Here is a 57,671-nt window from a genome sequence, read left to right on the forward strand (position 1 = left end):
CTCGTCTCTCCTTCACTCCGTCACTTCATCACATCGTCACTTTAACAATAGTTTAGTCGGGATTTTAATTTTTCTAAACATAAGATTTTGTTACTTTAAGAAAACCCATGCCATGAAAACTTTTGTAACAATCTGTCTGCTTTTTATTACCGGTTTCGCCTTTTCCCAAAGAGTACTCATAAACGGGGAGATCAAGGTGCCGGTAGGGGAGGATCCGCAAGGGGTATTGGTGACCAATACTACCGCTATGCGGGCTACAATATCAAACGCATCAGGTCTTTTCCAAATGCGGGTAGCCGAAGGGGATACGCTGAATTTTTCTTCCCTGCAGTTCAGTGATTTCTCGGTGCTGATAGATTCAGGGGTTATAGAGACGCGGCAGTTAACGGTCTTTATTTCTGAATCTGTGACCGAGCTGCCCGAAGTAGTGGTTACCCCTTATGACCTTACGGGGAATGTGCGGGTAGATGTTAAGCTTATTCCTACTGTAGACCTGGATCTGCCCACCATGACCGCCGCAGATATCGATCCTTATGAATGGGAATTCCCGCCAGATTCCCTGGTATCGCCTCCTAACGCAGCGATGCGTACCGGCATGATAGAAAATGGGCTCAACTTCGCCAATATCTTCAGGGATATTTTCAGGACCCGCAGGAATGCTGAGATCATTGATGACAAGATCCTCTTATTATATGATGATGCCTTTTTTCAGCAACACCTGAATATTGAGAAAACAAATATTAGGGAGTTCATTGCCTATGCGGAAGATAACGGGCTCACCACGGCCATGCTAGACCCAAAAAATGAACTGGACTTAATAGATTTCCTTATCGCACAAAGTGAAAGCTATAAAGAGCGGAAGGGGAGTAAATAGAAGAGAATCACTTAAATTTCTAACCTTGATTTCTTCAGAATTATAATTTTTTGAAAGAATTTTCGTTCTTTTATGACCAATGAAGAACCTGCTCCTGCTTTTTCTTATTTTTTTCTGCGGAAATCTGACTGCCCAAACTTTCGGGAGAGCCGAGATAAAAGGGAATATTAAAGTTTCAGCGGAGTCAGATCCCGAGGGAATTACCATCTTCAATAAAAATTCAGGTCGCGGTACCATTTCTTCTGAAAAGGGGATTTTCAGTATCTATGCCCAGGCGGGAGATTCCCTGTACTTTTCGGCACTTCAATTCAAAGCATTACTGGTCATAGTTGATCCTTCTGTTATTGACTCAGGTTATCTGAACGTTGAAATTCTCGACGGTATCAATGAACTGCCTGAAGTAGTGGTGAGAGAACATGATCTCACCGGGAGGCTGGAGACAGATGCAAAGATCATACATACCGTTGACGTACCTCTTCCTTCCTGGTCTGCGGCAGATATTAACGACTTTGATTGGGAATTCCCGTCTGATGCGCAGAGCGGGGTTAGCAATCCGGCTATGAATCGCGGCGGCAGCGGAATCCCTGGAATGGGATTTAATCCTATTGCCATTGTAGGCGGACTGGTGGGATTGATCGCGCCACCCAGGTCTCCAAAAAAAGAACCTGAAAGACCTGTGGGGATCATTTTCTTCCAGAGAGAGATCAGGTCCAGGTACAATGATCAATTCTTCAGGGAAGTTTTTCAAATTCCCAAAGAAGAGATCCATCTCTTTCTTGAATTCACTCATGCCGGCAGCTTTTCCCCATCCCTGTTGGAAAAGAACAGAGAACTCGATCTGCTTCAGTTCCTGGTGGATCAAAGTGAGAAGTTCAGGGAAGCTGCTGAAGAAATTTGATCTTTTGTATAGCCCAACTCCATCCAAAAAACTATAGGTCCCAATTTGTCAATTAAACCTTTTCAATTTTAGGGCGTCTAAGTTTGAGGTAGAGCAGAACATGGAACGTTCTTTGATTAGGATTAGGAGGCACGTCAGGTAGTACGCCATCTTACGACTGACAAAGGCCGGAGCCCTTCGCTTTCCAGAAATAACCTTGTATGAAAAAATTTATATTTCTTTTTACCCTGCTGCCGCTACTTTCTTTTACGGCCGCCCACAAATTCTATGTGAGCGCCACCGATATTGAGTACAACCAAAAGAACCGATCCCTTCAGATCATCTCTCATGTTTTTACAGATGATCTTGAAAAACTGCTTCAGGAGAGGTATAATAAAGAACTTTTTCTGTTGAAGGAGGATGAGCATCCCGACGCGGACGCGTTTGTGAAGAAATATTTTTCAGAAAAACTCAAGATCAGCATTGACGGGAAAGAGCAGGTATTGAATTACCTCGGGAAGGAATACGACAATGATCAGTTACTGGTCTATATTGAAGTTGAGGAAGTAGAACCCTTCCGCAGCATTTCCGTAGAAAATAAAGTCCTTACAGACATTTTTCCGGAGCAAAAGAACGTGATCAAGGTAAAGAATAAAGGCAGGATCAAAAGCCTTCTGCTTACCAGGTCACAGGAAAATGGAACATTAAATTTTTAATAATTAATTGGAGACCTTAATATTTCAATTATTTTTAGCACCCTAAACTTAAATACACACATGAAAACGATCAAGACAGCACTTGCTGCTTTTCTATTTCTTTTCTCTGCAGGGCTGGTCGCTCAGGACACTGAGGCGCCACAGCAGGAAGAGGTAAGGGAAGCAGGACACATCAATGAGAACAAATTCAGGCAATTGTACCAGGAGTTTTCAACTCCAAATCAATACCGCACCGGTAGTGGTGCACCGGGACCGGCCTATTACCAGAATGAAGCCGATTATAAAATGGACATCGAATTAGATGACCGTACCCAAAAGCTTACGGGACGCGAAACCATTACTTACCACAATAATTCCCCTGATGATCTGGAGTATCTTTGGGTGCAACTTGACCAGAACATTCGTTCTAAAGATGCTGTTGCAAAACTAAAGGACGGGAACGGGATTCCACCGGTTGCCCGGCCCGGCAATTTTGTATCAGAATATATGGAAGAAGATTTTGACGGCGGGTTTAACATTACCGAGGTCAGTGCCAACGGGAAACCCTTGAAAACGATGATCAATAATACGATGATGAGGGTTGACCTGCCACAGCCGTTGAAAAGCGGTGAAAGTTATTCATTTGATATCGCCTGGTGGTATAATGTTAACAACCACGTGACAAACAGGGCTCGTTCAGGGTTTGAGCATTTCCCTAAGGATGGGAATAACGCTTATGTGATCGCCCAGTTCTTTCCAAGAATGGCCGTTTACAATGATGTAGAAGGCTGGCAGAACTACCAGTTCTGGGGGAACGGGGAGTTTGCCCTTCCTTTTGGGGACTATGAAGTGAACATCACGGTGCCTGCAGATCATATTCTTGACGGTACAGGAGAATTAGTGAACAGGAAAGAAGTTTTCACCAAAGAAATGATGAAACGTTATGAGCAGGCCAAAAAGTCTTATGACAAGCCTGTACTGATCGTCACCCAGGAAGAAGCCGAAGCTGCCGAAAAAGGATTTTCAGATAAGAAAAAGACCTGGAAACTAAAGGCTGAAATGGTTCGTGATTTCGGATTTGCGACTTCCAGAAAATTCATCTGGGATATGATGGCGGTAAAACTGGCTACTAAAGACGTAATGGCTGTTTCTTTGTATCCTAAAGAAGGGAATCCGCTGTGGGAAGATTTTTCCACCAAAGTAGTGGGGCATACCCTGCAGTCCTATTCAGACCATACTTTTGAATACCCATACCACAAGTCAATTTCAGTTCATGCTAAGAACCAGGGGATGGAATATCCAATGATCTCATGGAACTACGGGCGCCCTGATGAAGACGGAAATTACAGTGACCGTGTGAAATACGGTATGATGAGTGTGATCATCCACGAGGTGGGCCACAACTTCTTCCCTATGATCGTGAATTCAGATGAACGCCAGTGGGGATGGATGGATGAAGGTCTTGATACTTTCATGCAGTACATCGCAGAACAGGAATACGGGGAAAGATATCCTGAAGATGTCGCTCCAAATACCAAATATCCTTCCAGAAGGGGAGAGCCGTCAAAGATCGTTAACTATATGAAGGGAGATCAAAAATATATATCCCCTATCATGTCCAATCCCGAAAATGTTTATCAGCTGGGTAACAATGCCTACGGAAAACCTGCAACTGCGTTGAATATTCTTCGCGAGACCGTAATGGGGAAAGAGCTTTTTGATTTTGCTTTTAAAACTTATGCACAACGCTGGATGTTTAAACACCCTACGCCTGAAGATTTCTTTAGAACAATGGAAGACGCTTCGGCTGTAGATCTTGACTGGTTCTGGAGAGGCTGGTTCTATTCTACAGACAATGTGGATATAGGAGTGAAAGAGGTGAAGAAGTACTACGTGACCGATAAGCCTACAAAAGAAGGAACTGAATTACTTAAGCGATACGGAGTGCAGGATCCTTCTGAAATAGAAGCACTTTACGTGGTGGAAGAAGGAAGTGAAGAAATGGAAGAGAGCATGAAAGGAAAATCACCGATTGAAAATGCGCCATCCCTGAATGAATATCTTATGGATAATTTCACTCCAGAGCAGCGTGAGAAAATGAAGATGCCAAAGTATTTCTACCAGGTAACCTTCAACAAACCCGGAGGACTGGTAATGCCTATCATCGTGGAATTCACGTATGCAGACGGTACAACTGAAAAAGTAACCTATCCGGCACAGATCTGGAGAAAGAACGATAATGAAGTGAGCCGTGCCTTGGCTACAGATAAGGAGATCACTAAGATCATGGTAGACCCCGATCTTGAAACTGCCGATGTTGATACTTCCAATAACTCTTGGCCACAAGCAGAAAAAGCAGATAAGTTCCAGGAGTTCAAGCAGGAGAACCAGGGGTAACCACCCCGTCAGGCTTAGGCTCAGGAATAAATTAGTTTAAAGAAGCCCTCCAACTGGAGGGCTTCTTTTTTTTAAAAAAACTGTCTGGTCTCCAGGTTCTTGTAGCCTGCCTGCCGGCAGGCAGGTCTCTCATGAAATCCCTCCTATGAAGAGGTTGAGTAAACCAAAATGATTTAACAAGTACCCTTTTTTAGTGATTCAATTTGTAAGTATATTTGCAGTCTATGCAAACACTTCCTCTTTTTATAAGTGGCGCCGAAATTGCCTTTATCATGTTCATCCTGGTGATGGTCTTTGGTGCCGACAAGATCCCCGAGATCGCCCGCGGATTAGGGAAGGGCATGCGCAGTATTAAAAACGCCACCAATGATATAAAATCTGAAGTGATGCGCAGCGCAGAAAAACACGGCATGGATACTTCCATGGGGGATGATGTTAAAAAGGAGATCGACCAGGTCAAGGAAGAGATCGAGGAGATCACCGGGAGAGTCAAGAGAAGGTTTTAATTTTAGTGCACAGTGGTCAGTGGACAGAGGACAGTGGACAAAATCTAAACACTTTCCAACTTTTTATACCTCTCGTCACGGATTGCAAATCTGCGCCATCGTTTTTTCACGTCTTTGCGAGCGAATAAACGAAGATTGTTTCAGAGTCACATTTATTATTGAGCGCGGCAATCTCCCTCTTTAGAAAGAAGCACCAAATTCCAAACCCCAAATTCCAAACGCCAAATTCCAACTTTTAAGATCCCTCGCCATGGATTACAAATTCGAAGCATCCTCCCAGCCAACAGCTAATAGCCAATAGCTTTTTAAACGAGTCATTACATAAAGCCAGATTCTCCGACACCCTTATTTTATGAACGCGCCATCGCACCACCAGCCAACGGCCAACAGCCGACAGCCAACGGCCAAAAGCAAATAGCCAATAGCTTCAAAAACCGTAACTTCGCACTTCTAACATCTAAACTCTAATTTTCCCATGCATTTTCTTCCTCAGGAGATCGACGATTATGTAGTAACCCATTCCGCGAAAGAACCCGAATTGCTTCAGAAGCTGAACCGGGAGACGAATCAAAAAGTGTTGCAGCCAAGAATGCTCAGCGGGCATTACCAGGGGCGAATTCTCAGCATGCTTTCCAAACTGGTAAATCCCAAAAACATCCTGGAGATCGGGACCTATACGGGGTATTCAGCTTTATGTCTGGCAGAAGGAATGAAGTCAGATGGGATCCTGCACACCATAGACGTGAACGAGGAACTTGTGGATCTTCAGAAAAAGTATTTTGATGCCTCTCCGTATAAAAATATGATCAAACAACACCTGGGAGATGCGACAGAGATCATTCCCGGCCTGAAAGAAAAATTCGACCTGATCTTCATAGATGCCGATAAACCCAATTACCCAAAGTATTTCGAACTCATCATCGACAAGCTAAATCCCGGCGGGATCATCATTTCAGATAATGTCCTCTGGAGCGGAAAAGTGGTGGAACCTTTGGAGGAAGATGATGAATCCACAAAAGCCCTCGTGGAGTATAACCGACTCTTAGCAGTAGATGACCGACTCGAAACGGTGATGTTACCGGTGAGGGATGGGTTGACGATTTCGAGGAGGAAACTGTGACGGAGTAATGCTGTGATGAAGTGACGGAGTGGTAAAGTAAAGCCACAACCTTTTTCCGGTTTGCCCCGGCCCTAAAGCCTGCCTGCCGGTAGGCAGGGGAGCCGAAAAAAGGTTCAGGAATCGAGCTTTTTTGAAATAGTTTGTAAAACGGTTTCTATATCTTGAAGAATCTGCTGATTGGTGAAACGAATAATTTCTAAGTTTTGAAACTGAAGTAGTTCTGTACGTTGTTGATCCTTTACTTTCTGCTCAGGATTTTCATGGTATCCTCCATCCACTTCGATTATCAACTGGAGTTTGTGGGAATAAAAATCGGCAATAAAGTGATGCACGGGATGTTGTCTTCTGAAGTGGTACTTCTTAAATGGTATTGACTGCAGCTTCTCCCAAAGTTTGCTTTCTGCCTCGGTAGGATTATTGCGAAGATTCTCAGCACGTTTAAAAATTTCAGGAGATGCACCTTTCCACATGCTTTCGTTATGATATGGATATTTTTTCTTCATGTTCTAATTTAATGAAAAACCAATTCTCACCCTTTAGGGAGGGGCCAAAGAATTGGTTTTTCTTTTCCGGTTTGCCCCTACTCTAAAGCCTGCCTGCCGGTAGGCAGGGGAGCCGGAAAAAGACATAATTTCACCCTTTAGGGGGGCAAAAGAATTAGTTTTTTCCGTTTGGGTTCTGAAGTTCTTTTAGTCCTATTTCAAAATGAAGCGAGTAAAGTTCGATTTGCTTGAGTACTTTTTCCGTTTTGCCCCAACCCTAAAGCCTGCCTGCCGGTAGGCAGGGGAGCCGGAAAAAGACATAATTTCAGAAAAACTAATTCCACCCTTTAGGGAAGGACAAAGAATTAGTTTTTCCGTAATAACTTCTGAGGTTTCATTCTTTGCAAAAAATGTATTTTTGGAGCAAATCTTCAGAAATGACTTTTAAGAATACTCAGGAGTACGCTCAACAACTCGATCAAACTGATCCTCTCAATAAATACCGAAATGAATTCCTTTTCCCAAAGGTCAATGGCAAAGAAGTGATCTACTTCACAGGGAATTCGCTGGGGCTGCAACCAAAAAAGGCAAAGGAATACGTGGATGAGGTGATGACCGACTGGGCAGAGCTGGCGGTGGAAGGGCATTTTAAGGCAAAGAAGGCCTGGTGGGATTATCATGAGCGGTTCGCAGAGAAACTGGCTCCTGTGGTAGGCGCAAAACCTTCAGAGGTGACAGTAATGAACACCCTCACGGTTAACCTGCATTTGATGATGGTCTCTTTCTATCGTCCTACGGAAAAACGGTATAAGATCATCATGGAAGAAAAAGCCTTTCCCAGTGACCAGTACATGATCGCGAGTCAGGTGAGGTTTCACAGACTGGATCCTAAGGAGACGATCGTGGAGGTAAAGAAAAGGCAGGGGGAAAATCATTTCAGGACAGAAGATATTCTGCAAACCATAAAAGAAGTAGGAGAGGAGTGTGCCCTGGTCTTGATGGGCGGAGTGAATTATTACAACGGACAGGTATTGGAAATGGAAACCATTACCAAAGCCGGAAAGGATGTCGGTGCTTTTGTGGGGTGGGACCTGGCACATGCCGCGGGGAATGTCGAACTGAAGCTGCACGACTGGAATGTGGATTTCGCTGCCTGGTGCAGTTATAAATATATGAATTCGGGACCCGGGAATGCTTCGGGATGTTTTGTGCATGAGCAGTATCAAGGGAAAAAAGATATCCCCCGGTTTGAAGGCTGGTGGGGGCATAACAAGGAAAGAAGGTTCCTCATGGAACCGGAATTTCAACCCGAGCCTAATGCCAATGCGTGGCAGATAAGTAACGCTCCTATCCTGGCACTGGCACCTTACCTGGCGTCGCTGGAATTGTTTGAAAAAGTGGGTATGCCCGCGCTAATTGAGAAACGAGATAAGATCGTGGTTTACCTGGAATTTATTTTACAGGAAGTTGCGCGGAAGGTTGCCGGGGATTTTGAGATCATCACTCCGAAGGAACGAGGGACTCAGTTATCGGTTTTCCTGCATGGGCAGGGAAAGGATCTTTTTAATTACCTCATGGAAAACGGGGTGATCACCGACTGGCGGGAACCGAATGTGATTCGGCTGGCACCGGCGCCTTTTTATTGTTCTTTTGAGGATATGTGGAGGTTTGGGGAGGTGCTGAAGGGATATTTTGTTAAGGAGAACCTGGAGTCTAGAGACTAGAGCCAAGACGAATAAATTTGAAAATATGGAGATTTGAAAGTGAGAGTTGGGTGTAACCTGATGATCATGTGATAAAGTAGAGTTTGGTAGTAGGCAACAATTTCATCACAGCATTACAACATCACTCCGTTCCTCCGTCACTGGATCACAGTATTGCTTACCAGCAGAAATCTTAAATCTTGAATTCTGAACCGGGAATCTTTTCACGCAAAGGCCGCAAAGCTTCCGCGCAAAGTCCGCAGAGATCATTTCACACAAGACTCACGCCCATGACCTAAAGGCTAATGCTTACTCAATACTCACTACTGAATTCTCACTTCTAATTTTTCCCGCAGATCTCGCAGATTTCCGCAGAAAAAGCTAAAGGCTAATGGCCAATAGCTAACAGCTAATAGATTCTCTAGAAGGAGACAATATGCAGGCAGGCTCACATAGACGATTATAAAGCCAACGGCTAACAGCCAACCCTCCTGCGCTAAAAAAAGCTCCGGAGGGCAAGCAGCCAAAAGTCAATGGCTTACTATCTCAATACTCAATACTCAATACTGAATACTGAATACTCAATTCTCGCTACTCACTACTCAATACTATATTTCAAACTGACTCCCGCGCCAAAATTGGAATCCAGGAGATTATGGAAGTCTGCGGCGAAGAGGAAGTCGAGGGTGAGGCGGGGATTATCGTAATCAAATTCCCCATTATAGAGACGGGTGGTGAAGTAGGTGGAGACGATCTTTGGTTCTTTATCCGCCGGAATTAAATCAAAACTGTACGTGCCTTCGTTATGTCTGTAACTTACCAAGAATCTGTAAGGTAGAGGTTGATAAAAATTTCCAAAATCGCCAGCTACACCTAGATGGTGGGCCGTAAATTTGTTATTAATAATTCGACCTAATGCAGTATCAAAAGTGAAAAATGGAACTCCAATTACCTTTTTATGAAAAGTCCATCCTGAATTATAGGTTACAGAATTATTGAAATAATTGTCATATAAATGGGGGCCGGTTTGACTTTGATCTTTCGTATAGAAGAATTCATACATTATGGAATTAATAATTTTGGCATTTTCCTTTGATTTATAATAAAGGCCGTATCTCCCATCTGGGAAATTGGCAAATCTACTTCCGGATCCATCTTCAAATAAGTTATTGAATATAAACCCAGTATTGAAATTTTCATATTCTTTAATTAATTCCAAAATCCAGGATCCCAAATGGTTTCCCAGCACGTTTGCCTGATCACCCTCTAATGCTTTTTTGTCACCGGCTCTTCCTGCGACTATACGTAGATAATCTGTCAATCCTTCTGGTTGTGGTCCTCTATCCGGAGAAACTCCACCCCATTGAGCGAAATGCTGAATCCCCGCTTTTATTTGCCAGGTTTCGGAAGGTTGTAATACAATATTGAACTTTTTGTGGTGCACCCTTGCCCAGGGCACGTGCCGGTCTTCTTCCAGGAGATATTCTCCCCATCTTCCTTCGAACCCTATCCCAGGGAATACAAAGAAAGGTTTCACCGTACCTATTTCCACGCCAGGTAAGGGTCGGGCATTCAGCGACCACAGAATATTCTCATTGGTGGCGCTTAAACCGTTATACAATTCTTTCTTTTGCTTTACTCCTCCGGTGATATAGAAGTGCTGATTTCTGAATTGGATATAAGCTTCATCCAAATCCCATTTTTCATCGAATCCGTCATGGATTACTCCTCCTGCTCCTATTTCTATCACTGCTTCTCCCCGAAGCTGATGTTGCATCTTTACTGCCGCCAGACCCAAAACATTGGTTTCCGGGGATATTCTTCCCCGTTGATTGCTGTACATCCAGAAAGGTAATTCCTCCTGAGTTCCACCCTGGGTAGTTAGTTCTAATTCGGCTGAGTAGGTGGTTTGAGCGGAAGCTGTATGGGTATCAAAAAATATTAGCAGCATGAAACAGCTGCTAATACTCAATTTTTTAATAGTCATAAATTGAGGAGGTTATTTAATCAATTTTTTTTTCCCGTCAGTTCGTTAGCCCCGTCAGTTCGAGCCTGCCCGCCGCGGTGGGTGAATTTGGGACTGCGAAGCAGGAACAAATTTGTATCGAGAACAAGGGTAGACACGCCTATGTTCTCGACTTCTCGATACAATTTTCAAAACCTCCCGGTTTTTAAAACCACTCGAAGTGACGAGAACCTTCAAAAGAGGCTAACTGATGACCGTCTCAACACTCAATACTAACTACTCAATACTTTTTTTACCAGAAAGCGGCTTTGCCTCTTAGTTTTTTCCAGAAGCTCTCATTCTCTTCACCGTAGGCATAGCCGTATTTATTACCATAGCCAAAGTTGGCGGCTTCTACATCATTCAAAACGAAACTTATATTTTCCAGCTTGCCGTCTTTTTTAGCATCGAGGGCAAAGTTGAGAAGTTTCTTTTCGGTGTAGCCGGCGCGGGTGACATAAAGGGTTACATCAGCGTATTTATGGATAAGGAAAGTATCTGTTACCAGCATACAAGGCGCTGTATCTACAATAACATAATCATATTTTCCTTCCAGTTCTTTAAAGAATATTGCCGCTTTTTTGCGTCTCCATAATTCCGAAGGGTTGGGAGGTATGGTCCCCGAGGCTAAAAGGTGCACATCTTCATGGACTTTGGACCTGGTTATCAATTCCTCAAGAATTAAGCTGTCATTGACCAGATAATCACTTACCCCCAGGTATGATCTTGCTTCGGTTTCATAACGCTGTAACTGTGGATTCCTAAGGTCAGCACCCACCAGCAGGACCTTCTTTCCTGAATATGCTAAAGTAAGTGCAGTATTGAAGGCGACAAATGTCTTTCCTTCCCCTTTAACTGTAGACGTAACAAAAATGGTATTTCCTTCCGTTTTTTCTCCTGCATTCACCAGCAGGTATTGCAGGTTGGTGTGGAGGATTCGGAAAGATTCTGCCAGCACAGAACGGTCATTGTTTGCAATAATATCGCTGTCTTTTCTTCCTATTCGGGGCACTTCCCCCACAATAGGGATCTCTTTGGTAACCTCTTCAATATCCTTTCGATCTTTGATCTTGTTATCCAGTAGATTTTTCAGATAAATATAAAGGAAAGGGATCAGGAGACCCATTATGAGTGCCGCCAGAATTATGATCTTCGGTTTTGGGGAAACGGGCTCTTTGGAACTGTAAGCAGCATCTACGATCTTTGCTTTTGGGGCCGTCACGGCCAAAGAGAGGGATGTTTCTTCCCTTTTTTGCAACAGGAACAGGTAAAGTGCTTCCTTAATGCTTTGTTGGCGTTCTATTACCCGAAACTCCTTCTCCTTGGAAGGAACCTTAGCAATTTGGGCTTCGATCTTTGCTTCCTGGGAGTTGAGATCATTTTGCGCGATCTGGAGGGATGTACGCAAATTGTTCAGACTCTGCAGGACGTTTGCCCGTATTTGTTTAATCTGGTTGTTGAGGTTGATCACCACCGGGTTCCTTTCAGTAGATCCCGAAAGGATTCGGTCTCTTTCAAGTACCATTAAGTTATAAGACTGAATAATATTGCCCACTCCCTCTTCTTTGAAACCCAGATTAGAAGGCAAAAGTCCGTCTACGTCAGATTTTAGGTAATTTATCATGGTATTGGTAAGCTCCAGTTGGGTTTCCACCTCGAGTTGACGGTTCCGGAAGTCATTCGCGTTCTCAATGAATACTTTAGATTCTTCCTCGATATTCGTCAGCTGGTTCTCTTTTTTGAACTGCTCTTTTCCGGTTTCTACCGAATCCAGTTCCTGGGTAATGATCTGCAGGCGGTCTTCAATGAAGTTGGCAGTGTTTTGAGAAACCAGGTTCTTGTCCTCAATTGCCTCCTTATTATACTCATAGATAAGTTGGTCGAGGATCTGCCGGGCTTTGCTCTTTACCGGGTCCTGCAGGCTCAATTCGATGAGACTTGAATTCTTATCGGTAAGGTTTACCTGCACGTGTTCACGGTATGCTGCAGCGGCAGATTCTACAGTGCCAAAAATGACCTTTATGGATCCCTTTTCAGTTGCTTCGGAAAGGTTTCCGGTAAAAGCCATATTAGGGGTTACTGAAATTTCAGCATAAGGCAGGGAAAGGGCTTCCCCAAAATTCATTTTCTTGTGAAAACCCGAATCTTCCGCAGAAACAACATAGGTTGAGTCTGAAGTGATCTCAAAAAATAAAGGTTCTGTTTCTTCCGCAGCAGCCATTTTTTCAAATTTTTCAGTCTCAAATACCAGCAGCTGAATATTAAAAGGGCGCTCTGCAAAAAGTTCAACTTCAGGCATGCTCCCGGTATGGTAATAGCGTACATGCAGGTTTAATTCCCTGGCCACATTTGTCATAAGACGTTTAGACCTGAAGATACCCAGTTCATTCTCTATGGAAGCAGTACCCATTCCGCCTAAAAGACCAAGATCGGCAAAGGCAGCAAGCTCAGACGAACCCCCACCTTTTTCCTCATCCTTAATGATCACCGTGGCAACCGTATTGTAAACAGGAGTGGTGAATCGCAGGTACAAAAAGGCAACAAAGATGCAGATGGTTATCCCGGCTACAAACCACGGCCAGCGGCGCAGATAGATCTCAAGCTGCTCCCTTAGATCAATTTCTTCTTCCTGGGGACGGGGAGTATGTATTTGGTGTGACATGCTTTTAACGTATAATTACTATAATTAATGAAATAAGGACCGAGGCGATGGAAATGTATACGGAGGCGTTCCTGTTATAACTGGCACCCTGCATTTGGGCAGAATTTGGCTCCACATACACCACATCATTTTGCTGCAGGTAATAATAAGGAGAGTTGAGGAACTCACTTTTGGTGAGATCAACATACTTATACTCCTTGATTCCCCCGGTTTCTCTAAGGATCATCACATTGTCCCTGCGACCATAGATAGTAAGATCTCCTGCCAGCCCCAGTGCTTTTGAGAGGCTAAGGCGTTCATCAGGAACCGTAAAAGTGCCCGGCCTGTTGACCTCTCCCAGGATGGTTACCTGGAAGTTTACGATCTTTATGTTCACTATGGGGTCCTGTACATAGACCGAGATCTCTTTTTTAAATTTTTCTACCAGCTCCTGGCGGGTGAGACCAGCCACATGCACCGTTCCCAGCAACGGAAATTCAATATTCCCGTCACTGTCCACCAGGTAACTTTGCAATTGCATATTTCCGCTAACGCTACCAGGCTCCCCCACTCTCGGAGCAGAAGTAACAGGTAAATTAAATGGTTGGACCGCCTCCAGGTTGGCTGCGGAAACCGTTATGGTAAGCAGGTCATTATGCCTTATTTTCAGGTTTGTTTTAGCCTCCTCTAACTGGGACTGCAACTGAGGCATATCCTGAAAGTATGCTATTTCTTTCCTTGAAACACAAGAGGTAAAAACCAGGATAAATAGTAATGTGGTTATTATAGAAATTGAGATGCGGAAATTCATTGGGTTCTTTTTAAGGAGGTGTAAAAGTATGTTTTTAAGATTTGTTTAACAATGCGGAAAACCGTAATTGAAGGTATTATTTTGAATGTACTGGTCACTGGCCACTGAATCTGTTCTCGATACATTTTTTTGGCCGTCAGTTCGAGTGATTTTACCACTGCAAACCGCAGTTGTAAAATAGTATCGAGAACCGGCCAAAAAAATACCTACCTACCGCAGGCAGGCTCGAACTGACGGCTTACCTACTTCCCACTACAGATCCCTTGGCCATTCTTGCGCCTACTACCTTTAGCCATCCAAAAAGGGCAAAGCTGGCGGAGTAGAGGCTGACGACGAGGAAGAGGAGCCAGGGCTGACTCAAGCTGTGGGAAAGGGAAAAGTAGATCCCGATGACCACCAGATTGAGCAGGCCGAGACTGAAAGCGGCTTTTTTATGTGAAAGGCCCAGGTCGAGAAGGACGTGATGGCAGTGGTTGCGGTCGGGCGAAAAGGCGCTGAGGCCGTTTAGTTTTCTGATGATGATTACCCGGAGGGTATCAAAAGCGGGTATGAATAACACAGAGGCCAGAAATAATAATCGGTTTCCGGGATGATAGCCCTCAGCTATTAAAGCAACATCAGGCTTCATCACCAGGTGTTTAAGTGTTAAGAAAGCCAATACCAGTCCTACCAGCAAACTGCCGGAATCCCCCATAAAGATCTTCCTTTCCCCGCGGGAGAAATTATAGCGCAGAAAAGCGCTAAGTATCCCTGCAAGGCTGATGCTTACCAAAACGTAATAAGGATGCCCTGTACCATAGAAAACAAAAGCGTACACCAGGGAGATCACGATTCCCACGATAGCCGCCAGTCCGTCGATTCCGTCTATGAGATTAAAGGAGTTCACGATGGCCAGGACTATAAACACTTTCAGAAGGGTGCCAATAATGACAGGGATTTCAAAGATCCCCAGAAACCCGTGGAGGCTTTCCAGCCTGAGTTCAGGAGAAAAGATAAGAAAGAGGGCAGCGGTGATCTGACCTAAAAGTTTTACCCTTGCCGTAGAGATCACCAGGTCATCTTTAAGTCCTACCATGAAGAGTATGGTGATCGCGGCGATAAGATGATTGCCGACATAAGTAAGCCGCATACTTTGCAGAATGGTGAGCACCATGATGATACTTATATAAAAAGCTACCCCTCCAAAGGTGGGTACTGCCAGGGAGTGGGAACTTCTTTCGTTCACCCCTGCCATGAGGTTCTTTTCCTTACTCACCCAGAGTACTTTGGGGATAAGGTAGAAAGTCAAACCAAAGGTGCCCATAAAAACTATAGTCACAAACAGTTCATAGTGAGAACGGAAAAACTCCAGGATGATCTCCTGATCGAGAATGTTCATAATAATAGGTTAGTTTTGGATGATTAGAAAATAGACTCCAATCGGGTAGGGACCAATGGGAAGTTGTTTTGAATTGAAGAATTAGATTTTAATATGTCAATTCAGGATGGAGTTGATGGTCTTTAGGTATTGTTTTATTACTATTTGTTCATCAAATTTTTGCTCTGCCAGTTGTCTTGACTTGGAACCCATTTCCTGTAATTGGGCGTAATCGCAAGAGATCATTTTTCTCATACTTTGTTCTAGGTCATTTACATCTCTAGGCTTAATTAGAAACCCATTTTGCCCTTTAACAATGGTAGTTCTGCAACCGGGCATGTCAGTTGTGATTATTGGTCTACCAATGGCAAGCCCTTCTAAGATGCTTTTTGGAGTGCCTTCCCGATAAAAAGAGGGGAGTATAACGCAATGAGATTGAGTAATATACTGGCGAATATCTTCAGTTTTTCCAAGATACTCAAAGAACGGTTCGTTATTCCATTCTTCAATTTTTGACAAAGGAATTGCATCAGAATTATTTACCCCTACTTGACCAACAACCTGTACCCGAAAGTCATAATTACGTTCATCATAAATTTTCTTCGCGGCATAAAACAGAAGTTCAATTCCTTTAGAGTATAAAATGCGAGAAATAAGCAAAAAAGTGAATTTTTTTTCTCTGGTGATGACTGGGAGAGTGTGGTGGCTGAAATGTTGCAGATCTACCCCGGAACCCGGTAGAATGGTTGTTTTTTCCGGAAATACCATTTTGTGAAAGAGGAATTCTTGAAAATCATCTTCATTCTGAAAAAACACTTTGGACGCTTTTTTCTGTGAATATCGGTATAATATTCTAAGAATTTTTGTGGTCATAGACTCTTCAACAAAACCAGATCCTAAACCGGCAATATTATTCACTGCGGGAATTCCCAGCGTTCTGCCAGCAAGGGTAGCATAAATATTGGGTTTTGCAGTAAAATTTAAAATAACCGCTGGCTTTTTTTTTATGAAAATTCGTAAAAAATTGATAGTAATAGAAATATCGTTAATTGGGTTTTTACTTTTACTATCTATATAAATATGTTCATAAATACAACCAAGAGTTTTAAGTTTTTGAGAGAATTCATCATATGGAGCGACAGCAATGACTTCATAACCGCTATTGACCAATTTCTGAAGGAGATTTTTTCTAAAATTAAATAGATACCATGAGGTATTAGCAATTATTGCAATCTTTTTCTTATTATTATTTTTCATTTTTAGTATTTAGGTGGTACTAAACAAGGTTTTTACGTCTGCGAAAAATAATTCTCTCCTCTTTTCCAAAACTTCTACTGTATATTTTTTTGATTCCTCAAAATTCATGTGAGCCATCTTTGCCAATTTCTTTTTGTCTTTCAAAAATGTAATGATCTGTGTGCTTAAATTTTGATAATCTCCAGGTTTATGAAGACAATTTTTTGATAGTAATTCGGGAATACCTGCAACACTTGATCCTAATGCTGGAGTTGCTCTGCTCATAGCTTCAATCAAAGCTCTGGGGAGACCCTCTGTTAGAGAAGGCTGAATGTAAAGATCGAGGGAATCTAAAAAATTAAAAACTTCATCACCACTACGTAGGGGACCTACAATAATTACGTAATCTTTAACTTGATATTTATTAATCATAGCAGTAACCCATGCTGGATCACCACTTCCAACCAAATATAGTTTTACATTTTGAAAGGTGTCAACAACATTTTTCAATGCCTTTAAAAGAACTTCGAGCCCTTTATATTTCATGGAAATATTTCCTACGAATCCTAGTTTTAGTACTTTTTTTTCTTTGAAGACTTGGGCCAAATGTTGATCAAGTATTATTTTTGGAAAATTTTCTATTTGAACATTGGACGCGTAAGACTGAATCCCATTGCAAGGATATCGTGATTGCAGAAATCGCTGAGTTACATAAATTGCTGCACTACTTGAAGATATTATTTTTTTTGTTTTGACAAATCGTAGTGGTGAAAATAGCTTTGTGATTAGACCTCCGTAATTCCAAGTAATGTCCCATGCGCATCCAACAATTTCTACTACATATCGTTTTTCAAGTTTTTTGCATATGTCTGCAGCAAAATTTCCAAGTGTAGATGGAAGTCGCAAAATGACAACGTCTGAATCCAAAATTAAATTCTTTAACTTATTCTTGATAAAAGATTGTTTTTTAAAATATTCGATTCCTCCACTGACAGAGTAAAGAAGTTCAAATTTTACGTTATTCCGGGAAGATAATACCAAATGATTATCTAGGGATTTATTAACTATTTTGCCTCGACCAATGACAGTTAAAGAATCAAAATGTTTTAAATATCTTTCCCAAACATGATTAGGTAATCCCCCGGGGCTGTAAAAATCCCCTGAGTTTTCTTCTTTAAAAAAAATGTGATCGTGAACGAATAAAGCTTTCATATTGTTTTTAAAATTTTAGCTGGAACTCCTCCGACAACACATTCTCCCGGAAAATTCTTATTCAAAATCGAACCTGCAGCTACTACAGTCCTTTCTTCAATATTAACACCATCGAGTATTCGTACTCCACAGCCAACCCAAACATCATCTTTTATTATTATTCCTTTTTTTATTAAAGGATTATATTTTATAGGTGTTTTAACCAGCTCCCAAGTGTGATTAGCACTAATAAGGGAAGAAGAATGAGCTATAGAAACATTATCCCCTATGGTAACTCCTCCATCGCAATCTATATAACAGAAGTCATGTATACTTACATTAGAACCACAACTAAATTTCTCCCAGTACTTAATTTTAACATTAGCACTTATTGAAACATTATCACCAACTTTTTTTGCTTTTGCTTTTAAAATACAATAACGAAAAGCTTTGAAAACATAACCATCAAATGGTAAAATTAGTGACCACATAAATTTTACAAAAAAATCAGGTAGAGTGCTGATTATTAAATAAATGGGCTTAAAAATAAAATTAAATTTCCCAAAAGAATTTCTTCCTTTCATACTTTGTAAATCTATAATTCCGTAAAAAAATTATTGAACCATTTGTTAGGTTCAAATAAATTGGAAACCTCTGTTTTTAAAATTTGATCTCTTTTTATTCCTTTGGTCCGGATACTTAGAATTTTTTCTTGTGCAGCTATCTCATCAAATGGGTTCAACAATTGTTCATAATAAGAGGTTGGAACTGTTTCTTTTATTGGAGCGATATTGGATGCGACAAAAGGAACTCCAGATACCATTGCTTCGATTAATGCGTTAGGTTGTCCTTCTGTGGTGGAAGGGAAATAAAAACAATCTAGAGTATTCAATACTTCAATTATATTTCTTTGCATTCCTAAGAGCTTTATCCTATGGTTTAAGGAATTTTCGTGGACTAAATCCTTTAGATTGAGATCTACTCCTTTTCCACATAAAATGAAATAAATGTTTTCATGATTTTGGCAGAGGTTTAAAGCCACTTTCATTATTGTTTTATGATTCTTTGATGGATTGAAACGACCAATATGGCCCACTACGTAAGCATCAGTGGGGATATTTAATTTTTCTCGAAGGTCTACATTTGAAGATAAAAATAAGTTAGCATCAATTCCATTATAGATAACTTTAAAATTATCATTGTTTTGAGAGATAACAGGGTGAAAAAAAATTAAGCCATGTTTAGAATTAGCTAAAACTGTAGTGCTTACTTTGCGTACTAGCTTATTAAAGAAGGAATTAACAAAATTTTTAAGAACTGATTTTCTAAATCGATTCTCGGATCCTCTATAAAAAACAATCCTTTTATTAACTTTTAGAGTCTTGGCTATCAGTAATGGGAATGCGGCAATATTCCCTGTAAAATCACAAACAGAATCATAATTGTTTCTTTTAAAATCTTCATAAAGATTATAAAAGTGCAGTAGATTGAAGTAATCGAACGAAAATGCTTTTAACTTAACTCCTATTTTTTGATATTCCTGTTCTAATTCTCCAATATAACCTGCCTTACAATAAACTGTTGCATCTATTTTATCTTTTTGATGAGTTAAGAATCGCAATAAATAATTTTCCAGCCCCCCGGAATCCAGTGCTACCACTAAAAAGGCACATTTTTTTTTCATGACAGAGAAAGGAAATCTAATGGTGAAATTTTTTTAAAAAACACAAATATTAGAGATAGAGAATAATTATTAAAAAGACTTATGTACAAATTATCTCTAAGAATAATTATACTCGAAATGAAGTTGAGTGAAAAAAGGCTTAATGCAATAAAAATATTCTTTGCATTCTTATAATAATGTCTTTCAGATATTAATAGCATACAGAAAAGAAAGGATATTAAAATCAGATATCTAGAATAAACGTCAGGAACGACAAAGAAAATATTAACTACGGTGAAACAGAGATAAATTATATTTCTTAATAATGATTTTCTTTTTATTGAGAAAATCAAATATAAATAGGCAAAGTAACTCCATAATACTGAAAATAGATATACAAGATAATAGTTGGAGGAGCCTTCTTTAATACCACGTTGAATGAGATCTTCCTGTTGAAGATATAAATTCACCTTCTGAGAATATGCACCAGTAAAATTAAATAAATCAAGAAATGAAATAATAAAATCCTTGGGTATAAATAAGAACAAAAAGGATCCAAGAAAAATGTACCTGTAGAGGATATCCTTATTTGGAAATTTTAAGAGTATTAAAAATATTGGAAAATAAATTAGGGAACTAAAATGTATAGTAGTAGCTAAAACTAAAAATATCATCCCATAAATTAATCTATTATCCATTAATCCTTTAAAAAAAGCTAATACCACAAAGGATGAGGCTAAATAAAACCGTAGTCCCGAAAGGAGATCGGGAAGAGAAAGGGATAAAATTATCAACCCAAATCCCACGAAAAAATGAGAATTTTTGCTTTGATTTTGTTCAGAGATTTTAATGAAAATCCGTAAAAATACACCTACAGTAAAACCGGTAATTAGTAAAAATAATAATTGAATAGGAATATTTAATTTAGCGAACACAAAGATGAGATAGTGTAATAGAAAATCTGGACGTCCTTGGGCTAGGAAATAAAGGAAATTCTCAAAATTATAATTGGAAAATAATTCATAGTACTCAAAATATCTAGCTCGGTCATTTGATATACGAGGTACATAAAGGTAGCTTATTAGACCAAATATTCCTGCAAGCAACATCGTACTATATTTGGATTTATTATAAATTCCATAAAGTATAGCAGGTAAGGTTAAAAACGGACTAGCGATAAAAAAAACTGTTTTAGCTAATTTGTCCTCTCTCATTCTATTTGCGTATAAATTTATCTTCTTCTAATGTCGAAAGGAAATCTCTTTTCTCATTATAAGTCATGCCCTTAGATTTTAAATCAAGGTTTTTCATTTTATACTCTAAATCCCTTATATCACCGATGACTTTAGCGGGATTCCCAGCTACGATAGAAAAATCCTTTATACTTTTTGTGACTACAGAGCCAGCTCCGATAACCACATTACTACCAATGATGACTCCTGGTAAAATCATAGCTCCATTACCTATATATACATTATTTTTAATTTGAATTTTTCCAAAAACATCCATTGTAGGGTACTTATCCCGAAAAACCCAACATGCACCGTGGGTAGAAAAAACAACATCGTTTGTTATTTGTACATTATTTCCAATTTTAATTAAATATGGTTCTGAACCAAATTTATTAGTACTTATCGAGCAATTTTCTCCTATGGCTACACCTAAATATCTTCCATATCTTTCCTGCGACCAAAATGTTTTTCTATAAAAGCGTAATAATTTATTAATCATTTTTTATTAATTTCAATAAAGTACCTATATCATTTTCGAGGCGCGAAACCTTAAAAATCCTAATTAAGATCAGAAAACTTAACAGTAAAATAGGTAAAGCGAAAAAAGATTGATAACCCCCTAAATCCATTATTCTATTTACAAAGTTTCCTATTAAAACCGTAAAGATTGAAATCATTCCTACTTTAATGACCAGAATTATTTCGTGCCATGAAAAATTATTTTGCACCTTTCGAGATTCATTATAATTCATGAAAAAACTTAGGATACTCGTAAGGAGAAATCCGTATAAAAGAATTTCAATATTTTTAAAAACCACACCAATAAATATAGAAATGGCTTGAATAGATTTTTTAATAATTTCTAAGTATAAGATCTTTTCCGTTTTATTAAAAACCTTGAAGATTACCCTATTGAACATTTCTTGCATATAAAAGTAAGAAGCCACAATTAAAATTTGCATATAGAACACTGCTCCCAACCATTTTTCCCCATATAAGATTAAAATTATATTATTGGCATAGAAATAAACCACTAAGCAAATAAACCCTACAGCTATAGTAAATAAAGTAATTATACGTTGGTAATAATTTTCAAATTTTTTGGAGTCATCCTGTAAATTCGACAAAGAAGAAAAAACAACTCCCAAGGTTGTTGACGTTATAATTTTTACAGGAACTTCTTGGAGCCTTTTACCTTGGTAAAAGAATCCTGTTTGACTTATTGAAAAATATTTTCCAAGTATTAATTGATAAATATTATCAAAAGCGGTATTAAGAAGCGATGCTAAAGTTGTATTTACTCCAAACTTGTATAATCCTTTAAAGGAACTTTTACTAAAATAAAAATTTGATATCGGCCCTTCGAAAACCCACAATAAGAGAGTTAGGATAATTGCTGTACTTATTTGCATGATGACAATAGCCCAAACCCCAGCACCTTTAAAAGCTAATGCTATTCCAATCAAAGATGCAATAAGAATTGCTATGAACTCATAAGAAGCTTTCTTTTTAAACTTTAATTTTTTTACTAATCTGGCATTTTGGGTAATCTGCAAAGCATTTATCAATAAAACAAAAGAAGTAATAATTAAAATATTCTTTAATTCATCATCATCATAGAAGGCCGCTATTTTTCCAGCAAATAAAATTAAAAGGAACATCAGAGTTAAGGAAACTCCTAAATTAAAAACGAAAACTGTTGAAAAATCTATTTCAGTAGCATCTTTTTTTCTAATTAAAGCTCCCGATAATCCAGATTCAGTTAAAACTCTGGCAATCACTATAAAAAACATTATAATACCGATTTGCCCAAATTCATAAGGAGAAAGTAGTCTCGCGAGAATAATATTGGCAATAAGTCCGACAAACATGTAACCAAACTGTCCAATAAACGACCAAAAAAATCCAGTTACAATATCTCTTTTTAGAGCTTTACTCATTGAAAATTGCTATTGTTTAAAATATTGCGCAATTTTTGCTCCATTTTGGGCTTTAATTCTATAAGGCTCTTTTTTACTTAAAAAGGAAATAATTGGTTTTTCTATATAAAATGTAATAAGACTGGCAATAAGAATTGAAATTAAAAGAGGTATTATTAATAGAACAATAAAATTTTCTATACCTGCATATATTAACTTTAACTGTATAGTATAACCTAGATATTGATGAATTAAATAAAGTGAGTATGAAATTTTCCCAAGAAAAAGTAAAATTGAAATTTTAAGGAACTTCAACTTACCGAATACCATAAGATAAAATATAAAAACAATTAAAGTTGTTACTGCGAAAAATTCCAATTTAGGGTAAAACAAAGTAAGTCCCAAACAGATGAAAATCTGTAAATGATTCTGCCAATCAGAAGTTCCTTTCCATATTTTATAAAAGTTAATACCTATTAAAAATAATGAACCATAGAAGTAATAATAGGTGGGCTTTAAAACAATAAAGGATATAGTTCCCATCAGTATATAGATATAACCAAAAAGTTTATAAGATTCTTTTTTCTTTAAAAGTAGAACAAGAAAAATAACCAAATAAAAAAACATCTCTACTTTCAATGTCCAGTATACCCCATCGACAGAATCAATATTAAAAAAACTGGGGATCATAGTGAAATTGATCAAAAATTCGCTGATATTTACTTTAAGTAATTCTGGTCCAAATAAGGATATACAGATAAAACTAAGAATCATTCCTACCCAAAATGTTGGATAAAGTCTGACAAATCTTTTATATAAAAATTTAAATGGATTATTTATTTTTTCTATAGACATGAAAATAACGAAACCACTTATAGCAAAAAATAACTCGACACCATAATGACCATAAGGCACATTAAAATATTTCGTAATAAATTTAAAATTGAATAACTCTTCAAACCTAAATGTATAATGATATAAGACAACTATGATAGCGGCTATACCACGTAATGAATCAAGTTCATCAATCCTTTTCTTTGGATTTATTGTCATTAAACTAATTCTTATCGTTGCTGATTTTATAATAGTCCTTATACCACCTCACAAATTTTTGGACACCTTTTTCAATTTCAATCTTACTTTTATATCCCAATGATTCTAATTCTTTAGTGTCTGCCCAGGTTTGTGGGACATCACCTGGCTGGATTGGGAAATATTCTTTAATTGCTTTTTTCCCTACACTCTTTTCAATATGACTTATAAAGACCAATAAGGATTGAGGTGCTCCATTTCCAATATTATATTGTTTGTATGCCGGTGTTTCTTTTTCAGCCTTAGGGACATTCTTCAAGACTATATCTATCCCGGAAATTATATCGTCTATATATGTAAAGTCGCGATACATTTTCCCCTCATTAAAAACCTTTATAGGCTTATTATTTATTATAGCATCTGTAAAAAGAAACATCGCCATATCGGGTCTACCCCAGGGACCATAAACTGTAAAAAATCTTAATCCCGTTGTTGCGAAACCGTATAAATGGCTATAGGTATATGCCATTAACTCATTACTCTTTTTTGTTGCAGCATACAAACTAATTGGCTGATCAACATTATCTTCAGTAGAAAATGGCACTTTTTTATTCTGGCCATACACGCTGGAGCTACTGGCGTAGATCAAATGTTTTACATCATAATTACGGCAACACTCCAATAAGTTTGCAAAACCAACTAGATTGCTGTCAATATATGCATCTGGGTTCTCAATACTGTAACGAACTCCTGCCTGCGCCGCAAGGTTTACCACCTTTTCAAATTGATATTGCTTGAAAAGTTTTGGGAGATTCTCCCTATCTTCCAAATTCAATCTTATGAATTCAAAATTTTCATTTTGATCACTCTTACAGATTTTATTGAATTGGATCGCTTTTTCTTTTGATATACCTAATTCTTTTAAACGACCATACTTCAATTGAGGATCATAATAATTATTTATATTATCCGTACCAATAACCCTATGGCCAGAATCAATCAAATTTTTGGATAAATGAAATCCAATAAATCCTGCAGCGCCGGTCACTAAAATTTTCATGCTAACTTCCTATTAAATAGAATTTAAAACTGATTTCCCTCTTGATAGGGGGCTTCAACAATCTTCTCCCGTCAAACAAGAAGGCTGATTTCAATATCTTATCGTAAACCCTCTCTTCAAAGGCCTTCATTGGGTTGTTGACGACGGTTACCTCCTGGCGATTTTCATGGCCGCTTCTATTTCCTAAATAGTCCAGGTAAGTAATATATCTGCTCTTCGGAACTGTTCGATCCTTACTATAATCTCTAATTGCTCATTCAACAAATGATCGGCTGAATATATGGAAGCAGGTTCTCTGGTGTCTTTAGGTTCTTTTTAAAAGCCCGACCCGAGCAGGACGATTTTTTTACCTTAAACCCTTTGTCTTTCGTATCCTACACCAGTGCGACAAGTATTTTGGAACTTGATGAGTCAAACAAAATCACGGCTTCGCCGTTCTGAGTCCCTTTTTTCGGGATCCAGTCGGTGAAAGACCTGTTATTTCCGACGAAAGAAAAATTTCTAAAGCGGAGGGCAAAGGTATTTTTTAACAGACCTTTAAGACAAATAAAAAGTGTTAAATAAATTAAGAAGTTGTTCACAAATTCGCAGAATATTATAGTCGTACAAAGAATTTATAAGACATCATTACGGGAAACCGTAAAAATTTGAATTATTGGCAAAAAAGTTTGTTAATCAAACGTTAAGGAGTTGAGGGAGAGGGGGTTGTGTTGATGGTAATTTGGTGAAGTTGGGGACCTGTTTAAACACCGGGCAGGTTCGTTAGTTGGTAGGGGGATTCGTTAATCGTTAATCGTTAATCGGGAATCGTTAATTGGTTAGTTGGGACCCGTCTAAAAGCCGGGCAGGTTGGTTTATTGGTTTAAACCCCTATGAATTGGGCGGAATTGGATTTGGTCTTCCTGCGCTATAGCTCCGGCGGAAAGGCACCTGAGAACTGAGCACTGAGCACTGAGAACTGAAAACCCTATTCCAGCGCTTCACTGACACGTACATTCACTACAAGATCGAGACTCTTGAGAAGTAGCCTTAAGCGTTTATTCCCAACTTCTGAAATGATGGCTTCCTGGCCTTTAAAGCTTCCCTTCGAGATGATGAGTCGGTCGCCGGGGGTGAGGTGGGATACTTCCACGTCTTCTACCCGGTCATCTTCCAGCCAGGTTTTGATAGTTTCGATCTCGGCATCCCTCACCACTGCAGGTTTCTTTAGCCAGAACAGGTATTGCACCACGCCGGGGACGTCAAAGACCTTATTGCGGTCTTTTTCGGTAAGGTGTACAAACACATATGACTTGAAAAGGGGAGAGGTGACCTTCTTCTTGCGATCACTCCACTGGCGGACCTCTGTAATCATGGGGCAGTAGGTTTCAATACCCTGCTCTTCCAGTTCCTTCGCCACCTTCTTCTCCCAGCGGGGTTTTGTGTACAGGACGTACCATTGCATACTTAGCAGGTTTTCTGTGTGTAGTCAATTCAGTTAATCGCTTGTGGAGGTAGGGGCTGCACAATGTAAAGTGAGGTGAGAAGGATCTTCTTCTGCAGAACAAAATTAGGAAAAAATTACCGATTTGAGAATTTTGAAAAAAGAAACAGGATTTTTAAAATTCAAGATTTTTACCCGCCGGAGCTTCAGCGGAGGTGGGCCAATCTCAAATCTCAAATCTCAAATCCCAGATTCCAATTCTGTGTAAAGAATGTTTCACACAAAGGGCACGAAGTTTAAAAGAAGAACACAAAGGCATTTTTCCGCAAATCGCCAGGAAACAACAATACATCATTTCGTTTTAAAGATCAAAATACTCCTAAAACAGGTGCTTTTCCCGGTTCCTCCCGATACCTCGGGATAGGGCCAGGGCAAAACGGGAAAAAAGAATAGTATGGCATGCAGTCAGGAGCTAAAAGCCAATGCTTTCTCTATACTAACTACTGAATTCTCACTACTAATTTTTCCCGCAGATCTCGCAGATTTTCGCAGAAGAAACTAACGGCTAATAGCCAATAGCTTTCTCAGTACTCAATACTCACTACTCACTACTCACTACTCACTACTCAATACTCACCTCAGTGAAGAATAACTCAAAACTTCCGTCTGCATTTCTGTGCATGGTGGAAATATAGAGTCCGTTGAATTCTTTGTAACCTTCCCAGGTAGCCGGGAACAGATTTTCTGTACTTCCGCCCGACCTGTAGATCCATTCCCTGATGATGTGGTCATCACCAAAGTAGATCTCGTATACATCTCCCGGGGTGTAACCGGCTCCATCAGGGTAGGTGACGGTAACCTTTTGCATGGAGTCGCCGGAGATAGGAGCAGTTGCTTCCTCAGTGTGCTCCCAGTCCATCTCATCCCACACCAGGTGGAACGGGAACAGCAACCAGTATTGATCATTGATGAACCGCTGATCTGTTTGCTGGTTTTCCGAAGCCTCTGTTTTGTGGTTATAGGTTACTGTGCTGTCGGGAGTCGTAAGAGTGACCATGTTGGTTTTGGGGTTCCACGTCCAGGCCCTGCTGGTTCTCAGGCTGTCATTTACTTTTACGTTGAAGGTAAATCGCAGTTCCTCGATCTCTTCAAATTGGTCCAGTCCGTGGGCTTCGGCAATTTTTTCTACTACGGATTTTTCCTCTTTTTCGGCGCAGGAGGTTATGATTAGGAGGAGGAAGGCAAGAGTAATTTTTTTCATAAGGTCAGGATGAAAGGTGGTTTAAAGATACAAAAAAGTTTCCCGCAGATCTCGTAGATGTTTCTCTCAAAGGTCGCAGAGATTCTCTGTAAAGAACATTTCACACAAAGGGCACGAAGTTTAAAGAATGTCACGAAGGTGATCGAAATTCCAACTTCAAAATTCAAAATTCCAAATTTTCCTGAAGTTATGGAACACTGAGACTTTTTCGGCTCCTCCCGATCCTTCGGGATAGGGTGAGGGGCAAAACGGAAAAGTCTTTCGGAAATCTCGCAAAGGCCGCAGAGATTGGGCGCAAAGACCGGTGAGGTTTCACACAGAGTGCACAAAGTTTAAAAGAAGGTCACGAAGATATTTTCCTTCAGAAACAAAGAATATTATTTCGTTCTGATGGTAAAAAATTAGTCCTTAAACAGGTACTTTTCATAGCCAATAGCCAATAGCCAATAGCTAAAAGCTAAAGGCCAATAGCTAACTACCTCAATACTCAATACTCAAGACTAACCTCACTTCAAATCGCGTTCACGCTCATTCCGCCATCGGCGACGATGTTTTGTCCTGTGATGTACGAAGATTTGTCCATGGCTAAAAAAGCTACAATACTGGCGATCTCATCTGCCTGTGCAACCCGCTTCATAGGGGTACGCTTAATGATGGATCTGGATCTTTCATCATCCCCCAGAACTCCTTCTGTTAACGGAGTGTGGGTATACCATGGGGAAACGGAATTTACCCTGATGTTATCTTCAGCCCATTCCACTGCGAGACTACGCGTTTGTTGCAGGAGTCCGGCTTTTGACATGGCGTATGGTGTGCCCGAGCCTACGTCCTGGGCGGCGGCTACAGAGCCTATGTTGATGATCTTGCCCCGATGTGCTTTCTTTAGCCATGGATGCATTTCCTGGCAAAGAATGTAGGGTGAGATAAGGTTTATCTCCAGTATCTTCCGGTATTCTTCTTCTGAATAGTCCAGGGCTTTTCTTCTAATGTTGATCCCGGCATTGTTCACCAGGATGGTGAGGGCTTTCCAGTTGTTGTTCATCCAGGACTGTATCTTTTGCCGGTCTTCGGGTATGGTGACATCGGCTACCATGCCTTTTACTTTATAGCTTTTCGTCAGCAGTTCATCTTCCAGTCTTATGATCTCTTCGCCGTCACGGGCGGTAAAGAGCACTTCTGCTCCCAGTTCCAGGAATTCCTGCACCACGGCTTTTCCTATTCCCTTTGATCCGCCGGTCACCAGGGCTGTTTGTCCTTTTAAATTCCACATAATCAATTGTTTTTTTAAATTTTCAGATATAAAAAGAGGCCACCCGGGCTGCTGTTGTCGAAAATTACAAACCGTACCAATCTAATGGCAGATCCGGAATTTTTGAGCAGCATCCATACAGGTGACCTCAAATTTTGCCTGTAAATATTATTTACAGACTTCTTCCTGTCAGTAATTTATAAATGATCAGAATGACAGCGATCACAATTAATATGTGTATGATACTGCCAAGGTCGGGGAAGGCAAAATATCCAATAAGCCATCCAATGATCAGTAAAACGATAATAAGCCAAATTAAATCTCTCATAGGTCGATTATTTGCGCAACCCATTGGTTGCTGGTTAGATTCTCTTTTTTTGCGAAGGTGTGGTTAGAACCTTGCAGGTTGGTTAAATTTCTGTTTTTTAACGCCTGTCACGGACTTACCGGACAGATTTTTAAATAAACCATTAATTAAATGTACGAAAGCTTTTATTTTTCGGCATATCCTTTAACGGAGGTTTAACCCTTTCTACAATTCTTCAATTATCAATAAACAATTGGCTAATTCGTGAATCGTGAATCGTTAATTCGGGAATCGTGAATCGATAATCGGGAATCGGGAATCGGGAATCGGGGATTGGGGATTGGTTAATTAGGGATTGGTTAATTGAAAACCTGGATTAACCCACAACCCACAACCCATAACTCACAAACAACAAACCACCAGGAACAGTGACTGCAGAATATTTACTATTTTCGCAGCATACCCATTTCTGAATGCGACATTCTAAAAATATTGCCATTGTAGGGACCGGATTGGTTGGATCCTTACTGGCACTTCACCTGAGGAGATCAGGTCATACCGTAACAGTTTTTGACCGCCGCCCCGATGTGCGGAAGGTGGAATTTTCGGGCCGCTCCATTAATTTAGCTATGTCCAACCGTGGCTGGAAGGCCCTGCGGGAAGCAGGGGTAGAGGAGGAGGTCCGGAAGCTGGCTATTCCACTTTATCAAAGGGCCATGCACGTGAACAGCAGCCCGGTGTACTTTCAGAAATACGGAAAGGAGGGAGAGGCGATCTATTCCATTTCCCGCGGGGTGCTTAACCGAAAGATGATCGACCTGGCAGAAGCGGCGGGAGCCGAATTCCGATTTGAGGAAAAGGTGTGGGATGTTGATCTTTCCGAAGCTAAACTTTACACAGGGGAATCTGAAAAAGGGGAGTGGAAGGAATACGACTTTGACCTGATCTTTGGGGCAGACGGGGCTTTCTCCCGCGTACGTCACAAAATGCAGCGACAGAGCAGGTTCAATTACTCCCAGCACTTCATTGATGTAGGATATAAAGAACTCAGGATCCCCGCCAATGCAGATGGCACTCATAAACTGGACAAGAATTCGTTTCACATTTGGCCGCGGGGGGAATTCATGCTTATCGCCATGCCCAACCTTGACGGCAGCTTTACCTGTACGCTATTTCTACCGTTCGAGGGGGAATATTCTTTCGAGACCATTACCACAGAAGCTGCTGCGGAAAAATTCTTTGCCGATTTCTTTCCTGATATACATGAAGAAATTTCCAATCTCACCCGTGACTTTTTCCGGAACCCTACCAGTGCCCTGGTGACGGTAAAATGCTTCCCATGGACCTATTACGACAAAATCGCTCTTGTTGGGGATGCCGCGCATGCTGTGGTGCCTTTCTTCGGGCAGGGGATGAATGCGGGATTTGAAGATATATCAGATTTGATGAATCTTCATGAAACTCATGATAATGACTGGGAAACCATTTTTAAGGAATACCAGGAAAGAAGAAAACCCAACGCCGATGCCATTGCTGAACTTAGCTACCGCAATTTCATGGAAATGAGCAGTAAGACTGCCGATCCCAAATTCTTACTTCGGAAGAAGATAGAAAAGAAGTTCGCTGAAAAACATCCCGAAAAATGGGTTCCGGTCTATTCCCGCGTCACCTTCTCTGATAAACCTTATTCCGAAGCATTAAAGACAGGCGACATGCAGGCGAAGATCATGGACTCAGTTATGTCACTCCCCGGTATCGCTGAAAAATGGGATTCTGAAGAAGTGGAGCAAAGGATACTTTCTTTACTGGAGGAATCGGGGAATCGTTAATTCGGGAATCGGAATTCGTTAATGTACCGTATCAATCTTACTATTTGAACCGTCATTGCGAGGGAGGGGACAACCCGATCGCGGCCTGCCTGCCGGCAGGCAGGCAATCTCCTCTAAGGGAGCTATTAGCTTTTAGCTATTAGCCGTTGGCTTTTGCTTTCTGAATCTTTGTAAATTAAGTGATTGGTTAATTCGGGATTCGGGAATTCGTTAATTCGGGAATGTACCGTATCAATCTTACTATTTGAACCGTCTTTGCGAGGGAGGGGACAACCCGACCGCGGCCTGCCTGCCTGCCGGCAGGCAATCTCCTCTAAGAGAGCTATTAGCTTTTAGCTATTAGCCGTTGGCTTTTGCTTTCTGAATCTTTGTAAATTAAGTGGTTGGTTATTTCGGGATCCGGGAATTCGTTAATTCGGGAATGTACCGTATCAATCTTACTATTTGAACCGTCTTTGCGAGGGAGGGGACAACCCGACCACGGCCTGCCTGCCGGCAGGCAGGCAATCTCCATCTGATTAGGCAGTATATTTTATCCATCTTCAAAGGGAAAAATGAACTCTCCGATAGGGGGATTGCCTACCTGCCGGCAGGCTTCAGTCGCCACCCGGCTCCCCTGCCTGCCGGCAGGTTCGCAAAGACGGAACCAAGAAAAGTTGCATAGGGCAATAATAATCAAACAATGATTCCTGTTAATTGATCATTGATAATTGATCATTGTTTGTTTCTGCCCACATTTTACTCCATTAATCATCCTCATCATAATCCATGTCCAGCTGCAGACTGTCATAAACGGCCTCCACATTCTTTTCATTTTCCATAAGAACGATCAGCGTATCCTCTTCCATTATCTGGGTTGCCCCGTTCGGGGTGAGAAATTTACCGTCACGGGAGATCATGGCGATAATGGCATTTCGGGGGAAATGAAGGTTTACGATCTTTTTACCTACTGAAAAATTGTCCGGGGGGATCGTGATCTCCCTGATGAGCGATTTGGTGCCGGCATTAAGAAAGGCGTCTACAGGGGAGATCTTTTTTACTTTTTTCGGAAGCGCGACATGCAGCCAGTCGGCTACCTTTGAAAGGGTGGTCCCCTGGATCAATACCGAACTCAGCGAAACAAAGAAAACTATATTGAAGATCATATGTGCCTTTTCGATCCCCGCGAGCAGGGGATAGGTGGCAAATACGATTGGAACAGCCCCTCTCAGTCCAACCCATGAGATATACCAGCGCCTGCGGGATTTCATTTTGAAGAAAGAAAGACTCAGGAAAACGGCAATGGGCCGTGCCACGAACATCAGAAAAGCCGAGATCAATATCCCCAAACCAAGAACCGGTAGAATATCGCTGGGGTAGACCAGCAATCCCAGGGTGAGGAACAGTACAATCTGCATGAGCCAGGCGAGACCGTCAAAGAACCTCATGATAGTTCTTTTGTGAATGATGTCATGGTTTCCCAGGTAAACCCCGCTGAGGTAGACAGCCAGGAATCCGTTTCCTCCCAGGTTATCGGTGGCCGAAAAGACCACGAACATCAGGGCGATGGCCAGCACCGGGTAAAGGCCTTCAAAATCAAGGGTGATACGGTTTATGAGCCATTTGCTGAGCTTTCCGAAGATAAGACCAAGGGCGGCACCAATAAGGATCTGTTGCAGGAAGAGCGGAATGATGGAAATTACACTCTGGTCCTGGTTCACCACCAGACCAAGAAAAGCGATGGTTAGGAAATAGGCCATGGGATCATTACTACCACTTTCCAGCTCCAGGGTAGGGCGCAGGTTGGCTTTTAAAGCCATGTTCTTTGACCTGAGTATGGAGAAAACCGCAGCAGCATCTGTTGAGGAAACAATGGCTCCCAGCAATAGGCCTTCAAAAATGGTAAAATCTGTGATGGCCCATACGAAAGTACCCACGCCCAGGGCGGTGAGAAGTACTCCCAGGGTAGAGAGGGAGATACCGTGCCACAGCACCGGTTTGATACTCTTCCAGCTGGTGTCCAGTCCCCCCGAAAATAATATGAAATTCAGGGATACAATCCCCACGAACTGCGCCAGTTGCGGATCATTGAATTCTATTTTCCCTATGCCCTCAGAGCCCGCCAAAATCCCAACTGCCAGGAAAAGAACCAGGGTGGGAACACCGAACTTATAGGAAGTTTTACCCGCCAGGATGCTGATGAGGAGTAATAGGGAACCAATAAGTAAAATATTTTCGGTGGTGATATCCATGGGTTAGGCAACAGATTTTTAGAGCCTGCAAGATAAATTTTATTGAGCTTTTGAGCATTAAAAAATGGTTAATGCCTGTCTTCCTTCAGCAGATGCGGAAATTTTCTTTTGAACTTATTGATACGGGGGATGGAAACATTTCTAATGTAGGGATCATTGGGGTTATTTTTCTCATAATCCTGATGGTAAGCCTCAGCTTTCCAGAACTTTTGAAAAGGCAATACTTCTACGGCAATAGGTTTGGAATATTCCTTTTGCAGCTGGTCTATTTTTTCCTCAATGATCTTCTTCTGCTCCTCGTTCTGGTAGAAAATAATGGAACGGTACTGGGAACCCATGTCAGGTCCCTGGCCATTCTTCTGCGTTGGGTCCATAGAACCGAAATAGACATCTGTGAGGGTAGCGAAATCTACCTTTTCAGGATCATAGATCACCTCCACGGCTTCTGCATGTCCTGTTTTCCCGGTATTGGAGGACTCATAGGTGGGATTTTTGGTGTGTCCTCCCGAATATCCCGAAATGGCTTCCTTAACCCCCTTTACGCTTTCATAGACGGCTTCCACACACCAGAAACATCCGCTGGCGAAATAGGCTTTTTTCAAGCCGTTCTGCGCAGGGACTTCCACAGGATCTGCCGTGGCAATTTCAGGCCGGGTGGCACTTTCTCCGGAAGGATTGCCGCAACCGGTATTGATGCCAAGCAGGAAACTTAGTGCAAGGAGGAATTTCATACTAGTCTTTTTTATAGGTTCCTTCCAGGGTCTTTTTACCGTAGATGGCATAATCTGTAGCTACTTGTCCGTCGGTTGAAAAACCTATCCAGTCAAGATCTGCACTACCGTCAGGGTTGAACTCCAGGGTGGCTACGGGAGTATCTGTATCGAAATCTTCCCAGGGAAGTTGCCTGTCAGGATCTTCATCCCTTGAGGCGGCCACAAAAAAGAGATCGGCGGTATTCTCCCCCGTCTTGACACTGCGCGCCGTTATGTAAACCTTGTCTTTTACGATGCACCACTCTGTAGCCGCATCAAAATCAACGTCTATACAGTTGCAGCTGCAATCTTCAGCAGGTTTATCATCGATCATTTTGCGGTAGCGACCGTTTATGGCTGTCACTTTTTTGGGATCTTCCTTTTCGGTCTGCACGGCATCCCTTTCTTCCTGGATATCACCCGGGGGAATGCTTTCGTTGGCTATGTTCTCCCTTTCGGAAGTTTGATTTGAAGGACGTTTCTCATCTTTACACGAGGCCATCAGGACCATAATCAGGATCACTATATACTTTTTCATGACTGGTAGGTTTTACCTGTTAAAGGTAAGTTTTCCGTGCTTGTTTTATGTGAAATAGATGTTAAGGGGAGTGGTTAATTGGGGATCGGTTAATTGGGGATTGGTTAATTCGGGAATCGATAAATCGGGAATCGGGAATCGGGAATCGTGAACCGGGAATCGGGAATCGTGAACCGGGAATCGGGAATCGTGAATCGTGAATCGGGAATCGGGAATCGGGAATCGGGAATCGGGAATCGGGAATCGGGAATCGGGAATCGTGAACCGAGACCGGTCTAAATGCCGGGCAGGTTCGTGAAACGGGGTTGGAATATTGGTAAATGATTCTCCTTCGTTGAAGATCAGGTGGCAAAAACCTCCTGTCCTCTGTCCTCTGTCCTCTGTCCTCTGTCCACTGTCCTCTTTCCTCTGTCCTCTGTCCTCTGTCCTCTTTCCTCTGTCCTCTGTCCTCTGTCCACTGACCTCTTTCCTCTTTCCTCTGTCCACTAATTCGTTAATTCGGGACCCGTCTAAAAGCCGGGCAGGTTCGTGAAATCAGAATTGGAATATTGGGAAATGATTCTCCTTCTTTGAAGATCAGGTGGCAAAAACCTCCTGTCCTCTGTCCTCTGTCCTCTGTCCACTGACCCTCTTTCCTCTGTCCTCTGTCCTCTGACCTCTGTCCACTAATTCGTTAATTCGGGACCCGTCTAACAGCCCGGGCTGGTTTGTGAAATCGGGGTTGGAATATTGGTAAATGATTCTCCTTCGTTGAAGATCAGGTGGCAAAAACCTCCTGTTCACTGACCTCTTTCCTCTGTCCACTGACCTCTTTCCTCTTTCCTCTTTCCTCTTTCCTCTGTCCTCTGTCCACTGACCTCTGTCCTCTGTCCGCTGTCCTCTCAACGAAAAAAGTTTTAAAAACAAAAAAACCCCTCATTTTCATGAAGGGTTGTAATGTGTAAGGCAATTTCTGATTAGAACTTAGCGAACATTTGGTTCATTTTTTCTCTTTCTTCTTTTGCAAGCTCCTCATCTACAAGAATTCTTCCACTGTGTTCATCTGTGATGATCTTTCTGCGACCTGCGATCTCCATTTGCACCTGTGGCGGGATAGTGAAGAAAGAACCTCCTGAAGCACCTCTTTCAATAGGCACAACGGCAAGGCCGTTCTTTACGCTGCCACGAATCCTTCTGTAGGCATTCACAAGGCGCTCCTCGATCTGCTTCTGGAATTCTTCAGATTTGGCCATAAGGGCTTTCTCTTCTTTTTCGGTTTCAGCAAGGATCTCATCCAGTTCCCCTTTTTTGTGGGTAAGGTGTTTTTGACGCTCTTCCACACGCTCTTTGGTCTGCTCGATCACTTCTTTCTTTTGATCGATCTGTGCCCGGTATTCTTTGATCTGCTTCTCGGCAAGTTCTATTTCCAGTTCCTGGAACTCGATCTCCTTTGAAAGCGCATTGAATTCACGGTTGTTACGAACGTTCTTTTGCTGTTCTGTATATTTCTTGATGGCGGCTTTTGCCTCCTCAATAAGATTTTTCTTGGCAAGTATGTCCTGGTCGATCACCTCAAGATCTGCATCCATTTTTTCCAAACGGGTGTTCAGGCCTGCTACTTCATCTTCCAGATCTTCTACCTCCAGCGGAAGTTCACCTCGTACATTTCTTATCTCATCCACGCGGGAATCTATAAGTTGAAGATCGTACAACGCTCTTAACTTCTCTTCTACAGTAACATCTGTTTTTTTTGCCATAGTTAAAAATACTTGATAGGATTGGTATCGGTGTTTGATAAAACGACTGCAAAATTAGCAAAATTTTTCTTAAGATAAGAGCTTAAGAGGTTTTTTGTGTACTGCTCACTTTCATAGTGCCCAATGTCTGCCAGCACCAGTCTTTGTTCGGCTTTATAGAAGTCGTGGTACTTAAGGTCGGCCGTCAGATAGATGTCGGCTCCTGCATTTGCAGCCTTATCGATGGCAAAGCTTCCGCTGCCACCCAAAACAGCCACTTTTTTAATGGGTTTTTGAAGCAAAGCCGAATGCCTTATGCAACCCGTTCCAAAGATTTTTTTAACCCGTTCCAAAAATGCGGTTTCTGAAGCTTCTTCCTCCAGTTCGCCTATCATTCCCATTCCAATGTGTTGATTCCGGTTCTCCAGGGTGGTCACTTCATAGGCAACCTCTTCATAAGGATGGCTCTCGAAAAGGGCTTTTAATACCTTTCCTTCCAGGTGCTTCGGAAAGGTCATTCCTATTTGAACCTCTTCTTCAAAATGGGTTTTGCCTTTTTCGCCAATAACAGGGTTGGAATCTTCATTTCCGCGGAAAGATCCGTTGCCCTCAAGGTTGAAACTGCAGTGATCATAGTTCCCAATACTACCTGCCCCGGCAGAGAACAAGGCCTCCCTGACCTTTCCGGCATTAGCCCGTGGTACAAAGGTGATGAGTTTTTTTATGGTCGATTTCTGCGGAATAAGTATCCTTCGGTTGATGAGGTTCAGCTGTTCACAGATCATGTTGTTCACCCCTTTAAAATGATTGTCGAGCGCCGTATGGATGGCGTAAATAGCCACGTCATTTTTTAAAGCTTTCAGCACCGCCCGCTCTACGTAATTTGATCCGTTAAGGCGTTTAAGTCCTGAAAAGATAATGGGATGAAAACTCACGATGAGGTTGCAGTTCTTTTCAATAGCCTCATCTACCACCTCCTCGAGGGTGTCAAGGGTGACCAGGGCCCCCGTGGCCTCCCATTCCGCAGAGCCGGTCAAGAGGCCTACATTGTCAAAATCTTCGGCGTAGTTGAGGGGTGCAAGATCTTCAAGTGCAGTTATGATGTCTTTTATGAGCATAAAATGATTTTGTATCGGAAGATACCAAAGATAAAAATTAGTTGTTAGTGGTTTGTGGTTAGTCCCGGATAATAATCATTCCATCTTTCAAACAAAAAAATTACCTTCGCTTCATGTCTGCAGCCCGAAAACTTCTTTACCCGTTTTCCCTCCTGTACGGTGGGGTTATGTTACTTCGGAATAAATTATATGACCGGGGAATTTTTTCTTCGGAAGAATATGAACTGCCGGTCATCGCCGTAGGGAATCTTAGTGTTGGCGGCACCGGAAAGACCCCCATGGTAGAGCACCTTATCACTTTACTGGCCGAAGATTACCGGGTAGCCACGCTAAGCCGGGGCTATAAAAGGAGCAGCAGCGGATTCCGGCTGGTTACCGGGAAAGAATCTGCAGCCGAAGTGGGGGATGAGCCCCTGCAGTTCAAGACCAAGTTTCCCAAAGTGATGGTGGCTGTTGATGAGGTTCGTACCCATGGAATAGGGCAACTGTTGAACCAGGCACAGCCGCCGGAAGTCATCATTCTGGATGATGCTTTCCAACACCGCAAAGTAAAAGCAGGTTTCTATATCCTGCTTACCCCTTACAATGACCTTTACAGCGATGACCTGGTCCTGCCGGCCGGAAACCTGCGGGAACCAAAATCGGGGGCCCGGCGTGCAGATGTGGTGGTGGTTACCAAATGTCCGCCTTCGCTGGAAGAACAGGAAAAAAAGAAGATCGCAGACCGACTAAAGATCAATGCCGGGCAGGATTTGTATTTTTCAAGTATCTCCTATAGCGATAAAGTGATGGGTATAGATACAACCTTGAATCTTGACGAGCTCAAAGTAAAGTCATTTGTTTTGGTTACCGGTATTGCGAATCCTGCGCCCCTGGTAAAACATCTAAAAGACCGTGGGCTTAGCTTTGAACATAAAGCCTTTCCTGATCATCATAACTTTACGGCCGCTCAAATAAAGGAATTGCAAAAGGAAGAACTACTCCTTACCACCGAAAAGGATTTTATGAGGCTTAAAAATGAGCTTCCCGGCCCTGGTTTATTCTATCTTCCTATTACCACCGAATTCCTGGGGGACAGGAAAAAATTCGAAAATTCCATCAACAGTTTCGTTAGAAAATTTTAGTCCGTTCTATTAGTTATGGACAAAAAAAAATGAGACCGTGGAAAGTCTCATTTTTTATCTTGGCTAATTCAAACTATTTTTTCTCAATAATTCGAGTAAGCTTAAAATCAAACCTCATGCCAAAAATTAAACTGTAGCTTTTTCCTGACTAAGGTATTTGTTTATTTTCTGGAAGAACTCCTCTGTTTTATAGGGTTTAGGGATGATATCATTAAATCCGTTAAGATAAAATTCATCCAGATTTTCGTCGAGGGTTACCGCAGTTAGGGCGATGATTGGGATGTTTTCATTGAACTTTCTGATCTCTATGGTGGCTTCTATTCCACTTATTCCCGGCATGTGGATGTCCATAAGGATAAGATCAAAATGATTGTTCTTTACCTTTTCCACGGCGACGGAGCCGTTATCGGCCACATCACAGATCACTTTATGTTTTTCAAGGATTTTTCTGGTGATCATCTGGTTGATCTTGTTGTCTTCAACCACCAGGATCCTTTTGTGGTGCATGATATCGTTGCTTAGCAGCTGCGGAATTTCCTGCTTATTGTCTTTGCTTGCCGGTGGTGCAGCCTCAAGGGCCTCAAAACCGAGGTCGAAATAGAACAGGGAACCTTCCCCCAGCTCACTTTCCAGATGGATCTCACTGTCCATAAGGTTCAGGAGGTTCTTAACGATCGAAAGCCCGAGTCCTGTTCCACCGAATTTCCTGTTAATCTGCAGGGAGCCCTGGGTGAAATTCTCAAAAATGGCTTTTTGTTTCTCTTTACTGATGCCTTCCCCGGTATCTTGTACCTCAAACCTTAACAATATACGGGAGTCGGTTTGACTGAGTTTTTTGACCCTTACCCAAATATCCCCTGCTTCGGTGAATTTTATTGAGTTTCCAATAAGGTTGATCAGGATCTGCGAGATCTTGAGAGGATCCCCTTTTAATTTCCTTGGAATTGCCTGGTCAAATTCCAGGTGGAGCTCTGTTTTCTTGTCTTCAGCCGAATTCTTCAGGGCAACAAGCACATCTGAAATTCGTTTTTGAAGATTAAAGGAACTGTCCAATATTTCCACTTTTTTGGCCTCGAGCTTATTTAGATCAAGGATATTGTTGATAAGGGAAAGCAGGTATTCTCCCGAAAATTTCAGGGAGTTCAAGTGTTCTTTCTGATTTTCTGTAGGGCTTTCTTCCAGCAGCAGGTGAGTGAGTCCCGTTACGGCGTACAGTGGCGTCCTTAATTCGTGGGTAATGGTTGAAAGGAATTGTGCCTTAGCCAGGGAAGCCTTTTCGGCATTTTCCTTGGCAGTCACCAGTTCAGAATTCTTTTTCTGCAACAGGTCGTTCGCACGGGCCCTCAGGTTATTATTCTTGTATAAAGACAGAGTGAGCAACGAAAGAATGGTGATGAGCGCAACACTTAGAATTGTGGTGAGTTTATTCACCTTTAGTGTCCTTTCATTCTCCTCATTTCGTTTACTGATCTCATTCATCGCGCTTTTCATGGCATCCAAACCATACCTTGCAGTAGCATCTGTGGTAATGGCTTCCCTGTTTAGGTCGTAGATCGAGTCCTTCATTTGGTTACTCGACTTCAGGTAACTAAGGGATTCCTTGTAATTTCCCGCTGCTTCATGTAATTCGCTCAGCAACCCTGTAGCGTACCATATCATACTGCCAAAATCGTTCTTTTGAGCAATCTTAAGGCTCTCCTGAAGATTGGAAAGAGCTAAATCATAGAATCCCAACAACTGGTTTGCCCTTCCGCGGTAAAAATGCAAACGGGAGATCTCGTACTTAAGATCATTACTTTTCAGTTTCTCTTCGGCTTCACTGAACAACCTGAGAGCGGCACGGGGTTCTTTGGAAACATTGAGCAGCAGTATCCCCCTGTTCAACTCAACGATACCGATGCCTTCGGTATTATCCAGTTTGGTATAAAGATCCCGGGACAGGTTAAAATATTCGTTTGCCCGATCGTAATTTTTCTTATGAGTAAATATCTTTCCGAAGTTGACATAACTATAAGCGAGCCCTTCTTCATCCCCTATTTCTCTCTGAATGGAGATAGCCCGTTGCAGTTCTGTAGAAGCTTTGTCGTTCTCCCCCCTCACATAGTAAAGTTGCGCCATGATGCTGCTGGAATGTGCGATCAAACGCTGGTGTTCAATAGAGCGGGCAAGGTCCAGCGCCGTGGTGAGTTGGGTCAGGGCAGTATCAAAGTCAACGCTGTTGATAGATTCTTCAGCATCGCTAAGTAACTGCTCGATAGTAGCGTTAATTTCTTCTTTCTCCTGTAGGGATCTTTCCTGCCTGGCGTAGGAAATAGAAAAGAGAAGAAAAGCCACTACGCAAATTAGTAATTTGTTCATTGGGGACGTAGATAACTGGGCTAAATATAATTATTTATATGGAAACTCGTGAAATTAAATCAATAAGACGGCTGGAGTAAGCAAATTCATTGTCATACCAACCAATGATCTTCACCAGATTTCCACCCACCACCGAGGTCATTTGGGCATCAAATACACAGGAGTGGGGATTGCCGTTTATGTCTATAGAAACTATGGGATCCTCTGTGTATTCGAGATAGTTGGAAAGTTCGTTTTGGGAAGCCTTTTTAAAAGCGCTGTTGATCTCTTCAATGGTAGTAGGTCTTTCCACGTGAAGGGTCATGTCTGTAAGGGAACCATTTGGAACGGGAACCCTTATTCCGCAACCGCCAATCACTTCACTCAGATCGGGGAAAACTTTGGTCAATGCCTTGGCTGCTCCCGTGGTGGTAGGAACGATAGATTGAGCCGCGGCACGGGCCCTTCTCAGGTCCTTGTGGGGCTGATCATGCAGGCTCTGATCTGTCGTGTAGGAATGTACGGTAGTAATGTATGCCTGTTTCACCCCTAGCAGTTCATGGATCACCTTGAGCATCGGTGCGGCATTATTGGTGGTGCAGGAGGCATTCGAAATAATCTTTTCGCTGCCGTCGAGAATATCTTCATTGACTCCCAGAACCACCATTTTAATGGAATCATCCTGAGGGGGCGCTGAAAGGATCACTTTTTTCACCCCTTCCTGAAGATGGGGCTCCAGTTCTTTTGCAGTCTTGAATTTGCCGGTGCAATCTATGACGATATCCACTTCATGACTTGACCAGTCTATTTCTGCGGGGTTGGGTTTGTTCAGCACCGGAGTGTTTTTTCCGTCCACTACAATACCTGAATCTTTGGCGGAGACCTCTTTTTTCAGGACTCCGTGGATACTGTCGTACTTGAGAAGGTGCGCCAGCGTGGTCGCCGGTGCAAGATCATTGATCGCCGCTACTTCAATTGAAGGATGATCCAGGATCAGCCTGAAAAGATTCCGGCCTATGCGGCCAAAGCCGTTGATCCCTATTCTAATCTTTCCTGCGGAAGATTTTTTCTCCAGCATTAGGTAAGGTGTTTCCAGGCTTTATAAGAAGATCTCACAAGTGCACCGCTTTCTACGTGCCTGAAGCCAAGGTCTAATCCTATCTCTTCGTATTTCTTGAACTGTTCTGGGGTGACGAACTCTTTCACCGGCAAATGCTGCTTACTCGGCTGCAGATATTGACCAATGGTTACCACGTCAATACGGGCATCTTTAAGGTCGTGAAGTGTCTGGATCACTTCATCTTCGGTTTCTCCCAATCCAAGCATGATCCCTGACTTGGTCCTGTTGATCCCTTGTTCTTTAAGATATCTCAAAACCTCAAGGCTACGTTCATATTTTGCCTGTATTCTCACCTCCCGGGTCAGCCTTTTAACGGTTTCCATGTTGTGGGAAACGATCTCGGGATTCACCTCGATTATACGGTCTATGTTTCTTTCGACTCCCTGAAAATCAGGAATTAGCGTTTCAAGTGTGGTTCCCGGGCTCATTCTGCGGATGGCTTTCACCGTCTCGGCCCAGATGATAGAACCCATATCCTTAAGATCATCGCGGTCTACGCTCGTGATCACCGCATGTTTGATGTTCATTAATTTGATGGAACGGGCCACTTTTTCGGGTTCATCCCAATCGATGGTTTCCGGCCGACCGGTTTTTACCCCACAAAATCCACACGAACGTGTGCAGATATTCCCCAGGATCATGAAAGTGGCGGTACCTTCTCCCCAACATTCTCCCATATTGGGACAGCTTCCGGAGGTACAAATTGTGTGAAGATTATATTTGTCTACCACTCCTCTCAGTTCGGTATATTTTTTACCGGTGGGAAGTTTTACCCGTAACCACTTGGGTTTCGGGGTTCTTTGGGTAGAAATTTCTTTTGTTTCCATAGAGAATTTTCTTGGCGGCAAAGATACAATAAATCACTGAAAAGCCTAACGTCAGATGGTCTGTTATCAGTTGTCAGTTATCAGATGTATGCCTTTTTATCGGAGCACGCATGTGGGTGAATTGACGGGTAAGGAGGGAAGTGGCACACTGTATTTTTATTTCGATCATTTCGTCCCGGTTATTTCGCTGTCACTTCTCCGCAACTTTAAGGGAGTTACCCTTTTCTGTTCTCAATGACCTGCGCCAGGAGTTTTTTGGCTCTTAATAGTTTCACCTTTACATTGTTCATGGGCTCCTGTAGACTGGCGGCGATCTCCTTGTAGCTCATTTCCTGGAAATACCTGAGGTGAATGACCTGCTGGTAATGCGGCTGCAGTTTTTTTATGTCGCGAAGCAGCTGGGCAAGGTTCTGTTCGGTGATGAGGGTGTCTTCAATGCTGGGAGCGTCATCGGCTATCTTGTGCACTCTTTCATCTTCCTCGTCTGTAGTTCGCGACCTTATGGAGGCCTTCTTTTTTCTTATAAGGTCAACATGAAGGTTCTTGGAAATGGTAAAAAGCCATGTCTTAAAAGAATAATCAGGATCGAAGGAATCGATCTTGTCAAAAGCCCTGGAAAAGGTCTGGATGGTGATGTCTTCAGCGTCATTCTCATTTTGGGTCCGCTTTAGTTGGAACCCATATACATCATTCCAGAATTTGTCCAGCAGGTAATTGAAAGCCGCCTGTTTCCCCTTTTTTGCCTTTTCTATTTGCTGCTGAAGTTCTATTTCCAATGAGTAGGTTTTGAGACTAAATTAGCAATAAATATACCTAATTGCGCCCATACCAGGAACAGTTCCAGGAACGGAAACAGCCAAAAAAGATCGGTTTCGCCAAATTTCTCCCCAGATTTATAAAAGACCAACCCCTGTACGATAAGGCGCACGGCGAGGAAGGCCAGGGCCATTTGCCAGAAGCTGGTGAAAAGCAGAATGAAGAACAGCACCCAGAACAGCAGCTGAGTAACATAAAAGAGCCCCAACAGTAACCTGTGTTTCTTTTTATAATGTCCGGCTACCGAAACATGCCTTCTTTTCTGACGTATCCAGGATTTCAGGTCCTTTTTCGGGATGCTCCTGGTAATTCCCGAAGCAGTAGTGCAAATGCCTGTATTGTGTTTGTTGGCTGCCCCGTTAACGAATAGATCATCATCACCCGATCGTAAATGCAGATGAGTGGCAAACCCGTTCTGGTTGTAAAATTCGGTTGAGGTATAGGCAAGATTTCGGCCTACCCCCATATAAGGCATTCCCCAGCGGGCATAAGAGAAATACTGGATCGCTGTAAAAAGTGTCTCGAAACGTATCAATTTGTTGAGCAGGGATCGGGTTTCAATGAAATAACCGCCGTAACCAAGAATAATATCTTTTTGCAGGGAAAAATGAGCGCTCATTTCCGTCAGCCAGTGAGGGGTCTCCGGACTGCAGTCAGCGTCGGTAAATAAAAGGTAGGGTCTTTTGGCTTTTTTGATACCCAGGGTAAGAGCGTATTTCTTATTGGCCCAGAAAGCTTCATTATTCTGCACATCTACGATCTTTACGCGCGCATCATGGCGTTGAAATTCTTCAATGACCTCCAGCGTTTCGTCTGTGGAGGCGTCATTAATGATCACCACTTCAAAATCGGGGTGGTCCTGTGCGAGGATCTTCGGAAGGAAATTCCGCAGGTTTTCGGCTTCGTTCTTAGCGCAAATGATCACTGAAACCGGGAGGTTCCCGGTGATTTGTGGTCTTTCAGAAGCAGAAAAAGCAAATTTAAAGAACCCCAGGTAATAACACAGGTTGATCAGGCCAATAATTACAAAGGCAATAAAGAGGAGGAGCATTAAGAAAGTGGATTATTCAACCGTTTGTGGTTTATCACAGTCTTTCGCTTCTTCGGGAAGTTTTCCGCAGTAACTACAGGCTTCGCCGTCCTTGTTCAAAAAAGGGCTTTGGCTGGCACAGGTCCCGCCGAATTTTCCATCTTTTTTTCCCCAGATCTTAATGGCAATGCCGGCGAAAGCAAGAGCTAATAGTATAAAGGTGATCAACAGAAGTTTCATATTGAAAATTTTGTGCAAAAATACGAATTAAAAGGCAGTATTTGAAAGGTGTACAGCAAAAATATTAAGATACGTTTGCACAGTTTAACTTAAGTTTACCGTAGTTGTTTGAGGTGTTCTGAAAATACGTAATACCTTGCGCCCCAGTAACTAATAAATTTGTTATTATGAATATGAAAAGGATGAGATTATCATTATTGCTCTTCGGAGCCATGACAATTGGACTTGTTTCTTGTCAGGACAAGGAGAGAAGTGAGAATGAGGCTGAAATTATTGAAGCTGAAGCTGAAAAAGAAGCCCGTCTTGCAGAAGATACCAGACTTGAAGAGGAGCGTCTCGACTGGGAGACCAACAGTGTTTTTACCCGTTCAAGTGAAGATGAAGAATTGACGACCTTCTCAAAGAACCTCGAGACAACAGAACTCTCGGCGACCTTTACTGAAGAAGAAGGACCTTTTACCATTTTTGCCCCTACTAATGTGGCGTATGAGAGTTTGAGTGCTGAGCAAAAAACTCAGATGGAAAGTAAGGAGAATCTTGATCAAAACCGTGCAATGTTGAATTACCTGGTTGTTGATGGTGAGATGACCTTAGAGCAGCTAAAAGAGGAAATTCAGAATGCAGATGGTAACTACACCCTTACTACCCAACAGGGAGAGGAACTAACAGCTTCTCTTAAGGGAGAAGATGTGGTGTTAACAGATGCTTCAGGAAATACGGCAACCATTACCCGCGCAGATGTAGATGCATCTAATGGGGTGGTTCATGTTATTGACGGGGTATTGATGCCTAAAGACCCTTCAGTGAATGCTGCGGCTACCAACAATGCAGACGAGCCTGTTGATGACCAGGAGGCTAATGAGCTGAATAACGTGAATAAAAGCGGAGAATAATCCGCTCATTTAGCGGAATTCATTAAAAAGAGACTGTTTCAAAAGATCGGGGTTGAGTTAGGTCATCCCGGTTCTTTACGAAGCAGTCTCTTTCATTATAATTATTTGCCACGAGTTTGTGGTATTAAAAAAAAGAGCCTGCTCAAAACGCAATTTTTGGGCAGGCTCTTTTTTGTTTCGCTCTGATACTCTAAAAGATATTTACTTCGGGTTGAAGTTCGATGCCAAAAAGCTCTTTTACGGTCTTTTGCACCTTTCCTGAAAGTTCAAGGATATCTTTTCCTGTTGCATTCCCATAGTTTACCAGTACAAGTGCCTGTTTGGAATGTACGCCGGCATCTCCTTCCCGATAACCCTTGAGTCCGGCACGATCAATAAGCCAGCCTGCAGGGATCTTCACATGGTCTTCATCGATCTTGTAAAAAGGCATTTCGGGATAATCTCTTTCCAGTTTCACACTTATTTCCCGTGGTACCACCGGATTCTTAAAAAAGCTTCCGCTGTTTCCTATTCTTTTAGGGTCGGGCAATTTGGACTGTCGAATTGCGATCACCGCTTCGGAAACATCCCTGATACCGGGCTCTTTTATACCCTTTTCCTGCAGGTAGGTGTCTAGGGAGCCGTAAGCGGTATTCAGCTTATGATCTTTTTTAGTAAGCCTGAAGTTTACAGTGGTAATGATATACCGTCCTTTTTCAGCATTTTTAAATATCGAGTCACGGTATCCAAATTTACATTCCTCACGGTTGAAAGTCCTTAACTCCAGGGTTTGAGTATCCAGTGCAGTGCATTGGTGAAAACGGTCTTTCATTTCCACCCCGTATGCCCCTATATTCTGAATTGGTGCAGTTCCCACATTACCGGGAATAAGGGAAAGATTTTCCAGCCCTCCAAAACCTTCTGAGATACAGAAAAGAACAAATTCATGCCAGTTTTCACCAGCCATGGCTTCTACGATGACATCTGCATCAGATTCTTCAACGATCTTTATACCCTTCATGTCAATATGAACCACTGTCTTCTCAATGTCCTGGGTGAGTAGCATATTGCTGCCCCCGCCAAGGATAAAGAGATCTGAAGCGTAGTTGTTTTTCAATACTTCCCGTAACTCTTCGACATTCTCTACAGAGATGAACTTGCGTGCAGTTACATCAATGCCAAAAGTGTTGAAAGCTTTCAGGGACATATGGGTGAAGGTTTGCATTATTCTATCCCTTATATACCTTTAATGCTGCTTTTAATATTTCTAATGCCCTTAAGAGATTTTCCTTTTTAAGTACATATGCGATCCTCACCTGGTTAAGTCCGGTGTTTGGTGTAGAGTAGAATCCGGCTGCCGGGGCAATCATAACGGTTTCGTTTTCCAGCTCAAAACTTTCAAGGAGCCATTTGGCGAAATCTTCAGCATCTTTTACAGGAAGTTCAGCTATACAATAAAAGGCTCCTTTTGGTTTAGCAACCTTCACGCCTTCGATCTTCTCCAGGCCTTCTACAAGTAAATTCCTTCTTGTTGTGTATTCGCTGATGACCTCGTCAAAATAATCCTGTGGCGTGTCTAAAGCAGCTTCACTGGCTATCTGTGCGAAAGTAGGAGGGCTTAGACGTGCCTGGGCAAATTTCATGGCCGTAGACATCACTTCTTTGTTCTTAGAGGCTAAACACCCTATTCGGGCTCCACACATGGAGTATCTTTTTGAAACAGAATCTATCATAATGGCGTTCTGCTCAATTCCTTTAACGCTCATAATGGAATAATGCTTCGCACCATCATAGGCGAATTCTCTGTAAACCTCGTCTGCCACTATGAAAAGATCATGTTTCTTTACAATTTCAGCAAGCTGGTCGATCTCTTCTTTGGTATATAGATAACCTGTTGGATTCCCCGGGTTACAGATCAGGATTGCCTTGGTTTTTGGGGTGATCAATTTTTCAAACTCTGAAATAGGAGGGAGCGCAAACCCATCTTCTATCTTCGATTTTACCGGAACCACCGTCACTCCTGAGGAAGTGGCAAATCCGTTATAGTTTGCGTAAAAAGGTTCGGGGATGATCACTTCATCACCTGCATCACAAATGCTTCCCATGGTGAAAAGAAGCGCTTCTGAACCACCCGTGGTAATGATAAGCTCATCGGGAGCTATATCAATATTGTGGTTCGTGTAATATTGGGATAGTTTGTTCCGGTAACTTTCAAATCCTGCCGAATGGCTGTAGGACAGAACTTCAATATCGTTGTTCTTTACAGCCGCAAGTGCTTTTTCCGGAGTTTTAATATCGGGTTGCCCTATGTTTAGCTGGTAAATTTTTCTACCTTTTTTTATAGCTGCTTCGGCGTAGGGAACTAACTTTCTTATAGGTGACTCGGGCATCGCCTGCCCTTTGTTTGAGATACTTGGCATAATCGTATTTTTTGGGCTACAAAGTTGCGAAATTATTATCTTACACATTGGTATTTTTCGTATTTTTTATCTGTTCTCAATCTTAACAAAATGCTCAAAACAGGTCTGTTTATCCTGCTTTTTATTTGCAATACCCTATTTGGATATTGCCAGGAGGGTTTTGTGATCGAAAAAGGCCGGAAACAGGCCAAAATTAAATTTCAGCTGGTAAGTAACCTTATCATTATTCCGGTTGAACTTAATGGAGTGGAATTATCCTTTTTACTGGATACCGGGGTTAATACTACGGTACTTCTCAACCTGGAGGAGGCAGACTCCCTTCAGCTTCGTGATGCTACAAAGATCGAGTTGCGGGGCCTTGGAGGGGAAGAGATCATTGAGGCATACAAATCTGAACACAACCGAATGAAAATTGGCCGGGCGATTTGTAATGAGCTTACCCTTTTCCTGATCTATGATGAAGATGTCAATTTTTCCCCACGACTGGGTATCCCGGTGCACGGGATCATTGGAACCGATTTTTTTAAAGATTTCATTGTGGAGATCAACTATGCACGTAAGTTCCTTCGTATACATGATCCTGAACGTTTCAGGAAGAACCTGAAAAGATACACCGGGGTTCCGTTACAATTCTTTCAGAATAAACCATACGTGAGAAGTAAAACCATTATAGAAGGAGAAGAAATTGAAACGGTATTACTGATAGATAACGGCCTAGGGGATGCACTTTGGCTGTTTAATGAGAATTCGGAGATCAAAATACCCGAAAAGTCTTTCGAGGATTTTCTTGGCCTTGGACTTTTAGGTGATGTTACCGGTAAAAGAAGCAGGATCACCTCTTTTGAACTGGGAGGTCATAAACTGGAGCAGGTTACAGCCGCTTTTCCTGACAGTGCTTCAGTACAGGGGCTTCGGTCTTTTGAAGAAAGGAACGGCAGCCTGGGAGGGGAGATCCTAAGAAGGTTCAATCTGGTGTTCGATTATTCAGCAGCAAAGATGTACCTGCGAAAAAACCGGAATTTCGGGGATGATTTTAATTATGATATGAGTGGAATTACCCTGGAACACAGCGGATTTGTGGTGGTAGAGACCTTCGTAAAAGTGCTGGAACCCGTATCTGCATTTGATAAAGGGGAAGAAGTCATCACCCACCGGCCCCAGTTAAAGAAAACTTTCGCCCTCCAGCCCGCTTTTACCATTGTTAGCATCAGGAAGAATTCCCCGGCAGAGAGGGCAGGACTGGAAGTGGGGGATAAGATACTTTCGGTAAACGCCAAACCCGTCTATAAATACCATCTGGAGGACCTCAATGCCTTGTTCTCTTCAGCAGAAGGGAAGAGAATAAAAATAAAAGTGAAGAGGGAAGAGGAGGAACTGGACTTTGAGTTCTTTTTGGAAAAATTGTTGTAAAAAAAAGCCCTTCCGAAGGGAAGGGCTTTATGATCATGAAGGTTTGTCCTAGCTTTCTCCTTCCAGAACTTTTCCTTTTATACTCAACTTTTTAGAAGGTTCATCGGCATTAGAATATACCATGATAGATTTCCTGATAGGTCCTACCCGGTTGGTATCATATTTAACCTTGATCTGTCCGGTTTCGCCAGGTGCGATAGGCTCTTCAGGCTTTTCAGGAATGGTACATCCGCAGCTTGAAGTTACATCGGTGATCACCAGAGGCGCTGTGCCTGTGTTAGTGAATTCAAAAACCCGTACTCCATCACTTCCTTTTTTAATTTCACCGTAATCTATTACATCAGATTTGAACTCCATTTTAGCCGTTTCCTGTGCCTGCACAGCAAAACCTGCAAAAATAAAGACGGCGATAGCTATTAATTTTTTCATAGTTCTTGGTTTTACAGAATTGTAAAGATAATCTTTATCTATAATAATTGGCAAATAAAATGTTTTCCAATTCATTGCCTTTTATAATCCTGAAGTTATATTTACTTTTGCATGATATTCCAAAAACCGCACCAAAGTATGTCTGTAGCATCAAAATACATAGCTCACGAAGTAGAAAATAAATGGTATGAATACTGGATGGAAAACAGGTATTTCCATTCTGAAGTTGATGAAAGAGAGCCATATACTATCGTGATCCCGCCGCCAAACGTTACTGGGGTGCTGCACATGGGGCATATGCTTAACAATACCATTCAGGATGTTTTGATCCGCAGGGCCCGCCTTAAAGGTTATAATGCCTGTTGGGTGCCCGGGACAGACCATGCTTCTATTGCTACCGAAGCAAAAGTGGTGGCCAAACTCAAGGCAGAAGGGATCGACAAAAATGACCTTTCCAGGGAGGAATTTTTGGAACATGCATGGGAATGGACCCATAAACATGGGGGGATCATCCTGGAACAGTTGAAAAAACTTGGAGCTTCCTGTGACTGGGAGCGTACTAAATTCACCATGGATGACGAGATGTCTGCATCTGTGATCAAGGTATTTGTTGACCTTTACAAGAAAGGGAAGATCTATCGCGGGTACCGTATGGTGAACTGGGATCCTGAGGCCAGGACCACACTCTCTGATGAGGAGGTGGTGTACCAGGAGCGCCAGGGCTTGCTCTATTATCTAAAGTATAAGATCGAAGGCAGTGACGATAGTCTAACCATAGCTACCACCCGACCGGAAACCATCCTGGGAGATACTGCCATCTGTATCAATCCAAATGACGAACGTTTCTCCCACCTGAAGGGTAAAAGGGCGATCGTGCCATTGTGTGAGCGTTCGGTACCCGTTATCGAAGATGACTATGTAGATATTGAATTTGGTACGGGATGTTTAAAAGTTACTCCGGCGCATGATGAAAATGACAAAGTGCTGGGGGACAAACACAACCTGGAGGTGATTGATATCTTTAACGATGATGCAACGCTTAATTCCTTCGGAATGCATTACGAAGGAATGGACCGTTTTGAAGCCAGGAAAAAGATCGTAAAAGAACTGGAAGAGAAGGGGATCCTGGTGAAGACCGAAGATCATGTCAATAAAATTGGTACCAGTGAACGTACCGGGGCAGTCATTGAACCTAAACTCAGCGATCAGTGGTTCCTTAACATGAAAGAACTTGCCCGGCCGGCACTTGATGCCGTACTTAACGGCGAAGTGAACCTGGTGCCCGATAAATTTGTGAACACCTACCGGCACTGGATGGAAAATGTGCGTGACTGGAATATTTCCCGTCAGCTCATATGGGGACAGCAAATACCGGCCTATTTTTACGGTTCAGGAAAAGAGGATTATGTAGTTGCAGAAACCAAAGAGGAGGCCTTACAAATGGCCATTGAAAAATCTGGTAATTCTGCCCTTACTGCAGATTCCCTTTCACAGGATAAAGATGCGCTTGATACCTGGTTCTCCTCATGGCTTTGGCCCATAAGTGTATTTAACGGGATCCTTGAACCCGATAATAAAGAGATCAATTATTACTATCCCACCAATGACCTGGTAACCGCTCCTGAAATTCTTTTCTTCTGGGTGGCACGTATGGTCATGGCAGGTTATGAATATAGAGGGGAAAAACCCTTCAATAATGTTTATTTGACCGGTATTGTTCGCGACAAACAGCGAAGGAAGATGTCAAAATCCCTGGGAAATTCACCGGATCCGCTTGGGCTAATAGAAGCCTATGGGGCAGATGGGGTACGTGTTGGAATGCTTTTAAGTTCTCCGGCAGGGAATGACCTCATGTTCGAAGAAGATCTTTGTAAACAGGGTAGCGCTTTCGTCAATAAAATATGGAATTCCTTTAAGCTGGTAAAAAGCTGGGAAGTTTCCGAAGAGAAAGAGCAGGCAGAATCATCGCGCATTGCTGTACAGTGGTACAAAGCCAAATTTCAGAGATCTTTGGCCGAGATCGAAGACCACTATAAGAAATATCGTATAAGCGATGCGTTAATGGCTACTTATAAACTGGTTTGGGACGATTACTGCTCCTGGTTCCTGGAGATGGTAAAACCACCTTTTGGGGAAGCAATGGACCTGGCCACCTTCAATGCGGTGACAGAGATCCTGGAGGATAATCTCAAAATATTGCATCCTTTCGTGCCATTTGTGTCTGAAGAGATCTGGCAAACGCTGAAGGAACGTACCAAAGAAGAAGCGTTGATCGTTTCTGCCTGGCCTGAGCCTAAAAACTTTGAGCAGTCTGTGATCGAGGAATTCTCGGTAGCCTCAGAAGTGATCTCGGGGGTAAGGAATATAAGGAAACAAAAAAATATCTCCCATAAAGATCAGCTCGAGCTGCAGGTATTAAACAATGAGAATATTTCTGCCACCTTTGATCCTGTTATTAAAAAAATGGGAAATATATCTTCCCTGACTTATGTAGACCAACAGGTCAAGGGAGCTTTGTCTTTCAGGGTAAAATCGAATGATTACTTCATCCCTGTGGCCGGAGCGGTTGATGTGGATGCTGAAAAAGCCAAACTGGAAGAGGAACTTGCCTATACCCGCGGATTCCTGAATTCGGTGGAAAAGAAGCTTTCCAATGAACGTTTCGTGAATAGTGCTCCTCCAAAAGTCGTGGAAATGGAACAGCAGAAAAAAGCCGATGCTGAGGCTAAATTAGAGGCCATTGAAGCCAGTTTGAAGGCGTTGGGAGTTTAAGGCAGGTTCAGCAGAACTTTATTTTTAGTACTTATACATTCCTATCCCGCCAAACCGGCGGGTAGGAACCTCTTAAATGAAATTTAAAAAATGAATTCTCCATCGTTCTCTCTTTCGAAATATACACCCTACAATGGGTGGGCGAAATAAGCCATCTCAAATTAAGTGATCTTTCCTTTAGGATTAAGAATTGCAGATAAACCGGCCGAAAGAATAGGTAGGTGAAGATTTAAACTTTCACAAATGGTCAACCCTGTTCAGGACTCCACACTTCACAAACTGAGAACCGACAACCGCCAACTGAATACTACCCGGGAATATGCTTATTCACCAGTTCAATATATTTTTGTTTGGCTTCTTTGGTGCTCATTCCCTTTACCTGGAGCAGGGCATTGAGTTTAAAGGCGTTCCTTACGTCGTCTTCACCTGAAGGGGTGTAGATACCTTCCTGTTCTGTCGCCTGTTTGTAATAGGCATAGAACTGCAGCATAATATCAGGAGGGAATTTTTGGGAAGTCCTGCTCGCCTTTTTATAGGCCTCCATGAATTCTTTGTCAACATTTTCGGGATACATTGTAAAAATGGTATTAAGGGAGATCGGCGATCACGCTCAAACCACCTTTTACTTTTTGATTAAGTTTTACTTTCAGGGGTGTTCCTACCGGAAGATAAACATCCACTCTGGAGCCAAACTTAATAAATCCGCTGTCGCTTCCCTGTACGACTTCTGCGCCAACTTCGGCGTAATTAACGATCCTTTTTGCCAGGGCACCTGCGATCTGCCTGTACATGACCTCACCTGCAACTTCATTCTCAACCACAACGGTAGTCCTTTCATTTTCCTCACTGGCCTTAGGGTGCCAGGCTACCAGGTATTTCCCGGGATGGTATTTGCTGTATTTGACTACCCCGCTTATGGGATGGCGTGTAACGTGCACATTGATGGGAGACATGAAAACAGAGATCATTAAACGCTGGTCCTTAAAATATTCTTTTTCATAGACCTCCTCAATCACTACCACTTTCCCATCTACCGGCGCCACAACGTGGGACTCATTAAAGACAGTATCTCGTTTGGGATTCCTGAAAAACTGAATAATCAGGAAGAACAGGATAAGGGTACCAATAAGGATAACCAGTCTTATCCATTCTGTAAAAATAAAAGTATATGCGGCCAGGTTAACAATGATCAGGAGGATCATTGCAACAGCCATTATTTTATATCCTTCTTTATGAAACATAATTAAGTAGTTGTAAGTAACCGTACACAAACGGGCTGGCAAAAATAATACTATCCAACCTGTCAAACAAGCCCCCGTGCCCCGGCATTAACTTTCCGCTGTCTTTTACGCCGGCCTGTCTTTTGAATTTCGACTGAATTAAGTCTCCAAGAGTTCCGAATATACTGAGAATGACGGCCATGCCAACCCAGGTGGGAACATCAAGCAGCCCTGTAAAAAAAAACACAAGATAACCACCAACGGCTGAAAATATTACCCCTCCAAGAAAGCCTTCAATCGTCTTTTTTGGCGAGATGCGTTCAAACAACTTGTTCTTTCCGAAGTTCTTACCTACAAGATAGGCAAAAGTATCATTAATCCAAATCAAACTGAAGATCCCTATAACGAGCTCGGGTGTGAAATCGCCGGTTATGCTGGGGATGAGCGTAAGAAAGATCAGGGAGGCTATCAAATAGAAAATTATGATAACGTATTTTTTCTTTTCAAAAAGAGGAATCTTATGAACTATCATAAGGTCCTTGACCAGGAAAAGGTTGACAAATATGGTGATGAGGAGTAAGGCCTGGGTGGCGTAGGGACTAAAGCGGGCATAGCTGAAAAAATAGAACAGCGTAAAAAGCAACAGGTAGCCCAGATAGCTTTTTAAATGCAGCAAACGTTGCAGTTCGCGTAAACAAATGACGCCAAAAAGAAGAAAAAGGGTGGTGAAGGCAAATTCCGATGATAAAATGGAAACTACAAGTATGGAAACATATAATACACCTGATAAACCCCGAATAATATTTTCCTTCATGCTATAGATCTTCCAGAAGCAGCAAATATAGGTTTTTTGTGCTACTTCCATAACTCATGAAGTCTCCTTCCTTATTATTCTCGAAATTTTTAATTGTTGTAATATTAGAAGGAATACGGTCTTTATTTTTAAATTTTATGCCTCTAAGGCCTTCCCCAATCGCATCAACAAGCTTGCTGGTTGAGGCAACGATCACGAAATCATAGGGAAGCTCGCGAAGTTTCTTTTCCTTGATCTGGTTAGAGGATATTAGGATGGAACCGTCATTGGCTATTAAATACTCGCAGGTGCTTAAGAAAAATGCAGCCTCGCCGGAATTGGTAAAATCCAGGTTATAATCAGAGAATCTTGACCTTAAATTGGGATCAAAACAGCAAACCTTTTTTTCATACCAATCATTCTCCAGCATGATGTTATCAAAAGCTTCCATCAATTCTTCATTGCTGTCGCAGTAAAGAAATTTACCTCCGTTGTTCTTAAAATTGAGCATGAAACGCTCATCAGTGGGTAACTTAACATCTGGCATATATTTGCTACGGTCAGAATTTTCTGGCTTGTCCTGACCTTTGTCTGATTTAGATTTAGGATTCAAAAAGTTTCTAAATAGACTCATAGAAGTTTTAGTTATTACACTAAGTAGCATTTAAACCAAAGGTAAAAAATCTTAACTTATAGTATAATTAAAGTTAAGATTTTTTACGGGTATGGACTTAATTTTCTTCTGAAGGCTTTTCCGAAGGGGAATCTTCAGTTCCGGTGGCTGTTGGAACAGTTTTTTCGGTCACGGTCTCTTCCTGTACAGGTTTCTTTTTAGCCCGGGAGCTTCCGCCCATGATCTCATCACGACTCTTGAAAGGTCTCTTTCCGAAGATCTCTTCCAGATTATCCTTAAAAATGACCTCTTTATCGAGCAGGATCTCGGCCAACTGGGTTAGCTTATCTTTGTTCGCTTGCAGAAGGTCAATGGCACGCTGATATTGTTGTTCAATAAGATTCGAGATCTCTTTATCGATCAATTCTGATGTTTTCTCACTGTATGGTTTGGTGAAATTATATTCACCCTGTCCTGAAGAGTCATGGTAAGTTAAGTTACCAATCTTGTCATTCAATCCATAAACAGTGACCATAGCACGAGCCTGTTTTGTAACCTTTTCAAGGTCGCTTAGAGCTCCTGTAGATATCTTGTTGAACATCACTTTTTCGGCTGCACGACCACCAAGGGCTGCACACATCTCGTCAAGCATCTGTTCAGGTCTTACAATAAGTCTCTCTTCAGGCAGGTACCAGGCAGCTCCCAGGGATTGTCCCCGTGGTACAATGGTAACTTTTACAAGCGGTGCAGCGTGCTCAAGGATCCAGCTCACTGTGGCATGTCCTGCTTCATGAAAAGCGATCGCCTGTTTTTCTTCAGGAGTAATGATCTTGTTCTTCTTCTCAAGTCCTCCCACGATACGATCTACCGCATCAAGGAAATCCTGTTTACCAACGGCAGTCTTGCCTTTACGGGCAGCAATAAGGGCTGCTTCATTACATACGTTGGCAATATCTGCACCCGAAAAACCGGGAGTTTGCTTTGCCATGAATTCTGTGTCCAGCTCATCTGCCACCTTTTTCAGGGGACGCAGGTGAACTTCAAATATTTCTTCTCTTTCTCTCACGTCCGGGAGATCCACATAGATCTGTCGGTCAAACCTTCCGGCTCTCATAAGGGCTTTATCCAGCACATCTGCACGGTTGGTGGCGGCAATTACGATCACGTTGGTGTTGGTACCAAACCCGTCCATTTCAGTCAGTAACTGGTTGAGGGTATTCTCACGCTCATCGTTGGACCCCGAAAAATTGCTTTTTCCACGGGCACGTCCAATGGCATCTATTTCATCAATAAATATAATTGCAGGAGATTTTTCCTTGGCCTGTTTGAAAAGGTCACGTACCCTTGAGGCACCTACCCCTACGAACATTTCCACGAAATCTGATCCTGACAGGGAGAAGAAAGGCACCTTTGCCTCTCCGGCCACAGCTTTCGCTAAAAGGGTCTTCCCGGTTCCAGGAGGCCCTACAAGTAAGGCACCCTTAGGGATCTTACCACCAAGATTAGTGTATTTGTCGGGATTCTTCAGGAAGTCAACGATCTCCTGTACTTCTTCTTTTGCGCCTTCAAGGCCCGCGACATCTTTAAAAGAAACCTTTACATCGGTATTTTGATCAAAAAGCTTAGCTTTTGATTTTCCAATATTAAAGATCTGTCCTCCTGCACCTCCACCGGCACCTCCGCTCATTCTACGCATAATGAAGATCCAGATCCCTATGATAAGGATAAATGGTAAAAGGGTAAGCAGGATATCTCCCCAAACGTTTTGCTGCGTCTCATAGGAGACAGGGGTGTCAAGGTTGTTTTCGGCCTTTATTTCCCTAATGTCATCTTCGAGGTTTTGAAGATCTCCAAATTCAAAAGTATACGCGGGAGATTCCCCACCCGGAAAAAGCTCTTCGGTAACTGCATTTTTATGGACATCTTTTTGCCTGGCTTCTTCAGTTAGGAAAACTCTACCCTGGTTGCGATTTACGATCACCACCTTTTTCACATCCCCTTGTTCAAGGTAATTCAGGAATTCAGCCGGATTTGTTTTGGCGGGTTCATTGAACCCGCTACCGGTAAAGAAGTTTATTCCCAGGAAAACCAGGATTATGGCTGCATAGATCCAGTAGGCACTGAATTTAGGCTTTTTGGGTTCTTTATTCTTAGGTTGCTCTTTGGCCATTCTTTCTTGCTTAAATCTTAATAGTTTGTTTCAATTGAAGTCACTTTGGCATCTCCCCAAAGACTTTCGATATCATAATATTCCCTGATATGTTTCTGAAAAACGTGAACCACAACATTCACGTAATCCATAAGTACCCATTCGGCATTATCTGAACCTTCTACATGCCAGGGCTTATCTTTCAATGATTTACTAACTGATTTTTGTATGGAATTCACTATTGCGTTTACCTGCGTATTTGAAGTTCCGTTGCA

50 protein-coding genes (1 of these 50 only partly in view) are annotated in these 57,671 nt (G+C 42.0%); 12 read left to right on the top strand and 38 right to left on the bottom strand.

From position 1 onward, the window contains the following. Window positions 1–112 precede the first annotated feature (112 nt). The 6 genes from ACFSTG_RS01500 (at window position 113) to ACFSTG_RS01525 (ending at window position 6,469) form a co-directional block, all read left to right on the top strand. The gene (locus ACFSTG_RS01500) at window positions 113–874 is read left to right on the top strand and encodes a hypothetical protein (protein ID WP_380747759.1); all 762 of its coding nucleotides are present in this window, start codon (window positions 113–115) and stop codon (window positions 872–874) included. Window positions 875–953: 79 nt separating this feature from the next. Further along, window positions 954–1,772 (top strand): hypothetical protein, encoded by an 819-nt coding sequence (locus tag ACFSTG_RS01505; protein WP_380747761.1) that lies wholly within the window; start codon window positions 954–956, stop codon window positions 1,770–1,772. Window positions 1,773–1,972: 200 nt separating this feature from the next. Then, a complete protein-coding gene (locus tag ACFSTG_RS01510; protein WP_380747763.1) occupies window positions 1,973–2,467 on the top strand; it encodes a DUF6702 family protein in 495 nt (164 codons plus the stop codon). 60 nt (window positions 2,468–2,527) lie between these two features. Next, the gene (locus tag ACFSTG_RS01515; RefSeq protein WP_380747765.1) at window positions 2,528–4,843 is read left to right on the top strand and encodes a M1 family metallopeptidase; all 2,316 of its coding nucleotides are present in this window, start codon (window positions 2,528–2,530) and stop codon (window positions 4,841–4,843) included. A gap of 224 nt (window positions 4,844–5,067) precedes the next feature. Then, complete coding sequence (locus ACFSTG_RS01520) at window positions 5,068–5,349, top strand: Sec-independent protein translocase subunit TatA/TatB (RefSeq protein ID WP_380747767.1); 282 nt, start codon at window positions 5,068–5,070, stop codon at window positions 5,347–5,349. A gap of 475 nt (window positions 5,350–5,824) precedes the next feature. Beyond that, entirely contained in the window at window positions 5,825–6,469 is a 645-nt protein-coding gene (locus ACFSTG_RS01525; protein WP_380747769.1) for an O-methyltransferase, read from the top strand. Window positions 6,470–6,582: 113 nt separating this feature from the next. On the opposite strand, the gene ACFSTG_RS01530 is transcribed toward ACFSTG_RS01525, so the two are convergent. Continuing rightward, complete coding sequence (locus ACFSTG_RS01530) at window positions 6,583–6,972, bottom strand: endonuclease domain-containing protein (protein WP_380747771.1); 390 nt, start codon at window positions 6,970–6,972, stop codon at window positions 6,583–6,585. 416 nt (window positions 6,973–7,388) lie between these two features. Here ACFSTG_RS01530 and kynU point away from each other — a divergent pair, with 416 nt between their 5' ends. Further along, on the top strand, window positions 7,389–8,675 hold the full coding sequence (gene kynU / locus ACFSTG_RS01535; protein WP_380747773.1) for a kynureninase: 1,287 nt from the start codon (window positions 7,389–7,391) through the stop codon (window positions 8,673–8,675). Between the two features lie 577 nt (window positions 8,676–9,252). On the opposite strand, the gene ACFSTG_RS01540 is transcribed toward kynU, so the two are convergent. From ACFSTG_RS01540 to ACFSTG_RS01620, 17 genes are all read right to left on the bottom strand, one after another. Then, the gene (locus tag ACFSTG_RS01540) at window positions 9,253–10,641 is read right to left on the bottom strand and encodes a capsule assembly Wzi family protein (protein ID WP_380747775.1); all 1,389 of its coding nucleotides are present in this window, start codon (window positions 10,639–10,641) and stop codon (window positions 9,253–9,255) included. 271 nt (window positions 10,642–10,912) lie between these two features. Then, entirely contained in the window at window positions 10,913–13,321 is a 2,409-nt protein-coding gene (locus tag ACFSTG_RS01545; RefSeq protein WP_380747777.1) for a GumC family protein, read from the bottom strand. A gap of 4 nt (window positions 13,322–13,325) precedes the next feature. Then, window positions 13,326–14,111 (bottom strand): polysaccharide biosynthesis/export family protein, encoded by a 786-nt coding sequence (locus ACFSTG_RS01550; protein ID WP_380747779.1) that lies wholly within the window; start codon window positions 14,109–14,111, stop codon window positions 13,326–13,328. 238 nt (window positions 14,112–14,349) lie between these two features. Beyond that, complete coding sequence (locus tag ACFSTG_RS01555; protein ID WP_380747781.1) at window positions 14,350–15,489, bottom strand: MraY family glycosyltransferase; 1,140 nt, start codon at window positions 15,487–15,489, stop codon at window positions 14,350–14,352. 96 nt (window positions 15,490–15,585) lie between these two features. Beyond that, the gene (locus ACFSTG_RS01560; protein ID WP_380747783.1) at window positions 15,586–16,725 is read right to left on the bottom strand and encodes a glycosyltransferase family 4 protein; all 1,140 of its coding nucleotides are present in this window, start codon (window positions 16,723–16,725) and stop codon (window positions 15,586–15,588) included. 9 nt (window positions 16,726–16,734) lie between these two features. After that, window positions 16,735–17,916: a glycosyltransferase gene (locus ACFSTG_RS01565; protein WP_380747785.1), complete on the bottom strand. Its 1,182-nt coding sequence runs from the start codon at window positions 17,914–17,916 to the stop codon at window positions 16,735–16,737. Beyond that, a complete protein-coding gene (locus ACFSTG_RS01570) occupies window positions 17,913–18,479 on the bottom strand; it encodes an acyltransferase (protein ID WP_380747787.1) in 567 nt (188 codons plus the stop codon). Before ACFSTG_RS01570 ends, ACFSTG_RS01565 begins: the two co-directional genes overlap by 4 nt. An 11-nt stretch (window positions 18,480–18,490) precedes the next feature. Continuing rightward, window positions 18,491–19,555, bottom strand: a complete 1,065-nt coding sequence (locus ACFSTG_RS01575) for a glycosyltransferase (RefSeq protein WP_380747789.1) — start codon at window positions 19,553–19,555, stop codon at window positions 18,491–18,493. A gap of 20 nt (window positions 19,556–19,575) precedes the next feature. After that, a complete protein-coding gene (locus ACFSTG_RS01580) occupies window positions 19,576–20,772 on the bottom strand; it encodes an EpsG family protein (protein WP_380747791.1) in 1,197 nt (398 codons plus the stop codon). Window position 20,773: 1 nt separating this feature from the next. Further along, window positions 20,774–21,289 carry an acyltransferase gene (locus ACFSTG_RS01585; protein WP_380747793.1) on the bottom strand — a complete coding sequence of 172 codons (516 nt, stop codon included), beginning with the start codon at window positions 21,287–21,289 and terminating at the stop codon, window positions 20,774–20,776. Then, a complete protein-coding gene (locus ACFSTG_RS01590; RefSeq protein ID WP_380747795.1) occupies window positions 21,282–22,730 on the bottom strand; it encodes a lipopolysaccharide biosynthesis protein in 1,449 nt (482 codons plus the stop codon). The genes ACFSTG_RS01585 and ACFSTG_RS01590 overlap by 8 nt, the downstream gene beginning before the upstream one ends. A gap of 9 nt (window positions 22,731–22,739) precedes the next feature. After that, window positions 22,740–23,762, bottom strand: coding sequence for an acyltransferase family protein (locus tag ACFSTG_RS01595; RefSeq protein WP_380747797.1), 1,023 nt, complete (start codon window positions 23,760–23,762; stop codon window positions 22,740–22,742). 4 nt (window positions 23,763–23,766) lie between these two features. Further along, window positions 23,767–24,801 (bottom strand): NAD-dependent epimerase/dehydratase family protein, encoded by a 1,035-nt coding sequence (locus ACFSTG_RS01600; protein ID WP_380747799.1) that lies wholly within the window; start codon window positions 24,799–24,801, stop codon window positions 23,767–23,769. A gap of 967 nt (window positions 24,802–25,768) precedes the next feature. Next, entirely contained in the window at window positions 25,769–26,245 is a 477-nt protein-coding gene (locus ACFSTG_RS01605) for a UpxY family transcription antiterminator (protein WP_380747801.1), read from the bottom strand. A 601-nt stretch (window positions 26,246–26,846) separates the two neighbouring features. Continuing rightward, window positions 26,847–27,485 carry a hypothetical protein gene (locus tag ACFSTG_RS01610; RefSeq protein ID WP_380747803.1) on the bottom strand — a complete coding sequence of 213 codons (639 nt, stop codon included), beginning with the start codon at window positions 27,483–27,485 and terminating at the stop codon, window positions 26,847–26,849. Between the two features lie 511 nt (window positions 27,486–27,996). Beyond that, complete coding sequence (locus ACFSTG_RS01615) at window positions 27,997–28,755, bottom strand: SDR family oxidoreductase (RefSeq protein WP_380747805.1); 759 nt, start codon at window positions 28,753–28,755, stop codon at window positions 27,997–27,999. 151 nt (window positions 28,756–28,906) lie between these two features. Continuing rightward, window positions 28,907–29,062: a lmo0937 family membrane protein gene (locus ACFSTG_RS01620; RefSeq protein WP_380747807.1), complete on the bottom strand. Its 156-nt coding sequence runs from the start codon at window positions 29,060–29,062 to the stop codon at window positions 28,907–28,909. 452 nt (window positions 29,063–29,514) lie between these two features. Between ACFSTG_RS01620 and ACFSTG_RS01625 the strand changes: the two genes are divergently transcribed. Next, window positions 29,515–30,870 (top strand): FAD-dependent oxidoreductase, encoded by a 1,356-nt coding sequence (locus tag ACFSTG_RS01625; RefSeq protein ID WP_380747810.1) that lies wholly within the window; start codon window positions 29,515–29,517, stop codon window positions 30,868–30,870. Between the two features lie 746 nt (window positions 30,871–31,616). Here ACFSTG_RS01625 and ACFSTG_RS01630 read toward each other — a convergent pair. From ACFSTG_RS01630 to ACFSTG_RS01650, 5 genes are all read right to left on the bottom strand, one after another. Continuing rightward, on the bottom strand, window positions 31,617–33,101 hold the full coding sequence (locus tag ACFSTG_RS01630) for a potassium/proton antiporter (protein ID WP_380747812.1): 1,485 nt from the start codon (window positions 33,099–33,101) through the stop codon (window positions 31,617–31,619). A gap of 68 nt (window positions 33,102–33,169) precedes the next feature. Next, a complete protein-coding gene (gene msrA, locus ACFSTG_RS01635; RefSeq protein ID WP_380747814.1) occupies window positions 33,170–33,832 on the bottom strand; it encodes a peptide-methionine (S)-S-oxide reductase MsrA in 663 nt (220 codons plus the stop codon). Window position 33,833: 1 nt separating this feature from the next. After that, on the bottom strand, window positions 33,834–34,391 hold the full coding sequence (locus ACFSTG_RS01640) for a hypothetical protein (RefSeq protein WP_380747816.1): 558 nt from the start codon (window positions 34,389–34,391) through the stop codon (window positions 33,834–33,836). 956 nt (window positions 34,392–35,347) lie between these two features. Then, complete coding sequence (locus tag ACFSTG_RS01645; RefSeq protein WP_380747818.1) at window positions 35,348–36,127, bottom strand: zinc ribbon domain-containing protein; 780 nt, start codon at window positions 36,125–36,127, stop codon at window positions 35,348–35,350. Window positions 36,128–36,129: 2 nt separating this feature from the next. Further along, entirely contained in the window at window positions 36,130–37,224 is a 1,095-nt protein-coding gene (locus ACFSTG_RS01650; protein ID WP_380747820.1) for a Nif3-like dinuclear metal center hexameric protein, read from the bottom strand. A 113-nt stretch (window positions 37,225–37,337) separates the two neighbouring features. On the opposite strand from ACFSTG_RS01650, the gene lpxK reads away from it, so the two are divergent. Beyond that, on the top strand, window positions 37,338–38,348 hold the full coding sequence (lpxK, locus tag ACFSTG_RS01655) for a tetraacyldisaccharide 4'-kinase (protein WP_380747822.1): 1,011 nt from the start codon (window positions 37,338–37,340) through the stop codon (window positions 38,346–38,348). A 126-nt stretch (window positions 38,349–38,474) separates the two neighbouring features. Here lpxK and ACFSTG_RS01660 read toward each other — a convergent pair whose 3' ends face one another. From ACFSTG_RS01660 to ACFSTG_RS01685, 6 genes are all read right to left on the bottom strand, one after another. Then, window positions 38,475–40,706 (bottom strand): response regulator, encoded by a 2,232-nt coding sequence (locus ACFSTG_RS01660; protein ID WP_380747824.1) that lies wholly within the window; start codon window positions 40,704–40,706, stop codon window positions 38,475–38,477. A gap of 34 nt (window positions 40,707–40,740) precedes the next feature. Then, window positions 40,741–41,763, bottom strand: coding sequence for a type I glyceraldehyde-3-phosphate dehydrogenase (gene gap / locus ACFSTG_RS01665; protein WP_380747826.1), 1,023 nt, complete (start codon window positions 41,761–41,763; stop codon window positions 40,741–40,743). After that, a complete protein-coding gene (lipA, locus tag ACFSTG_RS01670) occupies window positions 41,763–42,632 on the bottom strand; it encodes a lipoyl synthase (protein ID WP_380747828.1) in 870 nt (289 codons plus the stop codon). Before lipA ends, gap begins: the two co-directional genes overlap by 1 nt. 215 nt (window positions 42,633–42,847) lie before the next feature. Further along, entirely contained in the window at window positions 42,848–43,402 is a 555-nt protein-coding gene (locus tag ACFSTG_RS01675) for an RNA polymerase sigma factor (protein WP_380748416.1), read from the bottom strand. Next, entirely contained in the window at window positions 43,399–44,499 is a 1,101-nt protein-coding gene (locus ACFSTG_RS01680; RefSeq protein ID WP_380747830.1) for a glycosyltransferase, read from the bottom strand. The genes ACFSTG_RS01675 and ACFSTG_RS01680 overlap by 4 nt, the downstream gene beginning before the upstream one ends. Before the next feature lie 12 nt (window positions 44,500–44,511). After that, a complete protein-coding gene (locus ACFSTG_RS01685) occupies window positions 44,512–44,718 on the bottom strand; it encodes a membrane or secreted protein (protein WP_380747832.1) in 207 nt (68 codons plus the stop codon). Between the two features lie 167 nt (window positions 44,719–44,885). On the opposite strand from ACFSTG_RS01685, the gene ACFSTG_RS01690 reads away from it, so the two are divergent. Then, window positions 44,886–45,611 (top strand): fasciclin domain-containing protein, encoded by a 726-nt coding sequence (locus ACFSTG_RS01690; protein ID WP_380747834.1) that lies wholly within the window; start codon window positions 44,886–44,888, stop codon window positions 45,609–45,611. Window positions 45,612–45,801: 190 nt separating this feature from the next. Here the strand turns inward: ACFSTG_RS01690 and murB are convergent, their stop codons facing one another. Both murB and ACFSTG_RS01700 read right to left on the bottom strand, forming a co-directional pair. Then, window positions 45,802–46,815: a UDP-N-acetylmuramate dehydrogenase gene (gene murB / locus ACFSTG_RS01695; RefSeq protein WP_380747836.1), complete on the bottom strand. Its 1,014-nt coding sequence runs from the start codon at window positions 46,813–46,815 to the stop codon at window positions 45,802–45,804. A 4-nt stretch (window positions 46,816–46,819) separates the two neighbouring features. Then, the gene (locus ACFSTG_RS01700) at window positions 46,820–48,010 is read right to left on the bottom strand and encodes a pyridoxal phosphate-dependent aminotransferase (protein WP_380747839.1); all 1,191 of its coding nucleotides are present in this window, start codon (window positions 48,008–48,010) and stop codon (window positions 46,820–46,822) included. 90 nt (window positions 48,011–48,100) lie between these two features. Here ACFSTG_RS01700 and ACFSTG_RS01705 point away from each other — a divergent pair, with 90 nt between their 5' ends. Next, window positions 48,101–49,420, top strand: a complete 1,320-nt coding sequence (locus ACFSTG_RS01705) for an aspartyl protease family protein (RefSeq protein ID WP_380747841.1) — start codon at window positions 48,101–48,103, stop codon at window positions 49,418–49,420. A 48-nt stretch (window positions 49,421–49,468) separates the two neighbouring features. Here ACFSTG_RS01705 and ACFSTG_RS01710 read toward each other — a convergent pair whose 3' ends face one another. Then, window positions 49,469–49,849, bottom strand: coding sequence for a DUF1573 domain-containing protein (locus ACFSTG_RS01710; protein ID WP_380747843.1), 381 nt, complete (start codon window positions 49,847–49,849; stop codon window positions 49,469–49,471). 138 nt (window positions 49,850–49,987) lie between these two features. Here ACFSTG_RS01710 and ACFSTG_RS01715 point away from each other — a divergent pair, with 138 nt between their 5' ends. Then, on the top strand, window positions 49,988–52,621 hold the full coding sequence (locus tag ACFSTG_RS01715) for a valine--tRNA ligase (RefSeq protein ID WP_380747845.1): 2,634 nt from the start codon (window positions 49,988–49,990) through the stop codon (window positions 52,619–52,621). Between the two features lie 307 nt (window positions 52,622–52,928). On the opposite strand, the gene ACFSTG_RS01720 is transcribed toward ACFSTG_RS01715, so the two are convergent. The 6 genes from ACFSTG_RS01720 to rsfS all read right to left on the bottom strand — a co-directional run. Continuing rightward, window positions 52,929–53,195 carry an acyl-CoA-binding protein gene (locus ACFSTG_RS01720; protein WP_380747847.1) on the bottom strand — a complete coding sequence of 89 codons (267 nt, stop codon included), beginning with the start codon at window positions 53,193–53,195 and terminating at the stop codon, window positions 52,929–52,931. 13 nt (window positions 53,196–53,208) lie between these two features. Further along, window positions 53,209–53,862 carry a phosphatidylserine decarboxylase family protein gene (locus ACFSTG_RS01725; RefSeq protein ID WP_380747849.1) on the bottom strand — a complete coding sequence of 218 codons (654 nt, stop codon included), beginning with the start codon at window positions 53,860–53,862 and terminating at the stop codon, window positions 53,209–53,211. Further along, entirely contained in the window at window positions 53,852–54,655 is an 804-nt protein-coding gene (locus ACFSTG_RS01730) for a phosphatidate cytidylyltransferase (RefSeq protein WP_380748418.1), read from the bottom strand. Before ACFSTG_RS01730 ends, ACFSTG_RS01725 begins: the two co-directional genes overlap by 11 nt. Before the next feature lies 1 nt (window position 54,656). After that, window positions 54,657–55,268, bottom strand: coding sequence for an LUD domain-containing protein (locus tag ACFSTG_RS01735; protein ID WP_380747851.1), 612 nt, complete (start codon window positions 55,266–55,268; stop codon window positions 54,657–54,659). A 97-nt stretch (window positions 55,269–55,365) separates the two neighbouring features. After that, a complete protein-coding gene (gene ftsH, locus ACFSTG_RS01740) occupies window positions 55,366–57,417 on the bottom strand; it encodes an ATP-dependent zinc metalloprotease FtsH (protein ID WP_380747853.1) in 2,052 nt (683 codons plus the stop codon). A 17-nt stretch (window positions 57,418–57,434) separates the two neighbouring features. Continuing rightward, window positions 57,435–57,671: the 3' portion of a ribosome silencing factor gene (gene rsfS / locus ACFSTG_RS01745; protein ID WP_380747855.1), read on the bottom strand. 135 nt of this gene lie beyond the right edge of the window; 237 of the gene's 372 nt are visible here — the last part of the coding sequence; its start codon lies off the right edge, out of view; it ends in the stop codon at window positions 57,435–57,437.

Source organism: Salinimicrobium flavum (assembly GCF_042684505.1).
Lineage (GTDB): Bacteria > Bacteroidota > Bacteroidia > Flavobacteriales > Flavobacteriaceae > Salinimicrobium > Salinimicrobium flavum.

Bases quoted from the DNA above. Each gene is read 5' to 3' on its own strand.
- ACFSTG_RS01500 (WP_380747759.1), top strand. From the start codon at position 113: ATGAAAACTTTTGTAACAATCTGTCTGCTTTTTATTACCGGTTTCGCC.
- ACFSTG_RS01505 (WP_380747761.1), top strand. From the start codon at position 954: ATGAAGAACCTGCTCCTGCTTTTTCTTATTTTTTTCTGCGGAAATCTG.
- ACFSTG_RS01510 (WP_380747763.1), top strand. From the start codon at position 1,973: ATGAAAAAATTTATATTTCTTTTTACCCTGCTGCCGCTACTTTCTTTT.
- ACFSTG_RS01515 (WP_380747765.1), top strand. From the start codon at position 2,528: ATGAAAACGATCAAGACAGCACTTGCTGCTTTTCTATTTCTTTTCTCT.
- ACFSTG_RS01520 (WP_380747767.1), top strand. From the start codon at position 5,068: ATGCAAACACTTCCTCTTTTTATAAGTGGCGCCGAAATTGCCTTTATC.
- ACFSTG_RS01525 (WP_380747769.1), top strand. From the start codon at position 5,825: ATGCATTTTCTTCCTCAGGAGATCGACGATTATGTAGTAACCCATTCC.
- ACFSTG_RS01530 (WP_380747771.1), bottom strand. From the start codon at position 6,972: ATGAAGAAAAAATATCCATATCATAACGAAAGCATGTGGAAAGGTGCA.
- kynU (WP_380747773.1), top strand. From the start codon at position 7,389: ATGACTTTTAAGAATACTCAGGAGTACGCTCAACAACTCGATCAAACT.
- ACFSTG_RS01540 (WP_380747775.1), bottom strand. From the start codon at position 10,641: ATGACTATTAAAAAATTGAGTATTAGCAGCTGTTTCATGCTGCTAATA.
- ACFSTG_RS01545 (WP_380747777.1), bottom strand. From the start codon at position 13,321: ATGTCACACCAAATACATACTCCCCGTCCCCAGGAAGAAGAAATTGAT.
- ACFSTG_RS01550 (WP_380747779.1), bottom strand. From the start codon at position 14,111: ATGAATTTCCGCATCTCAATTTCTATAATAACCACATTACTATTTATC.
- ACFSTG_RS01555 (WP_380747781.1), bottom strand. From the start codon at position 15,489: ATGAACATTCTCGATCAGGAGATCATCCTGGAGTTTTTCCGTTCTCAC.
- ACFSTG_RS01560 (WP_380747783.1), bottom strand. From the start codon at position 16,725: ATGAAAAATAATAATAAGAAAAAGATTGCAATAATTGCTAATACCTCA.
- ACFSTG_RS01565 (WP_380747785.1), bottom strand. From the start codon at position 17,916: ATGAAAGCTTTATTCGTTCACGATCACATTTTTTTTAAAGAAGAAAAC.
- ACFSTG_RS01570 (WP_380747787.1), bottom strand. From the start codon at position 18,479: ATGAAAGGAAGAAATTCTTTTGGGAAATTTAATTTTATTTTTAAGCCC.
- ACFSTG_RS01580 (WP_380747791.1), bottom strand. From the start codon at position 20,772: ATGAGAGAGGACAAATTAGCTAAAACAGTTTTTTTTATCGCTAGTCCG.
- ACFSTG_RS01585 (WP_380747793.1), bottom strand. From the start codon at position 21,289: ATGATTAATAAATTATTACGCTTTTATAGAAAAACATTTTGGTCGCAG.
- ACFSTG_RS01590 (WP_380747795.1), bottom strand. From the start codon at position 22,730: ATGAGTAAAGCTCTAAAAAGAGATATTGTAACTGGATTTTTTTGGTCG.
- ACFSTG_RS01595 (WP_380747797.1), bottom strand. From the start codon at position 23,762: ATGACAATAAATCCAAAGAAAAGGATTGATGAACTTGATTCATTACGT.
- ACFSTG_RS01600 (WP_380747799.1), bottom strand. From the start codon at position 24,801: ATGAAAATTTTAGTGACCGGCGCTGCAGGATTTATTGGATTTCATTTA.
- ACFSTG_RS01605 (WP_380747801.1), bottom strand. From the start codon at position 26,245: ATGCAATGGTACGTCCTGTACACAAAACCCCGCTGGGAGAAGAAGGTG.
- ACFSTG_RS01610 (WP_380747803.1), bottom strand. From the start codon at position 27,485: ATGAAAAAAATTACTCTTGCCTTCCTCCTCCTAATCATAACCTCCTGC.
- ACFSTG_RS01615 (WP_380747805.1), bottom strand. From the start codon at position 28,755: ATGTGGAATTTAAAAGGACAAACAGCCCTGGTGACCGGCGGATCAAAG.
- ACFSTG_RS01620 (WP_380747807.1), bottom strand. From the start codon at position 29,062: ATGAGAGATTTAATTTGGCTTATTATCGTTTTACTGATCATTGGATGG.
- ACFSTG_RS01625 (WP_380747810.1), top strand. From the start codon at position 29,515: ATGCGACATTCTAAAAATATTGCCATTGTAGGGACCGGATTGGTTGGA.
- ACFSTG_RS01630 (WP_380747812.1), bottom strand. From the start codon at position 33,101: ATGGATATCACCACCGAAAATATTTTACTTATTGGTTCCCTATTACTC.
- msrA (WP_380747814.1), bottom strand. From the start codon at position 33,832: ATGAAATTCCTCCTTGCACTAAGTTTCCTGCTTGGCATCAATACCGGT.
- ACFSTG_RS01640 (WP_380747816.1), bottom strand. From the start codon at position 34,391: ATGAAAAAGTATATAGTGATCCTGATTATGGTCCTGATGGCCTCGTGT.
- ACFSTG_RS01645 (WP_380747818.1), bottom strand. From the start codon at position 36,127: ATGGCAAAAAAAACAGATGTTACTGTAGAAGAGAAGTTAAGAGCGTTG.
- ACFSTG_RS01650 (WP_380747820.1), bottom strand. From the start codon at position 37,224: ATGCTCATAAAAGACATCATAACTGCACTTGAAGATCTTGCACCCCTC.
- lpxK (WP_380747822.1), top strand. From the start codon at position 37,338: ATGTCTGCAGCCCGAAAACTTCTTTACCCGTTTTCCCTCCTGTACGGT.
- ACFSTG_RS01660 (WP_380747824.1), bottom strand. From the start codon at position 40,706: ATGAACAAATTACTAATTTGCGTAGTGGCTTTTCTTCTCTTTTCTATT.
- gap (WP_380747826.1), bottom strand. From the start codon at position 41,763: ATGCTGGAGAAAAAATCTTCCGCAGGAAAGATTAGAATAGGGATCAAC.
- lipA (WP_380747828.1), bottom strand. From the start codon at position 42,632: ATGGAAACAAAAGAAATTTCTACCCAAAGAACCCCGAAACCCAAGTGG.
- ACFSTG_RS01680 (WP_380747830.1), bottom strand. From the start codon at position 44,499: ATGCTCCTCCTCTTTATTGCCTTTGTAATTATTGGCCTGATCAACCTG.
- ACFSTG_RS01685 (WP_380747832.1), bottom strand. From the start codon at position 44,718: ATGAAACTTCTGTTGATCACCTTTATACTATTAGCTCTTGCTTTCGCC.
- ACFSTG_RS01690 (WP_380747834.1), top strand. From the start codon at position 44,886: ATGAATATGAAAAGGATGAGATTATCATTATTGCTCTTCGGAGCCATG.
- murB (WP_380747836.1), bottom strand. From the start codon at position 46,815: ATGCAAACCTTCACCCATATGTCCCTGAAAGCTTTCAACACTTTTGGC.
- ACFSTG_RS01700 (WP_380747839.1), bottom strand. From the start codon at position 48,010: ATGCCAAGTATCTCAAACAAAGGGCAGGCGATGCCCGAGTCACCTATA.
- ACFSTG_RS01705 (WP_380747841.1), top strand. From the start codon at position 48,101: ATGCTCAAAACAGGTCTGTTTATCCTGCTTTTTATTTGCAATACCCTA.
- ACFSTG_RS01710 (WP_380747843.1), bottom strand. From the start codon at position 49,849: ATGAAAAAATTAATAGCTATCGCCGTCTTTATTTTTGCAGGTTTTGCT.
- ACFSTG_RS01715 (WP_380747845.1), top strand. From the start codon at position 49,988: ATGTCTGTAGCATCAAAATACATAGCTCACGAAGTAGAAAATAAATGG.
- ACFSTG_RS01720 (WP_380747847.1), bottom strand. From the start codon at position 53,195: ATGTATCCCGAAAATGTTGACAAAGAATTCATGGAGGCCTATAAAAAG.
- ACFSTG_RS01725 (WP_380747849.1), bottom strand. From the start codon at position 53,862: ATGTTTCATAAAGAAGGATATAAAATAATGGCTGTTGCAATGATCCTC.
- ACFSTG_RS01730 (WP_380748418.1), bottom strand. From the start codon at position 54,655: ATGAAGGAAAATATTATTCGGGGTTTATCAGGTGTATTATATGTTTCC.
- ACFSTG_RS01735 (WP_380747851.1), bottom strand. From the start codon at position 55,268: ATGAGTCTATTTAGAAACTTTTTGAATCCTAAATCTAAATCAGACAAA.
- ftsH (WP_380747853.1), bottom strand. From the start codon at position 57,417: ATGGCCAAAGAGCAACCTAAGAATAAAGAACCCAAAAAGCCTAAATTC.